The sequence below is a fragment of the Acetobacter sp. DmW_136 genome, from assembly GCF_008690365.1.
In the GTDB taxonomy this organism is placed as follows: Bacteria; Pseudomonadota; Alphaproteobacteria; order Acetobacterales; family Acetobacteraceae; genus Acetobacter; species Acetobacter oryzifermentans.
On sequence record NZ_VHON01000013.1, the window covers coordinates 1 to 57,671 of the forward strand.

A 57,671-nucleotide genomic window follows, 5' to 3' on the forward strand; every position below is an offset into this window, starting at 1 on the left:
ACATACCCAGCGCCACCGGTTACCAGAAAACGAGCCATACTCTCTTTTCGCTCCGTGCAATGTAAAAAGTCATACCCGGTTATCTTGCTGCTAAGTCCAGGAAAGAGTTCGCTTCATTTCCGCTTCAGAACGGCTTAAGCAAACGGTCAAGATAATCCAGTTCCTGCTGTGGGCGGGTGCGGTCTGAATCACGCCGCCGCAGTTCCTGCTCAATTTCTCTGGCGCGCTGGCGGGCCACGTTATCTGGAATGCGGGTAGAATCATCTTCGGTCTGATCCTTGCCTTCACCCAGTTTACGGCCCAGCGGATCGCGCTTGCCGCCCTGTTTGTCTTCTTCTTCCTGATTTTCTGAGGAATCAGAGAGGGAGCCAGAACCATTCTGGCCATCGGATGCACTGCCAGAACCAGAAGATCCATCAGACGGGCTGCCCAGAGCGGGCAAAAAGCTGGGGATACTGTTTTTGCCGTTACCCTTAACGGCATCCTGCATTTGCTGGCGTGTTTTGCGCAGGGCTTCCAGTGCTTTTTCTTCAGCATTGGCGGCGGCGGCATCATCCCCATCGGCCAGCGCCTTGCGGGCATCCTGCATGCTTTTGCGGGCTTCATCAAAAGCACCGGGGGTTTTGCCTGTCAGATCCTTAAATTCGTCTTTCAATTCATCCAGCGCGTGTTCCAACGCATGCTGCGTGGCGCGCTCATTACGCCGGGCTGCGGCTTGTGCCTCTGCTTTTGCTGGGTCAGGCATGAGCGGTGTTTCAGGCTGCGAGGGCGGAGGTGGGGGTGCAGGCTGCGCTCCTTCCGAACCCGGAGGCATGGGCAGGCCCAAACGGCGCAACAGCTCGGATGTGGGCATGTTGGCGTAATCGGCCTCACCATCACCATCGTCTGCCAGATCACTTTGTTTCTGGGCCTGTGCTTTCAGGTTTTCATCAAGGCGAGATTGCGCGTGGTCCAACAAGGCGGTTTGTTTGCTGGCCAGATCATGTAGGGCGGCAGCCTGTTCGCGCATTTTTTGTTGCGCCATCATCTGCTGCGCCAAATTTGCCATATCCTGTGGCGTGGCATTGCGCATGCGCTCGGTGGCGTTTTCCATATCCTGCAAACGCTTCAGCGCTTCATCTGCATGACCATTGGAGGCATCGGACTGGAGTTGGCGCATCAGGCGTGAAAAGGCCTGATTCCCTGCACTGGTAAAACCCGGAAGATCAGGAATAACCGTGTGATCTTTCATGGCCTGATTTGCTAGTGCCTGCATTTTGCGGCTGATGGCGCTTTGCAGGGTTTTGAGTCTTTCTTCCAGTTCCTGCTGGGCCTGTTGTCCTTGTTGCCCATTTTCGTGCATGTGCTGGAGTTGCTGCGCTACGGCGGCTTGGGCCGCGCGCACATCAATGGATGCCTGAGCACTGGCATCATCCCCTGTGCGGCGGTCTTCTATATCCAGAGCCAGATCCCACAGCAGGTTTGTGGCGCCAGCGCGGGCGGTGGCCGTGTCCGTCAGGTTGTTATCCAGCATGGCCACCACGCTGCTGAGCGCCAGCAACATACCGGTATGCTCACGCACCGGGCCGGGGGCATCGGCCAGTGCCTCCAGATCTAATGCGGCATCCTGTCGGCTTTCCTGCCCCAAAGCGAAGCGCTTACGCACGTCCAACAGCGCGCGGGCAATGGGGGAATGGAAAACACGTGCGCCCATACGGAACGTGGCGGGGGCACTTTTGCCCTCATGCCCACTTACGGACGAGGCAATCACACGGCCGGTTACGGTTTCTCCTGCCCACGGATCTTCCGACAGATCGGGGCTAATGGCACCTTTTACAGATTTGGGATGCCCAACAAGAGGAAGGGGAATGGTGAGTGTACGTTCTGACCCGTGTTTGGCGTGGGCCAGATGCAGCTCTACCTTAAGTGATGCCAGCCCATAAGCATGGCTGGCATCATACGGCAGAAGAGTGCGCCATTCTTCTTTACGGGGAGAGCCGGGGTTTGGCCCCCATTTCACGCTGGGGTCTGCATCTGGCATTACGGTTACGGGCCATTGGGCTAATGTTCGGCCGCGGCCTGTAAGGCGTACGGTGCCAGAATGCTCCAGCACCACATCCAGCTTCCAGCTATGGGCATCCAGTTTGTGGCGTGTGGCATCATGCAGCACCATGCCGCCCTGTTCCCGCAAGGTAGGGTGTGAGGCCAGGCCCGTGACAATGGCAGTAAGATGGGCCCCTTGCGGCGTTTGTGGGGGTGTTTTGATAGTGCCCAAAAAAACAGGGGCATCTGGCGCGTAAGTAGGTGGGGTTATCCATGCCTCTACACGCGGGAAGGGGACATCAGGATCATCCCGCCCCGGAATAAACCCGGCAAGGATACGCCCCGGCGCGGAGGAACCTGCAAGCCCGGCTGTGCTAGCAAGGGCTGCAACCAATACCCATGCCCCAGTCTGCTGCATGCGGCCTTGCGGCCAAAGGCGCGGCCAACCCACCCGCAGCCTGCCAAGTGATGCCAGAATACGCTGCTGATGCGCCTGCCATAAGATGGTGGAACTTTGCGAGGATGTGCCTGCGGGATGGTCTGTTAGTGTAGCGAGGGGGCGGTTGTGTAGGCCGGATGCCTGTTCAATTCGCCGGTCAACTTCGCTTGGGGTGGGGGGCGCAAGGTTTTCAATATCCTTGTGCAGTCGCCAGCCGCATAGGCTCAGCCATCCGGCCACCAGCAGCAGCCGGATGCCATCTGGCAGATGCTGAGGAATGCGTAGCAAAGAGGCTACACAGTAAACCCCCAGCAGGGCAAAAGTGGGCTGAAGCGCAGGCCACAGCCGTTCTATCCGCAAAACAATGGCGGCATGGCGGCGTGCGGTGGCAAGGCGCTCCGCCAGCGCTCCATCCTCAGCGGTGGAGGCGGTCAGGGATTGGTGCAGACCGCCTTGGTTCATGTGGCTTTGGCAAGGTGGGAGGGCACAGTTTCATCCTGCCACAGTTCTTCAACACTCTGCCTTTGGCGTATCACCTGCCATTGGCCATCTTCAACCAGAACTTCTGCAGCAAGCGGGCGGCTGTTGTAAGTGGAACTCATAACCGCACCATACGCGCCTGTATCCAGCAGGGCTATACGTGCATTGCGGGCCAGCGGGGGCAAAAGCCTATCCCGCGCAAATGTATCTCCACTTTCACACACAGGGCCGACCACATGGGCCAAGGAAACAGGTTGGCTGAACGCCTGCGGTGCAAGTGGTAAAATGCCATGCCACGCATCATACATGCTGGGGCGCAGCAGTTCGTTCATGGCCGTATCCAGCACAAGGAAAGGCACATCCATGCCTTGTTCCTTACGCAAGATCACGCTGCTCAGCAGCACACCAGCCGGGCCAATGGGCCAACGCCCCGGCTCAATTGCCAGCTTTACGCCCAGATCACCCAGTTCTGCCTTAATGGCGCCAGCTAGCGCTTCGGGCTGACCTTCAGTTTCATTGCGGTAGCAAATGCCAAGGCCACCGCCACAATCCACTACGCTTACGGCATTGCCAGCGGCGCGCACGGTACGCACCAGTTCCGCCACGCGGGCATAGGCTGCACGATAAGGGGTGGTGGTTAAAATCTGGCTGCCAATATGGGTGGCAAAACCAACAGGCCGCACGCCAGAGAGGGTGAACGCATGGGCATAAAGTGCTGCGGCATCTTGAAATGGAATGCCAAATTTATTGGCAGCCAAGCCGGTTGTAATTTTGGCGTGGGTCTTGGCATCCACATCCGGGTTTACGCGCAGGGTAATAGTGGCCTGCTTGCCCAGCTTAGTGGCAATGGCTGAAATAGCTTCCAGCTCTTCTGCGCTTTCTACGTTAATCTGGCCAATGCCGTGGCTAATGGCCTGTTCCAGTTCGGCATCTGTTTTGCCAACGCCGGAAAACACAATGCGGCTTGCTGGAATACCGGCCTTTATGGCGCGCGCCAGTTCACCACCGCTTACAATATCCGCCCCAAAACCTTCCTGACCGATTAGGGTAAGAATGGCCAGATGATCATTGGCTTTCACGGCATAGTGGATGGAAACATCCAGCCCGGCATCCCGCATGGCAGCGTGCATCCGGCGCATACGCGTGCGCAGCGTACCCGCCCCCAATACCCAACAGGGTGTGCCAACAGAATCAGCTATGGCGTTTAGGGCCACGCCTTCCAGCATCAGCCCACAGGTAGGGCTAACCGTAAGCTGCGGGTGCGTTTGTAACAGTTCTGCCAGTGTTGGGTCGGCATCGGTATAAACAGGTGTTTCGGCCATGAGGCGTAAAGGCTCTGATTGCAAAAAAGGAGCAGGATGCCACACCAAGAAACTCTTGGCATGGCAGGTTATGCAGTGCGGTGCGCTATGAAACCCATATAGTGCGCACTGTGGTCTTATTCATCCGGCGGATACATACGCGGGTAAGAAATTTTGTTTTGCGGGCCGGGCTGATGCGGCGTGCCCTTTTTGCCGCATGCCGCCAGAGGCAGAAACAGGATAGTAGCCAGCGCAAGGCCAAAAATCAGGCGGTAGTTCATGGTTTTACTGCCTTACTGTGGTGGGTTTTGCACCCAGAGCCTTCAGCCAGCGCTGAGCCTGCGCGCTGACGTTGCCGGATGCGGTGCCACCTTCGCTGGTGCGAGATGCAATGGAGGCATCTACGCTGAGAACCGAATAGATATCATCCGTAATGCCGGGTTCTTCTGCCTGCATTTCCTGCAATGTCAGATCTGCCAGCCCCACGCCTTTTTCCTCGGCTTTGGCAACCAGGCGGCCTGTTACGTGGTGCGCGGTGCGGAATGGCACTTTCAGCACGCGCACCAACCAGTCTGCAATATCTGTAGCGGTGGAATAGCCAGAACCTGCCAGTGCACGCATTTGGGCGGTGTTGGCTGTCATGTCCCGCACCATACCATCGCATGCGGCAAGAGAGAGGGCAGCGGCATCCGTGGCTTCAAACACGGGTTCCTTATCTTCCTGCATATCCTTGGCGTAGGCCAGCGGCAGGCCTTTCATAACAGTTAGCAGGCTTACAAGGCTGCCGGTGATGCGGCCAGTTTTGGCACGCACCAGTTCTGCGGCATCCGGGTTACGCTTTTGCGGCATGATGGAAGAGCCGGTGGTGAACGCATCTGAAAGGCGGATGAAAGAGAAAGGTGAGGAGCACCAGATGACAATTTCTTCCGCCATGCGTGAAAGGTGCATGGCCATGATGGACAGCGCAGAAAGATATTCCAGCGCAAAATCACGATCAGATACAGAATCCAGAGAATTGGCGGTGGGGCGGTCAAAATGCAGCAGTTCGGCAGTCATCTTCCGGTCAATGGGGAAGGATGTGCCAGCCAGCGCGGCAGAACCCAGCGGGCATTCGTTCAGGCGCTTGCGTGTGTCTGCTAGGCGGCCCCGGTCACGCGCCAGCATTTCCACATACGCCATCAAATGGTGGCCGAATGTTACAGGCTGTGCTGTTTGCAGGTGGGTAAAGCCCGGCATGGGAGTGGCGGCATGTTCCTCCGCCCGGCGGGCGAGGGAGCGCATAAGGGCTGAAACCTGTTGGTCCAGCCCATCAATGGCATCCCGCACCCAAAGACGAAAATCCGTTGCAACCTGATCATTGCGAGAGCGGGCAGTATGCAGGCGCTTACCGGCCTCACCAATACGGTCAGACAGGCGGGCTTCGATATTCATGTGAATATCTTCCAGCGCTTCGGAAAAGGGAAAGTTGCCAGCAGCAATTTCCTGCCCGATTTCTGTTAGCCCCTTGCGGATTGTGGCTTCATCATCCTTGGAGATAATGCCTACATGCGCCAACATGGCAGCATGGGCGAGGGAGCCAGCAATATCCTGCTTCCACATCACCTTATCAAAGCCGATGGAGGCATTGATGGCCTGCATGATCTCAGAAGGGCCACCGGCAAACCGCCCGCCCCACTGGACATTGGCGTTTTTCTGGTTTTCCGTTTCCGTGCTGTTCTGGCTGTTCAGAGACATTTTAGGCCCTAATTCCGTCCTGCTGCGTAAGATGTGCTCAGGCGTTGGCTTATACTGCCGCGGCGCGGATGCAAAGATGCCACAGTAATGTTGCGCGCCCTAGGGCGCAAATGCCGGTTTTGGCAAAGAGCGTGGCAGAGCCGATCCTGCGGCGGGGCTGTTCTGTGCATTGCAGTGCGGGAAAGGGCTGTGCCCAGCGGCATTTCTCTGCTTAAAAGCAAGTGAAATTCAGGGAGTTCATGAACATGACAACACCACACAAGCTTACAACCTTTGCCGTAATCGACCCCGGCCCGAATGTGCTTTTGGAAGTTATTCGCGCAGAAAGCCCGGTTGTGGCTGTTGAGCGTCTGGAAAGCAAAATGCGCGGCCCGGAATATGTGGCAGCCCGTAGCTACGATGTTGGCGGCGAAGAATCGCTGGATGGCGCAGATCCGGCCTATCTGGTGTACGAGCTGGATGATAGTGGGCTGGATGCAGAAGGCCTGACGGGGGAAGACGCAGGGCAGGTGCGCGCGCAGGCTGATCTGGCTGCGGTTGTGGTATCTTCCGCCAAATAAGTTTTCAAACACGAATAAGAGTGTTCTGCTGCATGGCGGAAAGGGCAGGCAATGCGTGCCGATCTTTCTGCCATGCCGTGCGATGCAGGAGGTGGAAAAGCATGTCTGTGGATCAGGTGCTGATGGCAGAAAGTTTTGTGGTGCATGGCCGGGATGAAGGTGGCCCCTTTGTGCTGGTAAGTGACCATGCAGGCCGTGCCATTCCGCCTGAATTGGGTGATCTGGGGTTAAGTGCGCAGGAACGTGCGCGCCATATTGGCTGGGATATCGGCATAGATGGCGTAGGCCGTAAACTGGCTGACCTGCTGCCTGCTGTGTTGATTGAGCAGGTGTATTCCCGCTTGGTGATTGACTGTAACCGCGCCCCCGGCCACCCAACCTCTATCGTGCAGGTAAGTGATGGCACAACAGTGCCGCGCAACCAGAATATCTCTGCGCAGGATCGGGCATGGCGGGAGCAGACAATTCTGCACCCTTATCACGCCCGCATTCGGCAGGAACTGGATGCCCATATGGCCGCAGGCCGCCAGACGGTGGTTGTGGCGCTACACAGTTTTACGCCATTTATGCATGGCAAACAGCGCCCGTGGCATGCTGGACTTTTGCATAATCATGATTCCCGGCTGGCCCGGATCATGATTGCACTTTTGCAACAGGATGGCTTGGTGGTGGGGGATAACGAACCCTACGCCCTCACAGATACATCGGACTACACTATTCCCCAGCATGGTGAACGGCGTGAACTGCCACATATTGAAATTGAAATTCGGCAGGATTTGATTGCTGATGATGTCGGGCAGACCGAATGGGCTAATCGTCTGGCCCGTTTGCTGCCACAGGCATGGCGCCAGTTTTGTGAACAGTATGGAGAAAACGCATGACCGCCACAGATATAGCCAAGCCGCAGATTATTACAGGCAAGGCAAAGCTGGCAGGTGTTCTGGGTTGGCCCGTAGCGCATTCGCGTTCTCCGGTTCTGCACAATTACTGGCTGCGGCGTTATGAGGTAGATGGTGCCTATGTGCCGCTGCCGGTTGAGCCAGATGCGTTTGTGGCAGCCGTTCTGGGCTTACAGGCTGCGGGCTTTCGGGGCGCAAATGTAACCATTCCGCACAAGGAAGCCGCCTTTAAAATTGCCGATGTGCTGGATCATTCCGCCCAGCGTGCAGGTGCAGTGAATACACTTGTGTTTGAAGATGACGGCAAAATTCACGGTTACTCAACCGATGGCGCAGGTTTTGTGGCCAGCATGGAATCGGCTGGGTTCAATCTGCCTGAACAAGCGCAGGTTCTGCTGTTGGGCGCTGGCGGTGCTGCGCGGTCTGTTGCTGCCGCGTTACAGGATTGTGGCCTACGTGTTGCCGTGACTAATCGCACCCAAGGGCGGGCAGAAGAACTGGCAAAAGCCCTGCCGGGGCTGGACGTGTTGCCGTGGAATATGTGGGAAGACCGCCTTGGCGCGTATAGTTTGCTGGTAAATACCACTTCTTTGGGGATGGAAGGCGGCCCGGATGCTGCGTTTCGTCCTTCTCTGGCACATGCGGCCAAGGAACTGGTGGTGGCAGATATCGTTTATGTACCACGCGTAACGCCTTTGTTGGCAGAGGCGCAATCTGCTGGCCTACGTACTTTGGGCGGGCTTGGTATGTTGCTGCATCAGGCGCGGCTGGGTTTTCAGAAATGGTACGGCGTGAACCCGGAAGTGGATGCCGCAACGGAAGCTTTTGTGCAGGAAAGTTTCTAAGGGCTACGGTAAGGGCATGAAAATTCTGGGCCTTACCGGCGGTATGGGCATGGGCAAAAGCACTGTAGCCACGTTGTTGCGGCATGCAGGCTTGCCGGTGTTTGATGCAGATGCCGAAGTACGCCACTTGCAGGCAGATCATGGGGCAGCCTTGCCAGCTATTGCCCAACTGGTGCCGCATGCTGTGCAGAACGGGCATTTGGATAGAGCCGTATTGCGGCAAGCCGTTATAAAAGAACCGGCGCTGCTCAAAAAACTGGAGCAGATTATTCACCCCATGGTGCGGGCTGCACGGGCAAAGTTTTTGCGTGCGCAGCGTTTGCGTGGGGCGCGCTGTGTGGTGCTGGATATTCCACTGCTTTATGAAACAGGCGCTCAGCGAGAATGCGATGATGTTTTGGTGGTATCTGCCCCACATTGGGTACAAGCACGCCGTGTGGCCAAAAGGCGCGGGATGCCTCCAGCCGAGGCTTGCAAATTGATTGCTCGGCAAATGCCAGATGCCCAACGCGTGCGCCAAGCGGGCAAGGTTATTCGCACCGGCGGCAGTATGCGGGAAACAGAACGGCAAGTGCGCCAGTTCATCAGGAGCCTAAGGGCATGAAAAGATCCATTCTGTTTGATACAGAAACCACAGGGCTAGACCCGGCAACGGGAGACCGGGTGATTGAAATTGCAGCCCTTGAATTGGTAGGAGACCTGCCAACAGGGCGCACTTTTCATAAGCTTATAGACCCGGAGCGCGATGTGCCGGAGGAGGCTTCCCGCGTGCATGGCTTTACGCGGGCGGATCTGGAAGGCAAACCCAAATTTGCTGAAGTGGCGGATGACTTCCTGGCCTTTGTGGGGGATGATCCACTCATTGCGCACAATGCCCGGTTTGACTTTGGTTTTATGAATGCGGAACTCAAACGCGCAGGCAAAAAAACGCTGGGTTTGGACCGCATGGTGGATACGCTGGATATGGCGCGTGAGCGCTTTCCCGGCATGCCCAACAGTTTGGATGCCTTGTGCCGCCGTTTTGGCGTAGATCTTTCTGCCCGAACCACCCATAACGCGCTGCTGGACTGCAAACTGCTGGCTGATGTGTATGTGGAGCTTATGGGGGGGCGCCAGCACGGTCTTGGGCTGATGGCGGAAGATGGGCAACTGCCTTCTGTGATGTATGAAGGCCCGGTGAACCGTAAGGTTGTGCGTGTGCAGCCAACACCGCAAGAGCTGGCTGCACATGTGGCATTTGTTGCGGGCCTGAAAGAGCCGATTTGGGAACGCTGACCGCACATTGAAACCGTGTAGTGAAATCTTGCGAAAAGGGCTTTGCAGGGGCGGGTGGGTATGCCATCCTTGATTCTACAAAACGTGACAAAACGTACAAAAATGTTTTGTCAGCCGTTTCCACCGCTTTTTACGCAACGGAAAAGGTAAGTTGTTTCAATGAATTCGGGGAGCCCTTTGATGCGTTCTGCATCCCGCCATTTTGCTGCTGCCTTGGCGCTGTGCGGAGCATGGTTCATGCCTGCGGGCGCAGAAACCATGCTTGGCCCGGTTACGGCAACAGTTACATTTAATACGCGTTCGGCGGATCTGGGTGTAGGATATACATGGGGCCGGGGTGTGCTGACATATGGCGGCCGCCAGTATCCGTTTGAAATCAAGGGTGCTTCCGCTATTGCTGTTGGGTATTCTTCTGGCCACAGCGTAGGCAAGGTGTACAACCTTCAGCGTATTGAAGACTTTGAAGGCACATTCTGGGCGCTTTCGGGTGAGGCCACAGTGGGCCGTGGTGTTGGCGGCCTGCTGATGGAAAATAATGACGGCGTGCGCATCCGGTTAGATGAATGCCGTTCTGGGGGCCGTATTGCGGCATCACCCTCGCGTTTGACAATTCATTTGCTGGATAAAACAGGCACACCCATTACAACAGCGCCGGTTGCCCAGAAGTCAGCTCACTAAATACATTACACCCATGCCTGATGGCTTAATGTGTCAGCAGGCGTGTGGTGGTTTGTAGAATTGTTTTTTCATCAAATAAACGTAGAGCACGTTTTAGCCCGGCAGCACCCATGTGCTGGCATAAAGCTGGGTTTTGCACCAGCGTTGTAAGGGCTTCTGCCAGTTCTGCCGTAGTGCCGGGGGGCACAAGTAGCCCTGTTTCATGCGGCACAACCTGCTCGCGCGAGCCTCTAATATTGGTGGCCACAACTGGCAATCCGCACAACATGGCTTCAATAATGGACATAGGCAGGCCTTCAAAATGGCTGGGCAGCACAAAAATATCTGCTGCGGCCAATAAAGCCGGAATATCTGCCCGATAACCAAGGCATTTTAGTCGCGGGCCAAGTGCAGCTCGCGCTTTAGCAAGGTATTCATCCATATTGGCACCGTGGTCTGATGCCAGTCTTTCCCCCACAATCCATAATTCTGCATCTGGCACGCGCTCCATGGCGGCCAGGAGTTCTGGATACCCTTTGTGGCGCACAAGGCGAGAGACAACAATAATTACAGGCGTTTGCGCGGATGTGCCAAGTTCTGCCCGGCTACGTGTTCTGGCTTGCGCATCTGGGTGAAACTGGGCTGGATCTCGCCCATTCCCAATTGCAACGGGGTGGGGGTGAACATGCAGGCGTTTGGCATCCTGCGCTTCTTCACGGCTGACGGTCAGATAAATATCAGTTATGTGCCCGCATAGAACTTCCAGCATCAATGCCAATCCGCGCCGTAGGTGAGAGCCGGGTTGGTTGAATAAAAAACCGTGGCACGTATAGGCAATGCGCGGCACGCCACACAACTTGGCTGCTGCCCGCGCCAGAATGCCACTGATAGGCATATGTGCATGCACCAAATCCGGCTTTTCTTTTTTTATAAGCCGAACAAGAGCCCAAAAGGCCCGAAGTTGCGCGGGTACAGAAAATGAACGGGCAAAGGGCAGTGTTTCAACCCGAAACCCCTCGTTTCTGGGGTGTTGAAGCAAAGGGCCATCCGCACAAACGCCTATCACTTCATGCCCTTCTGCCCTTAATTCTCGCATAAGGGGCAGTAGAAAATGGGTGAGTGAAAAATCGACGTTTGTAATTTCCAGAATCTTCACGTCAGCCCATTACGCGTTTTTGAGGGAGAGCGACCAACGGATAGGTGGCTTGCTTGGAGCCTGCGGCACCGGGGGCGGTGGTAGCAGCGTGTTTTCCAAGCCATTGACATCGGGGCCCGAAGGTTCTGCCAGTAAATCGGTTCCCACCTCTGGCACTTCTGGAGTGTGATCCATGGGGGAAATAGCTTCCGCAGGTAAAGCAGCTTCTTCTGCGGGGGGCGTATCCAAAGGATCGTGTGCTTCTTCCGCAGTCTGTTCTGCTACAGCCGGTGTGAGCACAAATTGCCGTGTAGGCTGGTGCTGTCCTTGCCCCAGATAAACGCTTTCTTCTATTTCAATATCAGCGTCAGACCAGAAGAACCATGTTTCTTCGGGCGTGTGTAGCAAGTAACCATCTTCTTCCTGCTCAATGTTCACATCAGGGTGCAAGTGGAAGCGGATGCAAAGTGGCACCGGAATGCTTACATCTTCCAGTTTTTCTATGCCCTGTAGAACTGTGCCGTCTTTATCCAGATAAATCTTGCGAGAATACAGGCCACCACCTTGGGGCTTGTAGCCATCATGCGTCATGCTCAGGCAATGCACACCGTCTTGCACAGACATTTGGCGTGTGACCTGTGGTTTTTGCGAGATACCGCCATTGGCATCAAACCGCATGGGGGTAAGGTCTGCCAGTTCCAGAACAGAATGTGCCGCCGGGTAGCGCAAGGCTTCTGCCCAACCACGTTGGATGCTGCTGCCGCAATTGACAATTAACCGTTGCCTGCCGGATGAAAATTCAAAGGACAACATGCCCGCATGCGCGCTGCTATCATAACCCGCAGGGGCAACCGTGGCGGCATCAGCAATCAGCAAGGCACGCCCATTGTTCAGGCGGGCAAAGCCAGATTCTGGCAGGCCAGCCGCCACAACACGCGTGCGGGATGCGCGGTTGAGCACGTGTTCAATAAATTGCGGGTTTTGTTCACTGCTGCCATTAAAGAGGGCCAACCCGCCATCACCATGCCGCATGGCCCGCAAGGCTGGAGCGCTGCGGTTGGCGGCATCCAGTACGCTGGTGGGTAAGGGTACGCGGGCAACCTGTAAAATATACAGCATTTCTGCCAGTTCGCGCACGCACTGCAACAGGTCTTCCGGGCAGCGGGTAATGTGGCCGCCATCGGGCAAAATCTGCTGGCTGATGGTGGCGTCAATCAAGCGCAAATAACGTGTAAGAAATTCTGGATAATCAGGTAGGGAAACCGCAACAGCCAACAGCCCTTTAAGGGCCGTAAGGGCACGCCAGCCTGTGGTTTCCTCCGGCATCAGCGCCATTATGGAGCGTGCTTCCATAATCAGCGACGCCATAAGCTGCTGGCGGAAGGAATCATCTGCCGAGGCCGCAAAAAATTCGTAACACCCAAGCCAAGCCGCCAAGCGGGCACCAGTTATGGATGGGTCTGAAATAGGACGCTCCGCCGGGGTTTGCTCCATCCATTGGGCAACCAATGTGCGGGCCTTGATGCGGGCAGATTCAGCCCCCAGCTCGCGCAGATCCTGCAACCACGTAAAGCCTTGCAACCAGCGGCGATAGGCTTCTGGCCATTGGGAGTTATCCCATTCCCCATCAATCAGAGGGCGTTGGGTGCCTTCAAAAAGTGTCTGGTTGCGAACAAGCCGTTCACCCCCAGCAGCGTTTCCAGACCACAGATCCCGTAAAGCAACGGCAGGGGCTGCCGGTACGCGGGCAAACCCTCCCAACGGGTTGCGCATGGCATAGGCAAGGCGGGCTCCGCGGGTCCAGCGACGCAGGGGCATTGGAAGTTTAGAACTCCATCAAGGCAGGTGCAGAAAATTAAGGTGTGATCGGTTTATGGCAGAATATTCATGTGAAGAATGATTTATTTGCCGGATGTGGCTTTATTTTGGCTTGGCAACATGTGCGCGCAATGCAGCAATGGCGGCTGCATAATCTTTTTTTCCATATACGGCGCTGCCAGCAATAAGCACATCTGCGCCAGCATCTATGGCCAGAGGAGCGGTTGAGGCATCTATGCCGCCATCTACCGCCAGCCGGATATCACGCCCGCTTTTGGTGATCATTTCCCGAATACGCCGAATTTTGGGAAGCTGGCTGGACAGGAACTTCTGCCCACCAAAGCCGGGGTTAACAGTCATAACCAGAACAATATCCACCAGATCCAGCACTTCACCAATGGCTTCCGGCGGTGTTGCAGGGCACAGCACAATGCCCGGCTTGGCTCCTAGATCTCGAATACGCTGTAAGGAGCGGTGAGTATGTGGCCCGGCTTCAATATGGATCAGAATCTGGTCTGCCCCGGCTTGTGCAAAGGCTTCCAGATATGGATCTACCGGTGCAATCATCAGATGCACATCAAATGGCAGGTCGGAACAGGGGCGGAGCGCCTTGACCACACCTGGCCCGAACGAAATGTTGGGCACAAAATGCCCATCCATGACATCCAGATGCACCCAATCCGCCCCAGCTTGCTTGAGTGCTGAAACTTCTTCTCCCAACCGGGTAAAATCGGCAGCGAGAACACTTGGAGCGATAAGGGGGTAAGATACAGGGCGCATACCCTGTTTATCGGCAATCCTACGCCCGTGCGCAACAGTATGTTTGCTATTTTTTCAAACAGTTTTGCAAATGTTATGCGCGGGTAAAGCGGGCGGCAAAAAATCCATCCATGCTGCCTTTATCTGCCCACATTCCGGGATGAGTGCGCAGCCATCCCTCGGGTGTTCTGGCTTCTGGTAGAAAGGCGAGTTCTTCAGGTGTAAACGGGTCTGGCACCAGCCCCATGGCTTCTGCTGCACGGGCACGGTCTGGCCCTTCTTCCTGCTGCAAGGAGCACACGGCGTACACCAGGCGGCCACCGGGGCGCAGCATGTTTTTGGCAGCTTCTAGCAAACGATCCTGCCCAGCCGTTAGCGTTGTGAGATCACGCGGGCGTTTCACCCACAAAACATCTGGATGGCGGCGTGCTGTACCCGTGGCAGAGCAGGGGGCATCCAGCAAAATGGCATCAAGGGGGGCATCGGGCTGCCATGTGCCAGCATCTGCTTGCAGGGTGGTAACGTTGGTAAAGCCCAAGCGTGCCAGATTTTCCTTTAGCCGAGCCATGCGGTTGGGGTTATTCTCAATGGCAGAGACATGCGCGCCGGTTGCAGCAAGCTGCGCGGTTTTGCCACCCGGTGCTGCGCACAGGTCTGCCACTTTTTCGCCTGCTTGCGCATTAAGCAAACGTGCAGGGAATGTAGCTGCCGCATCCTGCACCCAAAAAGCACCTTCCTCATACCCGGCCAGTTCAGCAACGCGGGTGCCTGCCGGATAACGTACAGACCCATTGGGTAGCACAATACCGCCTTCCGGTGCTGTGGCACCGGGGCGCATGGTAATATCCAGCGGGGCTTCGTGGCTGATGCCTTCAGCTATCGCGCGGGGCACACCACGGCCCAGCACGCTCCATGAACTCCATAGCCATGCAGGAATGTTTAGCCGCGCCTGATCCAGACCTTCCAACACGTTTTGCCCTTCTGCCGCCACCTTGCGCAGCACGGCGTTGGCCAACCCGGCAAATGGGGCCAGCTTACGCCGACGCAGGAGGGAAACGGTGGTGCCAACGGCAGCATGCGGAGGTGTTTCTAAAAACAGAAGTTGCGCGCAGCCAATCATAAGCGCCACGCGTACGGGTTCGGGTGGTTCTTTGCGTAAAAACGGTTCTAGCACAGTGCGCAGTGTGCCCAGATGGCGCAATGTGGCTGCGGCCAAGCGGTGCGCTGCGGCTCTGTCTCGTGGTTCGGCCTTATGTGCTTCGGCAGAGCGAGATAGGCTGTTTTCCAGCATACGCCGGTGTTCCACCACGCCGCACAGAATATCAAAAGCGATATCGCGCGTAGGATCAGGCTGCGGAGGGGCAGGGCGGCTTTTTCCACGCTTTGGAGAACGGGGGGCGCGTGCAGGTGTGTTCATAAGACTGTCAGAACCGTTCAGGAAAACAGAAAAGAAAAAGCGCCTTAGCCAACAAGCAGGGCGCACTCTGCCGGAGCAGAAGCAGGGCGTTGAAGCAGAAAGTGGCGGAGCACTTGCGGGTAAAGCTGGTGTTCCTGCTGCAAAACGCGAGCCCCAAGGGTATCTGCGGTATCATCCGGCAGAACAGGCACAGCAGCTTGGCCTAAAATAGGCCCTTCATCCATGCCTTCTGTTACCAGATGCACGGTGCACCCATGCACACGCACACCTGCTTGCAGCGCACGTTCATGCGTGTGCAGGCCGGGGAATACAGGCAGCAGGCTGGGGTGGATGTTCAGCATACGGCCAGCCCATGCGCTGGTTAAAAACGGAGTCAGCAAGCGCATATAGCCAGCAAGGCAGATGGCCTGAGCGCCTGCTGCCGTTAAAGCAGCATGCACGGCGCGTTCATGCGCTTCACGGTCTTTACCAAAATCACGATGGTTGATGGCCAGCGTGCGTAGGCCTGCTTTTTTTGCCATTTCCAGCCCCGGTGCATCCGGGTTGTTGCTTAAAACAAGGCAGATGCGGGCAGGAAAGGAAGGATCTTCACACGCACGGATCAAGGCCGTGGCATTGCTGCCCCGGCCACTGATCAAAATGGCAATGGGTGTTTTTTCAACGCTCATGCTGCGCGAAAATCCGGAGTAGCCTGCATTTTCAGATCAGGCTTGGCAGTAGGGGAAGCTGCTTTGGCAATATGCCCAATGCGCACAGCCGGTTCACCCATATCATGCAGGCGGGCCAGAACGGCATCGGGTTCTGGCGTAATCAGGATCATGCCGATACCGCAGTTGAACACGCGCAGCATTTCCTCTGTATCCACATTGCCGGTGCGGGCCAGCCATTTGAACACAGGTGCTACGGGCCATTCCTGATCAATCACCGCATCCAAGCCATTTGGCAGCACGCGGGGCAGATTGCCGGGCAGGCCGCCGCCGGTAATGTGGGCAGCGCCATGCAGCAGGCCAGCTTTATGCAGCGCCAGAACCGGGCGCACATATAGGCGTGTGGGTTCTAAAAAGGCTTCACCCAGATTTTTACCCGGTGCAAAGGCTGCCGGGTCTGTCCATGCCAGATGGGCATCTGCCACAATGCGCCGCACTAAAGAAAAGCCGTTGGAGTGCACGCCAGAAGAAGGCAGCGCAATAAGGGCATCACCTTCTGCTATGCCAGAGGGCAGGAGCGCGCCGCGTTCTGCCGCACCAACGGAAAAACCAGCCAGATCATAATGCCCATCGGCATACATACCGGGCATTTCTGCTGTTTCACCGCCTACAAGCGCGCAGCCAGACTGTTCACACCCGGTGGCAATGCCGCGCACAACCTTGGCCGCACTGTTAACAGATAGACGGCCCGTGGCGAAGTAATCCAGAAAGAACAGGGGTTCCGCACCCTGCACAATCAGATCGTTCACGCACATGGCTACCAGATCAATCCCCACGGTTTCGTGCAGGTCATTATCAATAGCCAGTGTCAGCTTGGTGCCTACGCCATCTGTGCAGGATACAAGCACGGGGTCTTTAAAGCCTGCGGCCTTTAGATCAAACAGTGCGCCAAATCCGCCAAGGCCCCCCATTGTGCCGGGTCGGTCTGTGGCTTTGGCCGCCGGGCGAATGGCGTCAACAAGGGCTTCGCCTGCTTCAATGTCCACGCCGGAATCACGGTAAGTGAGGCCGGAGGAAGGGGTGCTAGGTGAAGACGTCATGCGCGTGCTCTTGGTCCGAATGAGAATAAGGGTCGATGTGCGGGACAGGGTGGGTTAGGATTCCCGCTCGAGCACAGTCTTTACGGCAGGAGAAGCGGCGCGCAAAGCGGCATGACACGGATTGATGAAACAAAAAGCCCTTTAAACGCGCCTTCGGGCGGGCAAAAGCGCCAAAATGAGGCCACCGAGGCAGAACAGATTGCCTTGCCCTTTGCGCATCGCCCCCGATTCGGAAGGTCGGACTTTGTGGCGGCACCCTCTAATGCCGCAGCACGGGCATGGGTGCTGGATGCCGAGGCCGCTGCGCGTTGGCCAGAAGGCCGCATGGCCCTGTGGGGGGAAAGTGGTACGGGCAAAACGCACCTTCTTTCTATTTGGGCGGGCCGTTATGGCGCCCCCATTATGGAAGGCAGCCGCCTGAACACGCATGAAGCCGCAATGCTGTTTGAAGATGGCGGGTTTCGGGCCGCTGCATTGGATAATGCCGATAAAGTGCCCAATGAGCGAGATCTTCTGCACCTTATTAATCTGGCGCGGGAGCGGCGTGTGGCTTTGCTTATGGCCGCCCGCAGGCCGCCTGCGCGTTGGCCGGTTGTGCTGCCAGATCTGGCAAGCAGGTTGCGAGCCACGGCTTCTGTGCCGTTAGGCCCGGCGGAGGAAGGGCTTTTACACCGCCTTTTGCTGCGGCTATTGGCTGAACGCCAGATTGTGGTAAGCGCACAGGTAACGGAGTGGCTGTTGCGCCGCCTGCCGCGCCGGGCAAGTGCCATGCGCGATTGTGTAGCCATGCTGGATCAAGCCGCATTAGAATCGGGGGGGCGTATTACACGCGCCTTGGCCGCCAATGTGCTGGAAAGCCTGCTGGCGCGCGAAGAATAGTGAACATATGCGTTATAAGCCTGTTGTGATGTTTCAGTTTTATGACAATCATTACCAGATTGCTGAGCTGAACTTTTCGCGCTGCCTACGTTTGCGTAAAGCTTTGCTTGCCCCAAGGCGGGAAACGGGGCGCATGATGCAGCACAAGGAAAGGAAGAAACGTGACGGCGCAGGATAAAAAAGAACAGGCCCCTGTAAAAGCTCGTTCACCAGCCCGAAAAGCAGCGCCCAGAAAACCTTCTACCCGCCCACCTCGGCAGAGCAGAAAAACGGCAGAGCGGAAGATCACTCTGGAAATGCCGGAACGGTTTATCAACCGCGAGCTGTCTTGGCTGGATTTCAACCAGCGCGTGGTGGAAGAGGCCGATAACGCCCGCAACCCCCTGCTGGAACGTCTGCGCTTTTTATCTATCAGCGCCAGCAATCTGGATGAATTCTATTCCGTGCGTGTGGCCGGGCTTGTCGGGCAGGTGCGTGAGGGGTTAACCAAACTTTCCCCCGATGGCCGCACCCCCGCCCAGCAGCTTGAGGCTGTGCGCGAACGCTGCGCCCGCCTGCTGCGTGAACAGCAGCGAATCTGGACAGAACTGCGCGGTCTGTTGGCAGAAGCAGGCGTAGAGCTGTGCGAACCAGATGCGCTGACAGAGGCTGATCAGGAACATCTGGCCAAAATCTTTATGGACAGGGTGTTTCCGGTTCTCACACCTCTTGCCGTGGACCCTGCGCATCCGCTGCCGTTTATCCCCAATATGGGGTTGGCACTGGGTTTGCGCCTGCTTTACGCAGATACGGGCCTGTTCGCCATGAACGCTCTTATTCTGCTGCCTGCGCAGATAGAGCGTTTTATTCGCCTGCCATCTCCTACCCCGGCAGCAGATGCGGCAATCCCGCCAAAGGTGCGGTTCTTCCGTCTGGAAGACCTGATTACCCTGTTTATTGACCGTCTGTTTGATGGTCTGGAAGTGGGTGAAAGCGGTGTGTTGCGCGTGGTGCGCGATACCGACGTGGAATTTGAAGATGAGGCGGAAGACCTTGTCCGTTCCTACGAAACGGCTCTAAAGCGCCGCCGCCGTGGGGTTGTTATCCATCTGGATATGGAAAAGCGGGTGCCGACGGAACTGGCAGAAGCCATTGCCTCGGATCTTGATTTGCCGCCCGACGAAATTGCCGTGCATTCCGGCATGATTGGCGTGGTGGATCTTAAGCAGATGATTGTGGATGACAGGCCAGACCTGTTGTTCCCGCCCTATACCCCGCGCTTTCCTGAGCGTATCCGGGATTTTAACGGTGATTGCTTTGCCGCTATCCGCGCCAAGGACTTGCTGGTGCATCACCCGTTTGAAAGTTTTGATGTGGTGGTGCAGTTCCTGCGGCAGGCAGCGCTGGACCCCAACGTGATTGCTATCAAGCAGACGCTGTATCGCACATCGCGCGATTCACCCATTGTAAAGGCGCTGATTGAGGCGGCGGAGTCCGGTAAATCCGTTACTGCCATGGTGGAATTGCGCGCTCGATTTGATGAGGAAGCCAATATTCGCCTTTCCCGCGCGCTGGAAGCTGCGGGTGTGCAGGTCGTGTTTGGCTTTGCGGATTTAAAAACCCACGCCAAGCTCAGCCTTGTGGTGCGGCGAGAAGGGGGGCTTGTGCGCTCTTACGCGCATTTTGGCACAGGCAACTACCACCCCATTACGGCCCGTATTTATACAGATCTTTCCTTCTTTACGTGTGATCCGGCATTGGCGCGGGATTCTGCACGCCTGTTCAATTACGTTACAGGCTACGCCATGCCTGCGCAGATGGAGAAAATTGCCTTTTCCCCCATCACCATCCGCAGCACGTTGAAGGAACTGATTCAGGAAGAAATTGATCACGTTAAAGCGGGTAAGCCCGGCAGCATCTGGTTGAAGATGAATGCGCTGGTGGACCCGGATCTGATTGATTGCCTGTACAAAGCCTCCTGCGCGGGGGTGAAGATTGTGGGCGTTGTGCGCGGCATTTGCTGCCTGCGCCCCGGAGTTCCCGGTCTTTCAGAAAACATCCGCATTAAATCTATTGTCGGGCGCTTTTTAGAACATTCGCGCATTTTTGTGTTTGGTAACGAACATCGTCTGCCATCGCGCTATGCCAAGGTCTTTATTTCTTCGGCAGATTGGATGACGCGAAATATGGATTGGCGCGTGGAAAGCATGGTGCCCATTACCAACCCCACGGTGCATGCACAGGTTTTGGGGCAGATCATGGTGTCTAACATTCGTGATACCCTACAATCATGGATGCTGGAGCAGAACGGAGAATGGCGGCGCGTAAACCCCGGAAACCGGCCTTTTTCCGCACATGAGTGGTTTATGACACATCCTTCACTTTCCGGACGGGGCTCAGCCGCGCATGACACACCAATCCGCGCCCCGGCGTCTTTGACCTCTTCACAGGACTTGCTGATAGATTGATGTCTGAAATCATGAGCTTTTTTCTTGCGTCGGGATTATCCCATCCCCGTTGTTCCAAACTGTGCAGCCAGTTTTTGCAAACGGGCAGGGGGTTTTAATGGAAGCTGATCAACCGTGCCGTTCCGCAGTGGTGGATCTTGGCTCCAATTCTGTAAGGCTTGTGGTTTTTGAAGGGCGCTCGCGCAATCCGCTTCCCATTTTTAACGAAAAAGCCGTGCTGCGTTTGGGGCGCGGGCTGACAGAAACCGGGAAGCTGAATGAAGAAGGCGTGGAAATGGCAAAGGAAGTGCTCAGCCGCTTCCATGCCATTGCCCGCGCCATGAAGGCCGACCCGTTTGAAATTCTGGCAACCGCTGCTGTGCGGGATGCCAGCAATGGGCCTGCTTTTGTGCAAGCCCTGCGTGAAAGCATGCCCGGCGTGCCCATCCGCATTCTTTCTGGTGAGGAAGAAGCCGATCATTCCGCTATTGGCGTTATGTGCGGTATTCCCGGCGCTTCCGGTCTGGTGGCCGATGTGGGCGGTGGGTCTTTAGAGCTTATTCGCCTTACGCCACAGGGGCGGCATGATGCCACAACCCTGCCACTGGGCATGATCCGGCTTGCAGATCGTTCTGGCCGAGATCTGGATAAAGCCAAAACGCTGGCAGATAAGGATATTGGCGGCGTAGAGTGGTTGCCCAAGGTAAAAGGCAGCACACTTTATCTGGTAGGCGGAGCTTTTCGTGCGTTGGCGCGGCTCCAGATTGCGCGCACGCAATATCCGCTCAACATCGTGCACTATTATACAATGGATGTGCAGGAAGCGCGGGAGATGACGGGCTGGCTGCAAAACAGTTCGCGCCGTAGTTTGGAACGTCTGCCCGGTGCACCACGCAAGCGATTGGATGATACGCCTTTTGCAGCCATGGTGCTGCGGCGGCTGATGAAAAAGGTGCAGCCGGATAAAATTGTTTTTTGCGTGGATGGCCTGCGTGAGGGCTGGTACATGCTTAAGGTTGCGCCAGATATTCTGGCCCAGAACCCGATGGATGTGGTGGCGCGTGAAATGTGTGCCCGTTTTGGGCGTAGCAATTCACTTCCTTATGCCTTGATGCAGTGGACAGATTTTTTGCGGCCGGAGGAAACGGCAGAAGAAAAATACCTGCGGCATCTGGCCTGTTATCTGTCTGATATCGGCAGCCACGATCACCCTGAATATCGGGCGGAGCAAACGTACTGGCGTATCTTGCGCGTGCAGAGTGGTGGGTTTGACCATCCTTCCCGCGCATGGTTGGCGTTGGCGTTGGCTATTCGTTACGCAGCAGATCAGCAGGCACTTTTTCTGGCAACGTCTCGCGCATTGTTGAGTGAGCAGGACTGGAAGAGCGCCGTAGTGCTGGGGCTGGCCCTGCGGCTGGCTTATTCTCTCTCCGGCGGTGCGGGGCGGTTGCTGGAAGGCACATCCTTGGAATGGGAAGAAGACGCGCTGGTGCTGATCCTGACATCTACCCGTGTGGCCGTAAAAGGCGAGAGCGTGCGCCGCGGGCTGGAACGTCTGGGCCAAGCCTTGGGTGTTGCAACACGTTTCGAGATTGAATTGGTCGGCTGATATGCCCTAAACAGGATACAGGTGCGGGGTGGACAACCCCCATCTATCGGGGCACATTACGGTTTATACATCCTGATATGGTGCAGTAGCGCGGTTGGTTAGCCGGCTTGCTGTAACTGTCGGCCAGAATCAGGTTTTGAATAACCGGTAAAGCAGCGGAACCTTATCTCGTGTCTTCTGAAGAGATCATAGATCCCACAGTCCAGCACGATGCTTCTGTCCGAAGGGTTCTGCTGCACCTTGTTCTGCCATTTGTTGTTACGGTTATGGCCGTGTTGGCCATTGCGCTGGTGGGCGTAAATTCCTACCGTACCACCAAGGAAGGTGTTTCCACCCTTACGCACCAGCTTATGGGTGCTGTGCAGCAGTATATTGTGCAGCAGGTTACAGATTATATTCAGCCTGCCGCAAACGGTAATCTGATTGCTTCGGGCATGATTGAGCATGCCCCTACGCAGGTGGCGGACAAGGTTTTTTATTCTTACGGCAGCACCATGTTGCGGAAAATTCCGCAGTTGCAGTCTTTCTATCTGGCGGATGATGATGGGCACTTCATGCTTATCGCCCGTGCAGCGCAAAAAGGTGTGCAGGAGCATGTGCGCCTGATTGAAAAAAACGGCCACACATATTTCCATCACGCATTTTGGGATGATAGCGGGCAGAAAATTTCCGAAACGGAAGAAGATGCCAAGGGGTATGATCCACGCACGCGGGATTGGTATAAAAATACTGCCGCAACAGATAAAGTAACGTGGACAAAGCCACACCTGTTCCCCACCACCAGCCAGTTTGTCATGACCAGTTCTTTGCGGTTCAAGACAGACGCTGGCCATACAATGGTGTTTGCCACCAATATTTCCCTGAACGAGCTCAGCTCTTATCTGGATCAGATCAAAGTTGGTAAAACTGGCTCCGCCATGATTGTGGATAGCAAGGGCCTGTTTATTGCCGGTAAAAATCTCACGCAGCAGGCCAAGGCCGCGGGGTGGGACCCAGATAAAATGGTGCTGGACCGCAATGCCTATCCGGTTTTTGCGTTGGGGTATGATCATTACCGAGTGCGTGGTGTTGGGCCACGGCATGTTACATGGGATGGCACGGATTACATTACCATTGCCGCAGCTTTGCCGCACTATTCCGATAGCTGGATTTTGCTGATGGCCGCGCCCGAAAGTGATTTCGGGTCCTTCGCACGCCAAAGCAGCCACCAGAGCTTGCAGTTTTTGGCCATTATCACGGTTTTCTCTCTTGTGCTTGCAGGGCTGCTGGTGCGGCAGGTGCGGCGGACAGAATACAGCACGCGCCTGTTGGGGAAACAGAAAGAGCAGATCCAGCGCGAAAGTTCTGCTGTGCAGCAGGTGGCCGTTGCGCCGCGTTTGTTTGATCCCACGGTAGAACCACTTAGCCTGACAGAGCAGTTAACGCTTGTAACAGGTGCCCGGCGTGCCACGCTTTGGCGTTTCCTGCATGATGGTGCAGCTATGGTGTGTGAAGATGCGTATGACCAAACGCAAAACACACATTCCGGTGGTTTTGAAATGGCCCGCACAGAATTGGGGCCGTTCTTTTCCGCGATAGAGGAAGGAAATGCGTTCTCGGTTGAAAATGCAGCCATAGACCCGCGCACCACGCGGTTTGAACGTTTAACCATGCGTGAACTGGGCACAAAAGCATTGGCTGTGTGCCCCGTGCATGGCCCGCATGGGGTGGAAGGTGCGATTATGCTGGAAGATCCGCATCTTCAGCCGCATCTGCTTTACTTTCTTGATCTTATGGCCGGAGTAGCGGCCCTGCGTTTTGCCGCACAGGTGCAACTGCTCAATAACCAGACCAGCCAGATTGTAGATGCCGGGCAGCAGGTTGCCACCCTGGATGTGCCAGCGCCGAAATCTGATAATATACTGATGAAGGCGCCAGAAGCCGCAGCCGTTAATTCTGCCAGTATTTATCCGTCTGTGGCTGTGTTGGTCATCACATTCTCAGATCCCGTAGTGGAAGGGGAAAAAGAAACCGAGGCCCTGATCGCGCTTATCAACCAACTGGCGACAGATGTGCAGTCTGTCGCGCAGGAAGAAAAACTGTTTGCCGTAGAAGTGGCGGGCCATCGCATGATCTGCATGGCAGGTTGCCTGCCAACTCCAGATGTTACAGCCATTGTTCGTATTGCAGATGCTGCGCTTAAAATGCGTGAAATCTTCATGGCGTCACTGGCCGCAGCAGATCTGGAGCCAGTGTTTACCATGGGCATTGATTATGGGCCGGCATTTGGTGGCGCAGTTGGGAATGAACCCAAGGTGTTTAACCTGTGGGGGCAAACCGTCTCTTTGGCTGAGCTGATGGCACAGGGGGCGGCAGATCCCGGCACTATTCAGGTTACAGAGCGTGTTTATGGCGTGTTGCGTGACAGGTATCTGTTCCGGAGCCGTGGCTCCTTTTTTGCACCGCATCTGGGGCTGGGGCGTGCCTATACATTGGCGGCAAGGCGATGAGCGGGAGCCAGCAAACAGGCGGCCCCAATCTGCCGTCGGATGATGAACCAGACCTGATCCTGCAAACAGATGCGCATAAACCTGCCAAGCGTGTTCCGCTGCACGAATGGATACGCAGAAAGCTGGCATGGATTGGTCGGCTTGTGCGCAGGCAGGCGCGGTTTTTTCTGGTTGTTCTGGGGGCAGGCTGGGGCGTTATTTTTGAGAGCTTTCGTTCTCACGCATGGCGCCGCACGGTAAGGTACGAATTTGTAACCACCATGAATAACATTATCGGCGGGGGTGTGAGTGCATCACTGTTTGCCGGTATGCTTATGGGTGTGGCTGCCGTTTCTCAGGTTATTTACTGGTTGGGTCTTACCGGCCTTGCCAAAATGACAGGCTCCATTCTGGTCAATGTGGTTATCCGTGAAATAGCACCCATTCTGGTGGGCATTCTGCTGCTGGGGCGCAATGGCATGCTGTCCGCCACAGAGCTAGGGTTGCTGACCATTGGCGGGCAGGTGCGGTCTATGCAGTCTGTCGGGATGGATCCGTTTCTGTTGCTGGTTCTGCCGCGCACGCTGGCGTTTACCGTGGCTGGGTTTACGCTGGGCATTCTGTTTTCCATGTCATCATTGATAACCGGGTATGTCATGAGCCGTATTTCTGGCGTGATTACAAACCCGATCTGGACATTTCTGGATGATGTGGCTGCGGCCATGTCTGTAACCGATTATGCCATTATTCCGCTTAAATTTATCATGGTTGGTTTTGTTGTGGGGCTTGGCGGCTGCCTGACGGGCCTAACCGCCACCAATGAAGATTCACTACGCACCTTGCTGCCACGCGGCTTTTCCCGCGGGATGCTGATTGTGATGATGGTGAGCGTTCTGTTTAGTCTGGATCTGTAAGATGGAGGCGTATTCAGCAGGCCCACTTCTGGAATTAAACAAGGCGGTGCCTTCCTTTGAGGATAGCGGCCTGCCGCCAGTGCCCTTCAGCATGAAGCTGATGCCCGGTGAATGTATGATTGTGGAAGCGCGAGACCCAAGCCGCGCCACCATGTTTGCAGATTTGTGCAGCGGTATGGTGGAGCTGGAAAGTGGACAGGTCAGCTTTATGGGGCTGGATTGGGCAAACCTGAAAGATCGGGAACTGAACGCACTGCGCGGGCGTATCGGACGCATTACACGCCGGGCCAGTTGGGCGGAGTTTATGCCCACGCATCTGGGTATTATTTTGCAGCAGTTGCACCATACCACCCGCACTTTGGATGATCTGGTGGCAGAGGCTGTGCGACGTTCAGAAAGTTTTGGCTTGCCGGGTGTGCCTACAATTAGCCCATCCTTGCTTTCTGATACGGATCTTACGCGCGTTTCATGCGTGCGGGCTTTTATGGGGCAGCCGCATTTGCTGCTTTTGGAAGACCCGCTGGAGGGTGGCCCGCCCGAACTGTACAACTCTTTCCTATCTTCGATAACAGAAGCGCGGGATAGAGGGGCAGGCGTAATCTGGCTGGTGCGCAGCAATGCCGTTTGGCAAAGTTACCGGCAGGGTATTACCTCCACATGGCGTCTTGCTGATGATGGCCTAGTAGCAGTACGGATGGCATAATGTTCCAGCTCCGCTTAAGACAGAAAGTGAAACCTCTTATTTCTCTGCGTTATGCAGATGAATGGGTTGGATTTCTTGTTCTTCTCAGCCTTGTTATTTTTGCAGGCGCGGTGATTGAAGCCGGTGTGCTGCGAGATTGGTTAACCCCGCCAGCGCGCTTGCGCGTGGTGCTGCCAGCTTCTGGCGTGGGTGGCCTTACGGTTGGGGGCGATGTGCAACTTATGGGTGCGCATGCAGGCACCATCCGTTCCATTAAGCTCAACCCGTCTGGCAGCATGTATGCGCTGGTGGATCTGGACCCACAGGCCAAGCCGTTTATCCGGCGCGATAGTTCGGCCATTATTCGCAAACAGTTAATTGTAACAGGTGCCGCTTATCTGGATCTCAGCCGCGGGCATGGGGAGCCAATGGATTGGAGCTACGCAGTTGTAAGCGTAACGCCAGCGCCTAACCCAGCAGACCAGATTACCGCTACGCTCAACAGCATTCAGGCCGAAATCATGCCCGCACTGGCAAGTGCACGGCACATGATGGCACAGCTTGATGGTACCATTAGTGATATGCACGCAGGCAAGGGCACAGTTGGCCAGTTGATGACGAATGATCAACTGATCAAACAGGCAGAAGCCACTATTGTTTCGCTCAATGGGGTGATTGACCGCCTGAAGCCGATTGAAAACCAGATTTCTGGCATCATGAACAAAACCGATGCCACAGTGGCAAACCTGAAAGGGGCCTCGCACGATTTAAAGGGCGCAACACCGCATCTGCCGGGTATTGCGGCTAATCTGGATGCCAGCACCGCAGATCTGCCAGCATTGCTGGCGCAGGCGCAAACCACACTTTACGGGCTGGAAAAACTAACGGACCAGCTACGGGGCATGTGGCTACTGGGGGGACAAAAAGTGATACGGCATAACCGTCTGTCACCTAAGCAGGTGCGGCCATGAGGTATTTTTCTCCCGCTGCGGCTGTGTTGTGTTTACCTCTTTTATTGGCCGGGTGTGGCGGTGCAGCGCAGGATAAACCCACCGCACAGGATGATGCCGCATGGGATCAGGCCATGACAGCCGGGCGAGATTCCTTTGAGCTGGGGCGTTATACTGTGGCCGTTACGCAGTATCGCAAAGCGGCAGATATGGCTTTGCTGCGGGATGATGTTAGCGCGATAACAGAGGCTGGGTATGATCTGGCAGTAGCGCAACTGGCAGCAAACACGCCGGATAAAGCTTTGCAAACCGCACAGGCCACACGGCAGGCCGCTGGTGTGCGTGGGCAAACACAGTTGTACTCGCTTGATCTGGTAGAAGCCGCTGCACATTACAGGCTGGGCCATTACAGTTCTGCCATATCATCCGCCACACAGGCCATGCACTCATCCGATAGTGCGTTGGCGGGCAGGGCTGCCTTGGTGCTGGGGCTTGCTGCGGATGCGCAATCTGATAGCGCAAATCTGCAAAAAGCTGCGGCTTATCTTGCAAGCCTTAAAAAGCCGCTTTCTGCCACACAGCAGGCAGATCAGGCGGAAATTCAGGCCCGTGTGTTACGCCAATCTGCACCACAGCAGGCAGAAGCCTTAGCTGTGCAGGCGGCTGATCTGCGGCGTAATGATGGATCTTACCGTGATATGGCACGGGCACTTGCACTTGCCGCACGTATTGCTTCTGCTCAGGGGGATCAGCAAAAAGCCCATGCGTTGTGGGAACGTGCAGCGCAAAGCGCGGCAGCGCAGTCTAGCGGCTTGAACCGGGTGGATGTGCAAACACTGGCGCATGGTTCCATCACCAAAGGCAATTACGTGCCGCCAGAGGATGATGCCGCAGCCTGGGCGCGAGATGCCGGAGGTGTTTCCCTGCGTCCGTTTGAAGAAAAAGACGCACAGTAAAACGTGTAAGGCGTAAGCGGCTGGGGTAATGCAGCGAAATCTGATTATTGCACGCTGTGGTGCTCGCTCCCTGCACCCAGAATGGCTGAAAGGGGCCGTGCCGGAATGGGATCTGGTTTTATGCCCGTTTCAGCCAGTGGATATGCAAGGTCTTCCCGGCCAGATAGTGCCGGGCCATAAGTGGGATGGTCTGTATCGTTTTTTAACAGAGTGGGATGGCTGGAAGCAGTACGATTATATCTGTTTACCGGATGATGATCTGTTGGCTACGGCAGAAACGTGGAACTATTTTTTTGCTGCGTGCAGGCAGTATAAAGCCAAATTGGCGGCTCCGGCACTTACGTCGGGTTCTTTTTGTAGCCATCTTTCTACTTTGCAGAATCAAAATTTTGTGGCGCGCGCCTCTACGTTTGCAGAAATTATGGCACCATGCATGCAGCGCGATTTTTTGCATCAGGCACTGCCCACTTTCCGCTTTTCACGCGCAGGCACAGGCTTCGGGCTGGATCTGCTTTGGCCCATGATGCTGGGTTGGCGCGATATATGGGTTATGGATGCCAGCCCAGTAGAACATACACGCCCAGTAGGGCAGCAGAGATCTTCCGCATTGGGCGAAATCAGCCAGTATGATTTTCGCTTTATTGCAGGTTTGGGCGTGGTAGGGGCTACGTGGTCTTATGGTGGTTACACGCAGCAAGGCACGTATCTGGATTATCAGGACAGCCGCTTTGCAGACCTTTATCGGCAGGGCTACGCTTATGTGCAGCAAAAGTATCCGCAATACTGGCCAGAAGTATGTGCGTTTCAGTCTTGTGCGCCCCCGCAAGCCAGTGCGCAGGTGCTTGATAGGCTGGAACAGGCTCTGTTTCATTTAAACAAGGATACCGGGCACGTTCTTTCCCGCCATCGGCCCGCCATGTTGTCCACCGTATCACAATGGTCATGGTCTCATGATGCTGCGCGCGAAGCCTCTGGTGGGAACGATGGGCTGATAAACGGCGGATACGGTTTTCATACAGATTTTGAAGATGATCCGTGGTGGCAGGTTGATCTGGAGCAGATGTGCAGTGTGCAGGACATTGTGCTGTACAATCGGCTAGATCAAAAAGAATGCTGTGTGCAGTTGAATATTCTTGTCTCTCATAACGGTACAGATTGGCATACGATTTTTACCAAACGGGATGATATGCATTTTGGCGGCGCGGATTCTGCGCCCTTGCGTGTGGTTTTGCCCAAACCCGTTATGGCGCGTTTTGTGCGTGTGCAAGCCCTTGGGCACACAGTGCTGCATCTGGATCAGGTAGAAGTGATAGGCACGCCCAGCAGCATGAGGGCGCAAAACGGTTTTTTTGAAAAGATTATCTACAAAACTGCACGTTTTCTAAACGCAACCCGCTCTTCATAAAAACTTAGCGTTTTTATCTATTTTTGGCGGGATTTTGCAGGGGTTCCATGCAGAATTGTTGAGGCACGCTAACGCTGTGCCGTGTATCACCGCAACAGAGGGCGCATCCCCATACCGGGCCGGTGCGTGGAGCGGTGATTATGAAAAGACTATTGCGCAATTACAGGAAGAAAAGCCAGATAGATAAGGAAATTCGCCATACACCGTTAGAGGATGTGGGTGGGTCTTCTGCAGCGCAGAAAAAGAAGGAAAGCAGGCGTTTTTCTTTAAGCACGCGTGAAGCCGCTAAGCGTTTTAGAGCGCATGCGCTGGTGGAAGAAAAAGGCCACCACGATGTTGTACGTGTGGGGCTGAAGGATAGCGTATGGACAGATTTGTACCATCACGCCCTTACAGCAAGCTGGCCTGCTTTTACGGCTGTGGCTGTGTTTTCTTACCTGCTTATCAATTTTATATTTGCGTTGCTGTATATGGTGGCACCAAACCAGATTACGAGCGACGGCCAGCATACTCTGCTTTCACTGTTCTTTTTCAGTGTGCAAACACTTTCCACCGTGGGTTACGGGGGCATGACACCTGTTGGCATTTACGCCAATGCCATTGTCTCGTTGGAAGTGTTTATCGGCATGATGTTAACAGCCGTGGCAACCGGCTTGCTCTTTGCCCGTTTTGCCCGGCCACGTGCTCGCATCATGTTCAGTAATACCGCTGTTGTCAGTAGTGAAAGTGGTATTCCCGCGCTGTGTATTCGTATTGCCAATTTGCGTGTCAGCGTCATTCTTTCTGTGGATGTAGAAGTAGCGCTTTCCCGCTTGGTTATGGGGGAAAATGGGCATCTGGTGCGCAAGTTTGACCAGCTATTACTTGTCCAATCTCATGTGCCCGTGCTGCGGTTTGCCTTTGTAATGGCGCATGTGATCGGGCCGGATAGCCCCTTACACGGTAAAACAATGGCGGAACTGGAAACCGAGGAAGCCGAAATTATTGTAACAGTTACCGGCACGGATGAGGCCTTGGGCCAAACAGTGTTTGCCAGAACGGCTTACAGGTTTGACCGTGTGCGCAATAACCATCGGTTTGTAGATATCGTGGTCTCTCGTCCAGATGGCCGCATTGCGGTGGATTACACGCGCTTCCATGATGTGGAGCAGCACTAAAGAGGGGTTAGGCTGCCAGTCGCTCCGGGGCGTCAACAAGGTGAAAGCGCTGGGTGATATCCATAAATGTGGCATGGGCTGTAAACTCATGCCGCAACACCTCCAGCGCCCCTATGGCTCGCACAAGGTCTATTTGTTGGGATAGGTTTCGTTCTACCATAGCCGCTGGCAAAAGGGCCTGCATGGCGTGGGCAGAAGCAAGGGCCGGGGCTTGTGTGTAGCCTTTGATGTGGCTGATTGTTTCCAGCACATGCGCAATTTGCTGGCCCTGATCGGCAGATAAAAGCTTGTGAGACAGCACATTGTGCAGGCGCAAAATAAGCAAACCAGTTGTCATCGCACTCATGGCGCCTGTTAGGTAGGCTTCCACCAGGGCATTCGGGTGGGTGCCAGCGTGGCGGATAATCTGCGCAAGCCTGTCTCCCGAACGTGCTATCCATTGGGCAGAGGTAAATGTCAGGCGGCCTTTGGCCATCAGGCGTAAATCACGCACCATTTTGCGGCGCAGCCTCCAGCGTTCTGCTGCCGCATCAAATGGCAGCACAAGCCGAAAAACCCATATTCCCAACCCAATACCCAGAACAACGGCAGGGGTGGTGTTAAACCATGTCAGCTCATCCATGCGGTTATGGTTGGCTGGCCCCACCATAAAGGGCAGGAAGTTATTATAGGCCGCTGCTGTGCCTGCAATGCTGCCGGGGGCGCGCAAGGCCAGCCCACCGACCAACATGGGGAAAAAGAGTGATGCCAGCAGCGTTTCTATCCCAGACTGCTGCGGCAACACCACAAAACAGAGAATAAAGGAAATAACAGCCGCCCATACCGCGCCACGGAAAAAGCCGCTGGCCGCATGTACCGGATCTTCAAAAGAAGAAAAGCGCGTGCTGGTAACAGCCACAAACATGGCAAGGGTAGAGCCATCGGGCCATGCCGTAACTTCCCATAACAAACCACCCGCGCAAATGGCTGCGGCAGACCGGATGCCGTTATTGGTGGCTAGAAGCACATCTTTTGCAGGATGACGGTCAAACCGGAAGTGATCAGACTTGCTGGGGATTTGGGTGGCAATAAAGTGCTCCAGAACAAGATCCAGTTCCATCAACAATTTGGCCAAGGCAGATTCCAGAATACGCCCTTCAAGCAAATCACGCCGTTGCTGTTGGGTGGTGGGGGCATCTTGCTGTTGCAGAAGCTGGAACCGCACCAGCCGGTCTATGCCACGTTGTTGGCTGCGGGTGCGATAAAGCCGGATTTGGGCGCGTGCCCGTGTTGCTGCCGTTATGGTGGCATCTTGTTGCAGTTCTGCCGGTAATACCGTGAGAAGCGTGCAGATATCATCAATAGCGTGCTGAAAATCTGGTGGTACAGGGGAGGCTGCTTGCATGTGAATATGCAGTGTCATCCCGCGGGCCAAAAAGGCGGAAACAGCGTTCAGGCTGGCGCGTGCGTGGTCTCCCGCATGGTTGTGAGGGCCCATTTCAATTTCACTAAACTCTGTCTGATCTGCCAGAGATGGAATGCTGCCCAGCAAAGCGCGGGAGCGTAGTAGCCCATCGGGCTGGTTGCGCAGCAGCCCTTGTACGCCAGAGCACGCCCCCTGCAAGGCACCTAGCAAGCGCTCTCGCATTTCCTGCTGGGCTACGTGCTCAAGGCGTGGGGCAAACAAGGCAGCCAGCAGGCTTTCGCACACAATACCCAGCGTAATGTAGGTGGTGCGGGAAAGCGCGATCATGAACACGTTGTCAGGCTGGTTGGCGGCGCTCAGCACAATAATAGTGGTAGTGAAGGACACAAGAACCAGCGCATAAGACCGAAAATTGCGCAGAAATGTTGCAATGGCACAGCAACCACCAGCCCATATGGCCAGAAAGGGAAAAACAAGCCACGGCTCCTGCGGAAAAGCAGCCAAAAATGCAATACCAGCTACAGCGCCAATACAAGTGCCAATCAACCGCCATTTGGCTTTGGAAACACTTTGCCCGCGAGAGTTCTGCGCCACAACCCATGTGGTCATGGCGGCCCATTGGGGGCTGTCCATTTCCATCCACAATGCCAAGCTAAGAGCAATAAATGCCGCTACGGTGGTGCGCAGGGCAAAGCCTAGATTAGCCGGGGCTGGGGCAATAAGCCATGATAGCGGGAAGGAAGACCCGCTGTGTATTCTGGCATGCAGGCCGCGATACCATTGTAATGGAAATGAAAATGAAACCACGCAGCCAGACGCCCCAGATTGAAGATGTTGTTATAACAACATCTTGAGCATCTGACAAAAAAAGAGCCGGAACAAAAGCCCGGCTCTTTAACAGCTTGATTATAGGTGCGTTTACACAGCGCGGTAGGGCTTGGAAGCATCCAAAAATACAGCGTTGGCATCCAACTCGTGCGAGACCACAATCAGGTAGGCAATGGCGCGTGTAAGCTCGATGCGGGTAGAAATGTTAGGCTCCATTGCTTCCATGCGGCGCAGGGCAGATGTTGCAACCCTTGCTGCGTGTGCCGTGTGGCCATATTTGCCGGTAAAGCCGCTCATACGCTTCATAACAATTTCAATGGCGCGTTTGGCTGCTGGTGGAATCTGGTTGCGTTTAAGCAGCGTGCGCAAACGGATAATATTGAGCCCGATAGTCATGGCAGCCAGCGTGCCCTGCAAGCAGCCTTCAATGGTGGGGGAAGGCGTGGGGCCTGCATGGCGGATCAGGCGGGCAAACCGGTCAATATTGCGGCCAATCCAGTCTCGCGTTTCAGGCATGGGCTCGGCAGATGCCAGTGTGCGCAAATCATGCAGCATAGTGCGGCGCATGCGCCAGCGTTCTGCATTATTGTTAAAGGGCAGCACGGCCCGGAAAATCAGCACGGCAAAAAACACGCCCAACAACACGGCCGCGGTGGAGTTAAACCACGCCACTTCGTTCTGGCGGCCCTGGTTGAGCGGGTGCACAAAGTTTGGCAGCAACAGCGTATAAGCGGCAGAATGCAGAGCTGTGCCCGCGTTACGGGCTGCCAGGCCGCCTGCAATCATGGGCAAGGCCAGCGTGCCCACCAGCATTTCGTAATCTGCCTGTGTCGGCAGTACAAGAAACACCAGAAAGAATGAGACAATAGCCGCCCATATGCCACCGATCATGAATTGTGATGAGGCAACAACCGGGTTTTCTCGCGTGGCAAACAGCCCGCAAACAATGGCCACAAAGGTAATAAAGCCCAAACCAGCGGGCCACGCTGTACATTCCCACACCAGCCCGGCAGCCGTAATGGCCACCATGGCACGCACACCATTATAAATGGCCTCGCGCTTATCTACGTGGGCCTGCAAACGGAAGTGGAAGTGATCCCCACGGATAAAGTGCTGGCTGGCATCATATTCCCGGATGGCCTGTTCCAGTTCACCCAGCAGTTCATCCAGCGCGTTGTGCAGAATGCGGCCATCCAACAGGGCGGGAATGTCCGTATCATTTGCGGGGTTGTCATCAAACGCCGTGTCAATTTCCTGCGAAAGCGCATCGACCACACGCTGATGGCATTCAGCGCGCAGCAATTGCAGATCATGCAACAGTTCCTGCACGCTTTCATCAGAATCAAGCCGGTTGGGAACGGTGGTCAGAAACTCGCTCACATGGGCTGCTGTCTCACGGAAAGCGGGCTGATCTGTCTGCACATATTGCAGGCGCACAGCCATACCCAAACCGCGTGACAGCAGCACAGAAACGGCTGCCAGTGCAGCGCGTGCATGGTCACCTTCATGCCCGTGCGGGCCCATTTCCACTTCGGAGAATTCGATCTGGTCATTAATCGAAATCAGCGGGCCAAACATGGCGCGCGAACGCACCAGTGCTTCCTCATCCCCCGCCAAGAGGCTGGAAACAGAGGTAGATACGTTGGAAAGTGCCGTACGCAGTTTATCACGCATATTGCGGCGGGCTGTTTCAGCCAGATTATGGGCAAACAGACCTGCCAGCGTGCCCTCACACACAATGCCCAGCACAATATAAGATGCGCGGGACATGGCCGTCATAAACACGTTTTCTGGGTGCGGAATGGCGCCAATGGCAATAATGGCTGTGGTGTAACCGGCCAGCACCAGTGCGTAGGAACGGAAGTTACGCACCAATGTAGCCATGGTGCAGCATGTGCCAACCCAAATAGACAGAATGGGGAAGAACAGCCACGCATTCTGGTTAAAGGCCGAAATAAGGGTAATGGACATCACCACCCCTATGGCCGTGCCCACCAGACGCCATCTGGCTTTGGAAAGACTTTCCCCGCGAGAGCCCTGGGCCACAATCCATACGGTCATGGCCGCCCATTGCGGGTCATCCAGTTCCATCCACAGCGCAATCACCAACGCAAGCAGGGCTGCGGCAGTGGTGCGCACGGCAAAACCGATGGCGGCAGGTGTAGGAGAGATCAACCAGGCAAGAGGCAACTTCCCGCGTTCACCCGGCCGGTGCAGGGGGCGGAAATTGCGCAGGGGGCCGATCCGGTCAAGGATAAACATAGGGAGACTGGGCACGGCGACTATTTTATCCTGACAACGAAAAACAGGGAGGAATGCCGCACAGGGTAGCCTGATTCCCTGCTTTTTCCTTGTGGGTTCAGACGCATATCAGCTATCAGTCTTCCGGCGATGAACGCGCGTGGGATCAGAAATTATTTATAAATCTTGCGCATATAAGCTATCATGTTCCCAGATAGAAAAATACTGTGAATATTATGTTCGCAGTTGCGGTAAGATAAACGAAAGTAGGCGCGATGTCTGATTTCCTTCAAAACATTCTTGGTAAAGTAGAAAGCGCTTTGGGCGTGGATGTGCAGGGGGCATTGCAGCAGCAGTTGCAGTCTTTGCTACAGCCGCAGAATCTGGAGGCGCTGCTTACGCGGGCAGATCAGGCCGGGCTGGGTGATAAAGTGCGTTCATGGGTTAGCCAAGGTGGCAACGTGCCTGCTACTCCAGATGAAATTCAGACCATTCTGGGTAGCGATATAGTGCATAACCTGATCGCAAAAACAGGCCTGCCCGCAGATACGGTGCTGACGGCTTTGGCACATTTTCTACCTGCCGCAGTGGATAAGCAAACCCCACAGGGCGTGCTGCCAGAAGCCGGAGCAGAAACCAAACAGGCGTAACATTTTCTGCACGCCTGCAATGCGCATGTGTTGAGGGCGTGCATCCTGCGTATGAATCCGGTAGAATTACGCCATGGATTTGGGCGAACGTATTAAACGCATGGATAGCTGGCTGCTGGATGAAGTCTGCCAGCCCTTGGCAGATAAATTGCCAGAACGTCTAACCGCTTTTGAAGTGGGGATGAGCTGCCAGCTCGGCTCTTTGTTGCTGTCTGCTGTTTCCATTATTGCCGTGTTTGTTGTAACCGGCATGAACGATTTTGGAAACATGATCTTTAACGTGCTGGTATGGGCATTGTGCGTTACATTTTTTATAGGGTTGAGCCGCCTGCGCGTATTGGTGCAGCCGGGCAAGGCCAATCCTTTGCGTTACATGCTGATTAGCGTGCGCATTATCTCTATTCCATTTACATTTTACGTGATTTATCAAGCCATTACATCGCCGGTAACGTTCAGTTCAGCCATGTGGTTTAATGCGTTTTCTAATATTGTTTTTGTAGTTGGGCTGTATTTTATTTCCTGCCAGCCCCGTCCGCCCCAGCGGCGGGCGAAGGAAGAAATCTGGGGCCGTGTTATAGCCCCAGAAGGTAGCGGTCTTTAACGCTTAAAATGATATGAGGAACGCCGATCAGGGATTATCCTGATCGTGCTCTCCTTGCGCAATGCGTGCCTGCACCGCACTGCGCCATGTGGCATCCTGTGGGGCCGCATCCAGCGCCTTGCGGAAAAGTGCGAGTGCTTGCGGTGTAACCTGATGGTTAGTGCGCGTGATGGCTTCTGCCGTGCGGGCGGCCAGTTCCGCATCAAAACCCATATCCAGAGCATGGTTCCACGCATCTGCGGCTTCTGCATAATGCTCGCGGGAGGCTTCAACCTGCCCAAGAAGCAGATAGCCTTGGCGTAGCGCAGGGTCACCCGGTGGTAGGGTAGCCAATGTCTGCTTCAGGCGGGCAACCAGCATATCATTTTTTGTGTCCTGCATATGCTCGGCCGCAAGGCGTGGGCCAAGTGGCTGGGCAGGCAGGGAAGGCACGCCATTTGTTAGATACAGGCCCACCGCCAGCACAGGTGCAAGGCCAAGGCCAATCCAACCTGCTGTGGCGGCACGAGAGTTATCGGCGGAGGATGGTGCTTTATCTGCCGCCAGAATGCGACGCTGAATTTCCAGCCGTGCAATTTCGTGCTCAGTTGGGGCAATCAGCCCTATTGTCAGGTCACGGTCTACTTCCGCCAATTGGGCTTCGTGTAGGGCAAGAGCGGCGCTGCGTTCATCCCGCACGGTGCGGGTGCGTTTCCATAATGTGGCGCAGGCGGGGGCCAGAGCCAGCAGGCTGAGCAGGGCAATGGAAAGCCAGATCATGGGGCGTTATCCTTATCCTTTGTCAGCTGGGCCAGCCGGGATTTTTCTTCTTCTGTGAGTGGTGGTGGAGAGGGCGGAGCAGCCGCGCGGCGGCGATAAAAGATAAGGGCCGATACAAGCCCCAGCAGCAGCGCCAGAACTGGCATGCACCACAACAGCAAGGTGCTGAATGAAAACGCAGGTTTCAGGCGGATAAAGTTGCCATAGCGGTTTACCATCCAGTCCATAATCTGCTGGTTGTTTTCACCCTTGGCAACGTGTTCACGCACCACACGGCGCAGGTCTCGCGCCAAGCCAGCACTACTGTCCTCGATAGATTCGTTTTGGCAAACAAGGCAGCGCAGTTGGGAGCCAATGGCTTCAGCCCGCGCTTCATCCTGGGGGTTGGGCAGCATTTCCATGGGGTCATCCACCGCCAGCACCAGAGCAGGTGCCGCAATAAGGGAGAACCCAACGCAGGAGGCAGCCAGAAAACGGCGCATGTTCATGGCGTTTTCAACTTTTCAACCAAAGGCAGAAGTGTCTGACTCAGAATGTCATCCGTAAGGGGGGCTGCCGTGTGCCAGCGGATAACACCACCGGGGCCGATTAGGAATGTTTCTGGCACGCCAGAAATACCCCATTCGATACCCACCCGGCCTTCATGGTCACTCCCAAGGCGGGAGAACGGGTTGCCGGAATGCTTAAGAAAGTTTTCCGCATTTTCTGGCCTGTCCTTGTAGGCAATGCCCCACATGGTCAGCTTGTCTTTGAGTGTCATCAGGGTTGGCATTTCCGCAAGGCAGGGAATGCACCACGATGCAAAAAAGTTCACCAGCACAGGTTGTGTCAGGTTGCGTAAGTCCTGCGTGTTAAAGCCCTGCATGGGGGGCTGATCTGGCAGCGTGAAATCTGGCACGGGCCGGTTAAGCACTGGCGCGTTGATATCATGCGGGTTGAAGGAGCCATGCTCCATACCGGAAAGCATTTTCCAAAACGCAACGCCAACTACGCCAGCCCCTGCCAATGGCAAAGCCATAAGCAGCCGACGGCGGGAAGCATTGGGGGGTGTTTCTGAATTGCTCATGATGCTGCACTCATTTCGGCAGAAGATTTGGCACGCTGCGGCGCACCCACACGCACACGCCGGTCAGACAGGGAAAGCGCGCCACCAAAAGCCATAACCAGCGCACCCAGCCACATCCACGGAGCTAACGGATTATAGTGTAAGCGCAGTACGTAGGTTGGGTTGCTATCCGGCCCATGTTTGTCACCCAGTACACCGTACAGATCTGCCAGCAGGTTGGTATGGATGGCAACATCGGTTGTGGTCTGGTTTTGCGTATTAAAACTGCGTTTGGAAGGGTGCATAACGGTTATAAGGTGCCCGTTGCGCCGCACTTCTAACGTGCCCACCATGGCGGTGTAGTTTGGCCCAGGTTCCTGCTTTACGTTTGTAAGTGTCCAGTCATACCCAGCCAGATGTTCTGTTGTGCCAATAGGCACTTCCACAATTTTATGCTGGGCCTGAGACATGGCGGAAAGCCCAAGCACCGTAATGCCCACGCCAATATGTGCAATGGCGGTGCCAATAATGGCGCGGGGCAACATACGTGCACGCTGAATGCTTGTGGCAAGCGGCGCACGGAACAAGCGCACGCGTTCTACTACATCCGTAATGGTGGATGTAATAATCCAGATAGAAGCTGCGGCGCACAGAATTGGCAGAACGCCAGAAAGGCGGAAGGCTGCAACGGCGCAAGCAATGGCGGTGATAACAGCGGCAACCCATAGCTTTTGCAAAATGGGCCAAAGCTGCGCACGCTTCCACGGCAGCATGGGGCCAAACCCCATGAAGATGAAAAGCGGCAGAGCCAGCGGAATGGTGGTGGCATCAAAAAACGGTTTGCCCACAGAAATGGTGCGGTCAAACAGCAGGGACATAAACGGCGGATACATTGTGCCCGTTAGCACTACGGCGCAGAGCGAACACAGCAAAATGTTGTTCAGCACCAAAGCCCCTTCGCGCGAGACCGGGGCAAACAGCCCGCCGGAGGTAAGCGAAGGCGCGCGATAAGCAAATAGCGCCAGAGAGCCACCAATCACCACAGCCAGCAGGCCCAGAATAAACACCCCGCGTGCAGGGTCATTCGCAAAGGCATGCACAGAGTTCAGGATGCCCGAACGCACAAGGAATGTGCCGGAAAGCGAGAACGAGAACGTGCCAATAGCCAGCAGCACTGTCCAGATTTTAAGGGCTTCGCGCTTTTCCACCACAATGGCGGAATGAATAAGGGCGGTGCCTGTTAGCCACGGAATGAGCGAGGCATTTTCCACCGGATCCCAAAACCAGTAACCACCCCAACCCAGCACGTAATAAGACCACCAAGACCCCATTGCGATTCCGCAGGTTAGGAAGCACCATGCGGCCACAGCCCACGGGCGCACCCAACGGCCCCATGCGGCATCTACCCGGCCTTCCAGCAAAGCGGCAATGGCAAAAGCAAATGGCACGGCAAAGCCGACATAACCCGTGTAGAGAATAGGTGGGTGGAAAGCCAGACCGGGGTCTTGCAGCAGGGGGTTCATGCCCTGCCCATCCATAGGCGCAGGCCAGATACGGGCAAATGGATCAGACGTGGTAAGGCAGAACAGCTCAAACCCGGTGGCCACCAGCCCCAGCACGCCAATAACGCGGGCGCGCAGGGCAGAAGGCAGGTTGCGCCCAAAAGCCGCAACAGCCGCGCCGCATAAGCCCAGAATAAGCGCCCATAAAAGAATGGAGCCTTCGTGGTTCCCCCACACGCCGGTAATTTTATACAGCAGCGGTTTGGAAACCGCGCTGTTGGCCGCAATGTTCTGGACAGAAAAATCATCCGTAACAGCGGCGTAAACCAGGCAGAGAAAAGAGGTTAGCAGTGCAATAAGCTGGCCAATGGCAAGGCCGGGGGCCAATGCCATCAGCCGCACATCGCGGCGGCGTGCACCCATAAGGGGGAGAATACCTTGTATGGCAGCAAGCACGCAGGCCAGCGCAAGGGCGTAGTGTCCGAGTTCGGGGCTCAGCATGTCAGGGGGTAGGCTCCCGCTTTTTCAGGTCTGTATTTAGTTGGTGGCAGGCTGGGTGGCGGTGTTTTTGCGGGCATCCTGCACCGTCATTTTGTTCCAGCTATCCGCACTGGGGGGCGGGCCAAAACGTGGGTCCCACTTCCCGGCCTTTTTCAGGGCCTCGGCCACTTCCTTGGGCATGTAGGTTTCATCATGCTTGGCTAGCACTTCGGTAGCGGTAAAATCGTGCGAAGGCTGCACGGTGCCAATGGCGACAACGCTCTGCCCTTCACGGAACAGGTCTGGCAAAATGCCCTCGTAATGCACGGTAACAGCGGCCTGACCATCTGTGACGTTAAACGTGGCCACAGGTGTTTCACCCTTGCGTTCACGGTGCACAGAGCCAGCAACCACCATACCGCCCAGCTTAACGGTTCTATCCGCAGGTGGGGGAGAAGCCATAACCTGTGAAGGTGTGACAAAAAACACGATATCGGAAGAAAAAGCCCGCAGGATCAAAGCTGCGGCGGTGCCAAGGCACGCCACGCAGGCAATGACAAGCCAAAGGCGACGGGTTTTGCGGGTCATGATTGTGGGGCGGCTCCTGCCTTGCGGGGGGCTTTTTGTTCAAGGGTGGCCAGCCGGATGCGGTCGCGCTTCAGGCGCAGGGCAGCACCAATAGAAAACACAAGCGCCATAATGGCAAACAGGCCGTAGCTGGCGGCAATATAAGGCAGATGGGTCATGCAGCGTTGCCTCTGCGGCGGGGGGAGGACAGCAGGGCGCGAATGCGGCTTTCCATTACGGCGGCGCGGGTGCGGGCCACAACAATGGCGGCAAACCCAAGCCCCATACCCAAGGCAGACAAAGCCAAAGGCCACAGCATGGAGGAAGACATGGTGGGCGCACCCGTAAGGGTAATGCTGTCTGGCTGATGCAGGGTATTCCACCACTGCACACTAAACTTGATAATGGGCAAATCTACCGCACCAGCAAGGGCCAAAATAGCGGCAGCTTTGTACCCTCGCTGCGGATCATCAAACGCCCGAATAAGGGCAATATGGCCCAGATACAGGAAAAACAGCACTAAAACGGAGGTCAGCCGTGCATCCCACACCCACCACGTCCCCCACATGGGTTTGCCCCAAAGGGAACCCGTAGCAAGGCAAAGCGCGGTGATAGATGCCCCAACAGGCCCAATTTCCACCGCTGCCAAATCAGCCAGCGGGTGCCGCCATACAAGTGAGAGCAGGCCGCATATGGCCAGCCCAGCATACCCGGCAGAAGCCAGCATGGCGGCAGGCACATGCACATACATAATGCGCACGGAATCGCCCTGCTGCCAGTCTGCGGGGGAGAAAAACAACCCCCAGCCCAACCCCGTAAGGGTAAGAATAATGGCAGGCCATGTTAGCCACGGCTGTAGGCGTGCCCCCAGCTTAAGAAACTGGCCGGGATTGGCATACCGATGGAAAAAATTGCCGGTACGCGCGACAAAGGTCGGAGAGGCGCTCAAAAGTCAGTCCGTTCCATCTGTATCTGGTTCAATCCTGTGGTCTTCCTCTTTCACCGCCATTGTGGAAGTGGGAAAAGGACTACCTGTGTCCCCTTTTACAACATTCCGTGCCTCTTGACACGATGCAGTTGTTCATGGGCGTCTTGCCCGCACAACACAACGGAGGAAATTATGCTGTTTGCCATTACCTGTACGGATCGTCCCGGCGCGCTGGAATTGCGCAAGGCCACACGTGCGCAGCATCTGGCATTTTTGGAAGCCCATAAAGACGGTATCCTTTTTGCAGGCCCGCAACTGGATGCCAATAGCGCCCCCTGTGGCAGCCTTGTTCTGCTGGAAGCCCCAGATCGCGCCACGGCGGAAGGTTTTGCTGCGGCAGACCCATACGCAAAGGTTAATCTGTTTGAAAGCGTGATTATTCGCCCGTTGCGGACTGTGTTCCGTGATGGCCAGATGGCAGAATAATCATGGCCTACTGGCTGGTGAAAAGTGAGCCGGATGCTTTTAGCTGGGATGAGCAGGTGGCTAATGGCGTAGAGCCATGGACAGGTGTGCGCAACCACCAGGCTAAAAAGAACCTTGCGGCCATGAAGGCGGGAGACCGCGCTTTTTTCTACCATTCCAACGTGCAACGCGCCATTGTTGGCGTGGTGGAAGTGGTGCGTGAAGGTTATCCAGACCCAACGGCAGAAACAGATAAATGGGTATGTGTGGATGTGAAAGCCATAGCCCCCATGCCTACCCCTGTAACACTGGCGCAGATTAAGGCCGAACCTACGCTGGAAGATTTGGCTTTGGTGCGGCAGTCTCGCTTATCTGTCTGCCCTGTATCGGCAGCACACTGGCAGATTTTGTGTGAGATGGGTGGGTGGCAAGAGCCTGCCTGAAACACAGCCCGTGTTCACGATATTTTGTAGTGCTGGGCAAATTACACACAAACAAAAAAGGCCGCTCCATAAAGGGCGGCCTTTTTTGCAAGCAATGCAGAGTAAAAATTAGCTCTGTGTTGCCAGTGTCCATGCCTGAGCGGAACGGTTGCCAGAACGGCAATAGGCAAAAATTGGGCCAGGTAGGGTGTTGATGGCTTCCTGCGTTTCAATCACGGCATCGGAAGAAGGTGTGAGCGGTGCAGAAATGGGAATGGCAATAAAGGCAAGGCCCGCTTTGCGTGCAGCTTCACCAATGGTTTCAGCAGATGGCTGGCCAGCTTCTTCACCGTCTGGGCGGTTACAAATAATGGTTTTGAACCCTGCACCATGAATAAGCGGAATATCATCCACTGTAATCTGGGGGGAAACGGCAAAATCGGGGGAAACAGAATGATACTGCATGGGAATAGGTATCCTGAAAGCTAAAAAGAACTGCCGTACAATGCGGCTTTTGGGGCTGAATGCAAGATCAAAGCAGCCAGACCCAAAAGCGGGTATGCCCGGATATTTGTTTAGCGGTGAATGAAGTACATGTCTGAGTACAGGTTTTTTAATGCAGCATGGTCTGCCAGGCAGTGGCGCACCAACACAGCACGCAGGCTGATAGCAGCCTGCTGTACGGCTGGATCTGTGCTGTTTGGGTGCAGGTCTGGGTAATGCCGCATGCAGGCTTTTAGGGTTGGATTGTTCATATCCACGCCAGAGCGGATCTTTTCTTTCAGCTCATTATAGTAGTCGGAAACCTCTTTATCAGAATCCCACAATGGCACGGAGGTATCCACCTTGCCGTTGTGCATAAAGTAAGCCACCGTAAAAAAGCCTGTTTCAGGCGCAGCCGTGCCAGATTGAACTGTCATGCGGCAAGAGCGTTGTGAATAAGGCGGAAAGCTTACATCCGGCATGGCGGAAGAAGCCTGTACCTGTATGGCGGGTGCAGGCGTATTGGGGTTGGGAGAGGCATCTTCTACATCTGCACCACCGGCTTCATGTGCCTTTTCCCATGCTTTCGCCACCAGAATGTGGAAACGGTCAGACTGGCACAGATCTGGTGCAGTGCGCGCTTCAGCCAGCCGGGTTTCATATGTCTGCTGCTGCTGGGTGGCGCAGGCAGCGGTTGTAACAAGGGCTGCCAGCGGCGCCAGCCGCAGAAAGCGCCGCACGGAACGCTGGGTGGGTGAAGGATCGGTCATGTCAGGATACTCCGCAATAAGGTGTGCGCCTGGGTGGAGAACGGTATTTCTGCTTTGGAGTGTGTAAGGGCTTTATGCAAGCCTTACAACGGCGCGGGCCGCGTATGCAGGGTGGATAAGGTGCTGGGTGCTGTTTTTCGTGCTCTGTGCCTGTTATGATTACAACGGAATAGAGAAAAATAAGGCGCCAGAGTGCGTCGCTGCTTCGTTCGCAAACGGGCGTGGCATGCAGCAGGCAGGAGAGGCACGGATGAGCACACAAAAAACAGCAGGGAATGCCCTGGCCCCCATGCTTTTGGATGGGCACGAACTGGCAGAACTGGAACAGGCTCTGGCTGATGTGGAATCTGGCCGGGGCGTTCTGGTGCGTTTGGCAGACCTTATGGGCGGCGCCGTGGGGCATGCTGCACGTTTGGGGCTGCGTGGTTTGGGCATGGCCCCCAATATGGAAGAAAAAATGCGCGGGCTGGCAGAAACTGCCATTGCACGTGCGTTTGATGTTGCCATTGTGGGCATGAAAGGCCGCGCAGATAGCCAGATGGCAGAAGCCCGTTGGCGTGGCCCGGCACTGCAAGCCGCTGTAGCTGTTTCTGGTGCAGTTGGTGGGTTTAGCGGCTTGGCCGGTTTGGGCCCGGATATTGGTTTTACAACGCTTACAATCATGCGCGAAATTGCACGCGTTGCGCGGGAAGAAGGGGAAGACCTGTCTGATCCTGATGCCCGCCGTGCATGTTTGGAAGTGTTTGCCCTTAAAGCCTTCCCGAACAGCAGAGCGGGCGAAGAAAGCGAACTGGGCTATTTTTCGGCCCGTGCCGTGTTGCGTGGCCGCCCGGTTGTGATGTTGATTGCTGAAGTGGCCTCGCATTACGGCTTGGCGCTGGGGCAGAAAATTTCTCTCCAACTTATGCCTGTAGCAGGCGCGCTGTGTGGGGCTTCTTTGAATACGGCGTTCTTCAACCATTACCGTGCGCTTGCCCGTGCACATTTCACCATTCGGCGCTTGGAGCGTGAACACGGGCCGGTTGTGCGTGATACCGCTATGTCTATGCGTGCAGATCTGGCCGAACGTGGGGCGGAAGCCTAAACTGCTTTTTGTCAAAGTAAGAGAGACGCAAAAAAGGCCAGCACCTTTATGGGCTGGCCTTTTTGCTGCTTAGGCGGTTTTTTTCGCGATCTTGCGGGGAGGTTCACCCTCCAGAAACGTAGTGAGAATGGCAAATCCAAGCAGCGTGATGCCAATAACCTTGGCCGCCAAATGGTAATGCGGCGCCCACATACTCACGGCAAAGCACACTACAATACCAATCAGGCAAGACAGGCGCATGTTCATGGCAAAGGTTGCTCCTTACATCGTAACGGGAGAGGGCATGGGCAAGCCTTTTGCCAAAGCCTCAACATTATCTAGCGCCAACATGCACATGGCGGTGCGCGTTTCTATGGTGGCGCTGCCTGCGTGCGGTGTCATGAAGATATTGGGCAAGGCTGTCAGCCTTGGGTTGGGGTTGGGTTCCTGCCGGTAAACGTCCAGCCCAGCTCCAAACAGATGGCCAGATTCCAGAGCCTCTATCAGCGCATCTTCATCCACCAAAGACCCGCGCGCCGCATTTACAAACACGCTCCCTTTGGGCAGCAGAGAAAATGTCTGACTGTTCATGAGGGGGGGCGCAGAAGGTGAACCCGGCATGTGCAATGTTAGCACATCGCAATGGGGCAACATGTCTTCCAGCTTTTCAAAATAGGTGGCACCGGCTTCTTCCGCGGCGGAAAGGCGGCTGCGGTTGTGGTACAGAATGGTCATGTCAAAGCCACGCGCGCGCTTTGCCACAGCCTGCCCAATACGGCCCATACCCACAATGCCCAGCCGTTTGCCGGTAACGCGGTGGCCCAACATGCCGCCCATACCCATGCCGCGGTGCCAGCCTTTTTTCATGAGCGTATAATATTCGGCAGCGCGGCGGCAGGCGGCCAGAATCAGCATCATGCTTAAATCAGCATTACAATCTGTCAGCACATTTGGGGTGTTGGAAACCGCAATACCACGCGCATGTAGGGCGGGAAGATCCAGATGGTCTAGCCCAACGCTTACAGTAGAAACCAGTTTTACGCATTCTGGCAGAGCTTCTACATCCTTGCCTTTAAGAGGTGCGTTATTGGTAACCACAACAGCAAAAGGCTGAAATGCCTTAGCTAATTCCAGAAGGGCCTGTGTGTTCAGGCTTTTTTCTGGCGGAGGCGGGGCTGTAAATTGTGTTTTAATACGATCTTCCGCAGCATCTAACAGGCGGATGGAGCGGATAAGGCGAGGTGCTTCTGTGCTCACAGGCAACTCCGTAGGCTGGTGAGTCGGTGGCTGTCTGGCACAAGTTTGTGCCCAATGCGGGCTGGCATCAAGCAGGGTCAGACAACATATGGGCTATGACACTCCATAACGGAATGCAAAGCCAGAGGTTGCCTTGGCTTGCGGGATGATGGGTTGCAGGAAAGGAACATGCAGCAGATGGCACAGGAACTTACCCCACAGATCATGCTGGGTGCATATGCGGCGGGGCTGTTTCCTATGGCGTCCGATGCAACGGATACGACCCTGCGGTGGTATGACCCCGACCCCCGCGGTATTTTGCCACTTGATGGTTTTCATCTTCCGCGCCGCTTGCGCCGCACTGTGTTGTCTGGCCAGTTTGATGTGTGTGTGGACAGGGATTTTCCCGCTATTATGCGTGCATGTGCCGCCCCCGCGCCGGGGCGCGAAACCACATGGATAAATAGCGAGATCTACCGCTTGTTCTGTGCTCTGCATAACATGGGCTTCAGCCACAGTGTGGAGTGTTGGCAAAATGGTAATCTGGTTGGCGGTCTGTACGGCGTAGCCCTTGGTGGTGCTTTTTTTGGAGAAAGCATGTTCAGCCGCACAACAGATGCCTCCAAGGTGGCTTTGGTGCATTTGGTGGCACGGTTGCGCGTGTGTGGGTTTGTTGTGCTGGACACACAATTTGGCACCGAACATCTGGCCCGCTTTGGGGGAGAGGAAATACCAGCAGCCGAATATAAAGCCATGTTGGAAAAGGCCGTAAGCATGCAGCCGCGCTGGCAGCAGAATATTCCGGCTGATGTGCTGGAAGCAGAAATCCGAAACATGTAAGTAACTGCCATATTCCGGCCCGTGGCATGCCTTAGGCTTGCAGCATGTTGCTTGCGCCCAAGGTGGTAACCAAGTGCGGGCCTGTAATTTGAATGACTGGAATGGATGATATCATGAGCACACGCCTGTATGGTCGTATGCGTTTTTTTTGCCTGATGGGTGTTCTGGGGGCGGCTGTGCCTGTGCTGGGCACGGTGTTTTCTGGGCAGGCACAGGCACAGGTTGCGCTGGATCATCCACGCCTAACGCCCGCGCGTGATGCTATTATTGATTACAGCTTTCAGCCCCAGCCCACAGCGCAGGATTTGGAAAATGGTGTTAAGCCAGACACCCCCATAGCAACGCGCCATGTGCAGGTGATGTTCTCTGGCGATGGCGGGTTGATGCGCATTAATTACATGACCAGCATGGAAGGGGATGATAGCCGCGGGGCTGTAATTATCAACCGCGCTTCACAGGAAGTGTTGGTGCTTTTGAACGATCGGCATATCTACACCCGCCTTGTACAGCAGGAAGGCATCCGCAACCCGTTTCTGCTTGATCTGTCCATGCAGTTTACGCGCAAGGGCAGTGATGTTGTGGCCGGGCAACCCTGCACCGTCTGGGCTGCACAATCTGCCCAAGGGCAGGCTACGGCTTGCGTCACGGATGATGGCTTTATTCTTTCCCAAACCGGTATTGATGTGGATGGGCTAAATGGCCGTATCCGCGCCATGAAAGTGTCTTACGAACCCGTGCCCGATAGCGTCTTTCAGCCGCCTGCAGGCTTTCAGGAAGTTAACCCGCATAGTGGCAATAAAAACGGCGGAGGTTCAGCGGGTGGCGCTTCGGCACAACCTGCTGCGCCTTCTGGCGTAGGGCCAATGATATCTACCCCAGCTCCAAATAGCGCGGAAGGAACACCGTAAGATGGTTGCAAAACGCTTTCTTGCCGGTGTGGGGTTTGTGTTGTTGGGGGCTGCGGCTTCTGGTGGTGTCGCCCATGCCCAGATACAGCCGCAAACGCCAGAGCCAACACAAATAAGCCCCACAGATGCGCCGGTGGTAACGCCATCTGTTGATGCGGATGTGTTGTATGAGCTGAACTCCGCCCAAGGGGATGCCCCCACCCAGCAACGTATGCGCTGGCAGGTTAGCTCCTTGCGCCAGCGGCTAGACCCGCAGAATTCTGATGTGTTCATGATTACATCATGGACAGATCACACCCTTACAGTGGTGGATACCGCACGCAAGCGGGCCAGCGTGATGCCTGTGCCGGGCCCACAGCAGATTACTCCCCCAGGGCAGCCCGCAGCGGCTGGCACCTATGCACGATTGGGGAATTCCGTTGTGGCGGGTGAACAGTGCACATTGTGGCGCACAACGGATGCCGAGGGGCATCCAACAGATGCATGCTATACGCCAGACGGCCTGCTTTTGCAGGTTGCACAGAAAGGGCAGGTTACGGTGCGCGCAGTAAGTGTAAGCCGCGCCACCCAGCCAGATAGCGTGTTTGCCATTCCGTCCGGGCTGAAGCGGGAAGCCCCTGCACACCCATAAGGTTTGATGTTTCGGGCGGCAGAAAACGGAAAAAGAGAACGTCGCCATGAAAATTCGCCCCAGCTTTGTAATTTTCTATCTGTTTCTTGCTGGGGTAAGCCTGCCAGCTCTTGCGCAGGCGGATGATGGAAGTTCCGGCACGGTTTCCGTATGTTTGCGTGCGGATATTGCACAACCGCCCCAAGCCATGCAGGTGGTGGCATCTGGCACCGTGTTTGCTGCGCAAGCCAAAGCCGGTGGCCCTAAGGCTGGGGAAGAAAACGAAGCCTTGGTTACCACAGAAACTGTTACTCTTACCCATATGCAGCCGTGTATGGATGCAGATGCATCCTCCGTTATCTCGCACACACGGCATTGGCTGGTTTCCCCCGTAACCGCGCAATCTGGCGTGGTGTTTCATGCCATAGGGGAAGTCAGCGGCAACGGTCTGGATACTGCTTTTGATGATGAGGGCGCATCTTTTCGGGATATCGTGCGGGCAGGGGGCATTACAGCCACTGTGCGCAGCCCGCTAACAGATGCTGTATCTCTGATGGAAGGGGGGGCTGATCTCCCCCCTAATGCGGATGGAGAAGATCCAGCTATTGATGATAAATAATATGGCCCCTGCAAAGGGGTCGCAACCGGGTTAAAAAATCCGGCGCAAGGCCCCCGGCAGAAAGATGGAATAAGGATTTACACGCAGGGAAGGGTTGCTCATCTGCCCGGCCACACCAAAGGTTATGGCCACAAGCCCACCGTCTTTTTCCGGGCTAAATACCCAGCCAATGCCCGGCAGCTTTCCGGGCAGTTTGTTGATAGCAAAAATAGGCACCACGGTGCCGTGTAAATCTATGCTGTTCTTATCCAGATTAACGTCGCCTTCAAGTGTTGCGCCCAGTGCATTGTTGCCTGTTCTGCCATCACGAATATTCAGCACGCCATCTTTGAAGGTTACGGGTAGCACAAGATGTGTAACGGTAAATTCCGATGTATTATGTGCGGCCAACCAGCCATAAAATGAGATATTCCGTGCCATACGCAGGGCTGTTGGGGCTTTTTTGAGCACAAATGGCGTTACGGTTATGCGGCCGTTAAACGGGGCGGAAGCCTCCGTATCATCAAAAGATCCGCTTAAAACGGCATGGCCACCTTCTACATCTGGCACAATTTTAAAGTCAGACAGAAACGCGCCCATGTTTGGGATAGAAACGCGCAGGTCTCGCCCCGCACCTTTGGGGGTAAGTGTCATGCTTACGGGAGTTGGCCCGTGCATGGCAAAATACATTTTTTCCAGACGTTGGCCGTTATCCTCAAAATAGGCTTTTACAGCTTTCAAAGATGGTTTGTCTGGATTGTAGCGCAATGTGTTGGCTGTCAGATCAATAGCCCATGCTGTACCCGGAGGGCCGTGTAGCTTGCCTGTTGCTGCCTCTGGCACGTGGTAGCCAGTGCTGGCGGGCTGTGCGGGTTTGGGGTCTGATGGATCACCCGTTACCAAAGGGGAAAGATCCAGCATGTCTGCATAGACGCCAACATGAATAACCGAGCCTGCCACGCCTTTTTGTGGCAGTTCCAGCATGGCATGGCCGGTGGAATGGGCAACCCGGAAGGAAGAGATAATCAGTTGTGGCGCATGATTGGGGCGTAGGCGAGCCTTGCCACGTACATCCAAATCCGGCCCTGTAGCCAAAATACGATCTACCGCAACAATCTGGCCGTTTTTTAGCCCCAGCGTAGCGGTGGCCTGTGCAGCCCGCCCCGGTGCCTTATGCCAGAGCGGAATGCGGATTTGGGAGTTTTTGAGGTTGAGGTTGATATCCACCAACCCGTGGTGATCTCCATATTGGCGGTAATCCACCACGGCATCAGCAGAGCCACCAAAATGGTCTCCCGTTGCAAAACCGGCGGCTGTTGCGGTTTGTGGGGTAATGCGGGATGTCAGATGCGCCTGTTCCAAAAGCCCGGTCGGCGGTACATGCCGGAAATCTGTTGAATAGGAGATGTTGGAGGGCAGTCCACCCAACACGCCATGCCCGGCAAGAGAAAGGCCGTCTGCCGTGGCATCCAGCTTGATATCAGCGCGCCTTACACCGCGCCCGGCGACCACATTATCAAGCGATGCCTGCGTGATATCGGCATGGCCCTTAATCTCCATGTCATCAATGCTGACATCGTCTTTCAAAGGGAGGCTGAGCATAAGCTGAAGTTTGGCGCGCCCACGTGGGTTGCGAAGATCCAGCGGGTGGCGAGAAAGCAGGTGCAGGCGTGGTTCGGCCAAAAGAGCCATCACATCCTGCAATTTGCCATCCAGTTGCGTGTTGATAATACCGGTCTGGTCTTTTTTGGTCAGGCCCACAATATCCATGCTGCCCGGGCCAGCAGCAATGCGGCCAATACCATTTTGGCCTACGTTTTTTCCGGCACGGTCAACAAGCTGGTAGCCGTGGTCAAACTTGATGCTTAGCTTGTCCAGTCCGTCCACATCCATATGGGCATCCATGCCCCTTAGTGGGGAAATAGGCCGCAGCCAGTAGATGGTCAGCCCTTTGGCATCCAGCCCGCCAGCAATGTTGCTAACATCCACACCATTCCAGCCCGTCTTGCTGGATAAAGAAACAGTGGTGTGCAGGTTGTAGGCTACGCCATCTGTAATATTCTTGGTTACCCATTTTTTGCCGCCTTTGGCGGCCTTGTCTGGCCAATAATAAACCAGATCGGGAAAGTACACCTGCGGAATATCGGCAGTAACCTGCCCGGAAACCGTGGTGGGGTTTATCAGATCTGTGGCATCTACTTGCCCGGATACAGCCAGATGAAGCCCTCTGGCCTCATCTTCCGGGTGGTCTGGATTGCGCAGGTTGGCAGTGATGTTGTGCACAATAATATGTGCAGGCGTGCTGCCATCCTTAAGATGGTCAAGCCGCAGGGTAATATTGGCAGAGCCGCCACTTAAAAAATAGCGTGCTCCAGCGGCAGTAACCTTGCCGCTTTGTGCATCTGCATGCAGTTCCATCGCGCCAGGCATCAGCCATTCCGAACCCGGCGCGGGCAGAAAGCTGACATCGGATGTCACCGTAATGGGTGTTCTGATATGTTGCAGATCATGCGAGATATGGGAAAAGCTGGCTGGCTTAACGGCATTGGTTGCCAGATGCCATACAATACCTTTGCCATCTGTATCTGGCAGACTGTTGGCTTTTACCTCTATGTGGCAATCAGGGTTTTCTTCCCCCGTTACGGCAAATTGCACGGCACCCGTTATGCCCTTTTTGCCTTGAGCTGATGCCATATGCAGTGTGGCATCTAGCGGAGAAGCCACCCAATGCGTGCCGGTGAGCTGGTCATTCATACGCACAACAGCGTGGGAGATTACGGCACGATCCAGTCCGGCGGTATCCACACTTCCGCTATCACTTGCGCCAACGGTCGGAGGGGTATCAAAATCAAACCCCACAGCACCGTTTTTACCGCGCCGGAGGGCAAGGTTTACGCCTTCCAACTCTACAGCGCGCAGGGCAATGCCACCATGTAGCAGGGCCAGTGTATCCAGCGTAACATGGGCTTCGTGCACGGTATCAACTACTGTGCGATCCGGCCCTTTAACGGCAATGTCATGCAGCGCAAGCATGAGCGGAGATGTGAACCCATCGCGCAGGCCGTTCCATTCCAGATAGGCGCGCCTTAACCCCAGCGTAGCGACCGGAGGCTGTTTTTTGCCGCCGGAAATAACGGTAACAGGCAAAAAAGGGCGCACCAACGGCGTAACATTTATTGGCCCAAGCGCCATGCGTGCAAACAGCAAAACTGTGCCCATAACAGGCAGCCCCACCATGGCATAGGCACCATAGACCAGAAATTGCCGGGTTTTTGTGCGCCGTGGGCGCGTGGTGTCTTGACCGTTGGAAGTCAACGCAGCAAGCCTTTATTGTTCACAGCACGGGCCAGATCATGACGCAGGCAGACCATTCCCTTTTTCGAGACGTAAGGCAACCTAGAGGGCACGGTTCCCGCATGTGGCCAGATGCAGACTGGCCCGCCCCAGCAGATACACGTGCGGCTGATCTGTTTACGCAGGACATGCTGGTTCTGGCGCAGGAAGCAGGTGTTGCGCAATCTGTCATGATACAGCCGGGCGCGCGGGAACTGCTGGCGTGTCTTGGGGGCAACAGTCCGTATCTGGCAGATCTGGCGCGAGAAGACGTTCTGGCCTTTGCGGCCCTGCTGGAGCAGGGGCCGGATATGTGTGTGCAGGATGCGTTTGCAACATGCGCAAAATTTGACACAACATCGGGGCGAGAGTGTGTCGCGGCTTTTTTGCGTCATACAAAAAAACGCATAGCTTTTATTTGTGCTGTGGCGGATCTGGGTGGCTTCTGGTCTTTGGAGGAAGTAACACATGCCCTGAGCCGCCTGGCTGATACCGCGCTGGATCTGGCTGTCAGGCATTTATTGTGGTGTGCCTTTCAGGCGGGGCAACTGGCTTTGCCCAACCCGGAACACCCCGCACAGGGCTGCGGCTTTGTAATTCTGGCCATGGGCAAGTTAGGCGCGCGGGAGCTGAATTTTTCATCCGATATAGACCTGATGGTGCTGTATGATCCCACAGCGTACCCTCAGTCGGACACAGTGCGGCGTGTGTTCGTGCGTATGACTAGCGATCTTGTCAGCCTGATGGAAGCACGAGATGCCAACGGATACGTTTTTCGCACAGATTTAAGGCTGCGGCCCGATCCATCTTCCACCCCTCCGGCGGTAACGGTGCAGGCCGCCATCCTGTATTATGAAAGCCTCGGCCAAACGTGGGAACGTGCGGCCATGACAAAAGCGCGTCCTGTGGCGGGAGATCTCACACTGGGGCGGCGTTTTTTGGTGGCTATTCGCCCGTTTATCTGGCGCAGGCATCTGGATTTTGCACTGATTGATGATCTGCATGACATGAAGGCCCGGATAGACCGTTACCGTAAGGCGGGCCGGACAGATTTAAGTAACCTACCAGATGCCGTGCTGGCAGATCCTTCCGCCAGCATAGAGTGGTTGTTGGGGCATAACCTCAAGCTGGGGCAAGGCGGGATTCGTGAAATTGAATTTATCGCGCAGGCCATGCAGCTTGTCTGGGGTGGGCGTGAGCCTACCTTGCGAGATAAAACTACCTTTGGTGCGCTTAAAAAGCTTGTAGGCTCAGGCCGCCTGCCGCGAGAAGAAGCCGAGGTTCTGGCCCGCACCTATCGTTTTTTGCGTGATGCCGAACACCGTTTGCAAATGCGTGCAGACCACCAAACCCACAGCCTGCCAGACACGCGGGAAGGGTTCGAGGCCTTTGCCATTTTCATGAACTATCCGGATGCCGAGGTTCTGGCGCTGGATATGTTGCCCCGTATGCGTGAGGCACGGCGCATTTTCGAGCGACATTTTGTGCTGCATTCCGCCCAGCCCGAAGAAGTGGAAGGCAGTGTGCTGGTGCCGGGGCCGGAAGATGGGCAAACGGCGGAACTCTTGCAAAAGCACGGTTTCCCGCCCGAACAGGTGCAGGAAGCCACACAGGTTCTTACCCGTTGGCGCGGCAACAGCTTGCGGGCGCTGCGGTCTGAGCGCGCGCATGCGTTGTTGCGTGTGCTGTTGCCCACATTGCTGGCCAGCTTTGGTGTGCGCAGCAATCCGCTGGCCTGTTTACGTCGGTTTGATGCGTTGCTGGCGCGGCAACATGCTGGGGTGCAGCTTCTTTCCCTGTTTGAACGCAATCCGGCATTAGTAGACCGCATTGCCAATATCTTTGATGCCTCCGTTTTTCTGGCAGATTATCTGGCAGACAAACCTTCTGCGCTGGAAGGGCTTTTGGAATCCGCGCCAGAAGAAGGGCGTACGGTTGTCGCCCGCCTTCAACATCTAGCGGAAGAAATGGCAGATGTTGAAGAGCTGGTAACGGCTTTGCGCCCACTTTTGCGTGGGGAGGAGTTTCGTCTATCTGTTGCCCTGCTGGAAAGCCGCATCACGGAAAACGAGGCCGAAAAGCAGCGTACAGTGTTGGCGGATACCATTATCACCATTGTAAAACAGGCGGTGGAAATAGAACACACACGCCGGTACGGGCATGTTCCGGGTGGTGGCATGGCCATTGTAGCACTTGGCAAAGCCGGTTCGCGCGAGATGATGCCGCGGTCTGACCTTGATTTGCTGATGGTGTTTGATCACCCCGAAGATGTGCAGGCCAGTGAGGTGCCGCAGGCGGATACAAAAGCAGAGCGTCCGCTGTTTTCTGCCCCGCGTTCTGTGGGGGTGGCGCAATATTACACACGGCTGGCCCACGCCTTTATTGCGGCGCTGACAGCACCAGGCCCAGAAGGGCCCTTATATGCGGTAGATATGCGGTTGCGTCCTTCTGGTGCGGCGGGGCCGGTTGCTGTCTCGCGCCCTGCTTTTTTGCGTTACCATACGGAATCTGCATGGACATGGGAGTGCATGGCCCTGACTCGTGCCCGTATTGTGGCCGCTCCAGCAGAATTGAAGCATGTTTTAAGGCAGGATTTGGATACCATTCTGGATGGGCGTTTACGGGCCGAGCCAGCATCTCGCGCAACGCTGCTCAAAGATGCCAGCGCCATGCGCGCACGCTTGGCGCGCGATCTGCCTGCATCTTCTGTGTGGGATGTGAAGCGACGGCTGGGTGGGTTGATAGATGTGGAATTTATTGCCCAGATTTATCAGTTGATTGGTGCAAATAGTGCCGTGCGGGATGTGAGCACGCGTTTGGCGCTGGGGCGGCTGGAAAAGGCAGGGCTGCTAAGTGCCGAGGATACTCAGTTTTTAAAGCAGGCTGAACTGTTCTGGCGCCAGCTTCAGGCTGTGTTGCGGCTGCTGTGCGGGGCCACGCCGCCTGTTGATCTGGAGCGTGATCTGGCTCCGGCATCGTTAAACGTGCTGCTGAAAGCCATGAAGTTGGAAACGCTGCCAGATCTGATTGAAAAGGCGGATATTCTGGCGCGTGATGTGCATGCAGTTTTTGCCCGGCTGGTTGGCCCGGTGGAATAAGGTAGGCTTGGCGCCGGAACAGCTTGCAGATCCTGCACGTTCACTTTGGCGTAAGAGATTTTAAAAGAAGGAAAACAAGCATGACGGAAAAACACACGCTTCAGGTAGGTGATGCCGCGCCTGCGTTTGATATGGAAGCAAGCGGTGGCCGTAAGGTGACGTTGGCAGATTTTAAGGGCAAGCCGTTTGTTCTGTATTTCTACCCCAAGGCAGATACACCCGGATGCACAAAAGAAGCCTGCGGATTTAACGAGGCCCTAAAGGATTTTGATAAAGCCGGACTAACCGTTATTGGCGTTTCGCGCGATCCGGTTAAAAAGCTGGATGCTTTTGCTGCCAAATATGATCTGACATTTCCCTTGGCATCAGATGAATCTGGCAGCGTGACAGAGGCCTATGGCGTGTGGGTGGAAAAAACCAATTATGGCCGCCAGTATATGGGTATTGAGCGCACAACCTTCCTGATTGGGGCGGATGGCAAAATTGCGCATATCTGGCCCAAGGTTAAGGTGCCGGGCCATGTTGAAGCTGTGCTGGAAGCTGCCCGCACATTGGCGGGCAGTGCCTGATTTTTTACTTTCAGGCTGTAGCTTCCTTTACCATGCTTGGTAATATCCGCGCGGGCCGTAATAGCCGTAACCGGGGCCGGGCATAACTGGCACAGCGGGCACCACGTAAGCTGTTGGCGGCGGCGGAGGGGGCGGCGGTGGTGCGTAAACTACAGGCGGGCCACCAGCTATTGTGGCGCCAGCCAACGCCCCTACGGCCAAGCCACCAATAAGGGCACCTGCAATGGCACCGCCACCGGGGCCACGATGATGGTAATAACCACCTCTGGGGCCACCCCAACCGGGGCCGCCCGGTCCGCCACGTGGGCCACCACCCCAACCTGGTCCGCCCATCATATGTGGGCCGGGTTGTGCCTGCGCCATCGGCACGCTTGCCAAGCCAAGGCCCGTAATAACGGGCAGGGCCATAAGAAGTTTGGTAATCTGGCGCATGAAATGAGCCTCCTTGAAACAGGATTACACCTGCGTTCTTTGTCTCATCTCAAATAATGGCGTGTCTTATGGCAAATTAAAGGCGTATCCGCGGCGTTATTTTGCAATCTGATTTTATGAAACAACAAGGCCCGTACTTGATTACCCGAAATGGGCATGCTGCTTTTTTAACAAAGAGCAACATGCCGTGCACCGAATATCAGGAGCGTGCAGACGTACCGGTTGGCGCGGTAATGCGGTCTGTCTGTTTTAAACGCAAAACCGTAAACAGGGTTACGGCCGCACAGATGGAAACATATCCGGCAAACCAGTTTTCGTGCCCGATCTGTTTACACCACAGGGCAATATATTCCGTGGTGCCACCAAAAATGGAAACCGTAAGCGCATAAGGCAGGGCCACACCCAAAGCGCGAATACGGGTGGGAAAGAGTTCTGCTTTTACAATGGCGTTAATGGATGTGTAGCCAGAGGCAATAAACAGCGCCGTAACAATCAGGGCAAAAGCCGTCCAAGGAGATGAGGCCCCCGCAAGCACATGCAGCAGCGGAATGGTGCCAAATGTTGCGCCAAAGCCAAAAAACAGCAGCAATGGCTTGCGACCAATTTTATCTGAAAGAGCCCCAAAAACTGGCTGCATGGCAGCAAACACCACAAGGCTGGCAGTAGAAATAAGGGTTGCTGTTTCCTTAGGAAAACCCAGCGTGTTGGCCAGATATTTCTGCATGTAAATGGTGTAGGTATAAAAGGCCACGGTGCCACCAAGGGTAAGGCCACATACCGTTAATACAGCCCGCCAATGGTGCAGAAGAACGCGAATGCCGCCTTTTTCTTCTTCTGTATGCGCGTTTTTAAAGCTGTCACTTTCTGTCATCTGGCGGCGTAGCCAGAACACCAGCACAGCACCCAAAGCACCCATCAGAAACGGCACACGCCAGCCCCAGCTTGCAATTTGCTGGGGTGTAAGCAGCACGTATTGCATGAGCAGGAGCAGAACAAGGGCGAGCAGTTGGCCCATAACCAGCGTAACATACAAAAAACCAGACCAGAATCCGCGGTGCTCGGGTGTGGCTACTTCTGCCAGATAGGTGGCGGATGCTCCGTATTCTCCCCCAAGGCTTAGGCCTTGCAACAGGCGGGCAATTAACAGGAGCAGCGGAGCGGCAAGGCCGATCTGGTCATATGTTGGGCATACGGCAATGGCCAAAGACCCTAAACACATTGTGAGCACCGAAATGGTGAGTGCGCTGCGTCGGCCATACCGATCTGCCGCCATACCCAACAGCCACCCACCCACAGGGCGCATA

53 protein-coding genes (1 of these 53 running past the window's edge) are annotated in these 57,671 nt (G+C 55.4%); 27 read left to right on the forward strand and 26 right to left on the reverse strand.

What is annotated here, in order from left to right; translation table 11 throughout:
- Positions 1–124: 124 nt before the first annotated feature.
- From FKW31_RS04990 to argH, 4 genes are all read right to left on the reverse strand, one after another.
- On the reverse strand, positions 125–2,923 hold the full coding sequence (locus tag FKW31_RS04990) for a DUF4175 domain-containing protein (protein ID WP_150177975.1): 2,799 nt from the start codon (positions 2,921–2,923) through the stop codon (positions 125–127).
- Positions 2,920–4,263 (reverse strand): diaminopimelate decarboxylase, encoded by a 1,344-nt coding sequence (lysA, locus tag FKW31_RS04995; RefSeq protein WP_150177976.1) that lies wholly within the window; start codon positions 4,261–4,263, stop codon positions 2,920–2,922. The genes FKW31_RS04990 and lysA overlap by 4 nt, the downstream gene beginning before the upstream one ends.
- A 116-nt stretch (positions 4,264–4,379) precedes the next feature.
- Positions 4,380–4,523 (reverse strand): hypothetical protein, encoded by a 144-nt coding sequence (locus FKW31_RS15995; protein WP_162853387.1) that lies wholly within the window; start codon positions 4,521–4,523, stop codon positions 4,380–4,382.
- 4 nt (positions 4,524–4,527) lie between these two features.
- Positions 4,528–5,976, reverse strand: a complete 1,449-nt coding sequence (argH, locus tag FKW31_RS05000) for an argininosuccinate lyase (protein ID WP_150177977.1) — start codon at positions 5,974–5,976, stop codon at positions 4,528–4,530.
- Between the two features lie 239 nt (positions 5,977–6,215).
- On the opposite strand from argH, the gene FKW31_RS05010 reads away from it, so the two are divergent.
- From FKW31_RS05010 to FKW31_RS05035, 6 genes are all read left to right on the forward strand, one after another.
- Positions 6,216–6,536 carry a hypothetical protein gene (locus FKW31_RS05010; protein WP_035351682.1) on the forward strand — a complete coding sequence of 107 codons (321 nt, stop codon included), beginning with the start codon at positions 6,216–6,218 and terminating at the stop codon, positions 6,534–6,536.
- A 101-nt stretch (positions 6,537–6,637) separates the two neighbouring features.
- Positions 6,638–7,417: an N-formylglutamate amidohydrolase gene (locus FKW31_RS05015; protein ID WP_150177978.1), complete on the forward strand. Its 780-nt coding sequence runs from the start codon at positions 6,638–6,640 to the stop codon at positions 7,415–7,417.
- Positions 7,414–8,280: a shikimate dehydrogenase gene (locus FKW31_RS05020; protein WP_150177979.1), complete on the forward strand. Its 867-nt coding sequence runs from the start codon at positions 7,414–7,416 to the stop codon at positions 8,278–8,280. Before FKW31_RS05015 ends, FKW31_RS05020 begins: the two co-directional genes overlap by 4 nt.
- 16 nt (positions 8,281–8,296) lie before the next feature.
- Positions 8,297–8,884: a dephospho-CoA kinase gene (gene coaE / locus FKW31_RS05025; protein ID WP_089178803.1), complete on the forward strand. Its 588-nt coding sequence runs from the start codon at positions 8,297–8,299 to the stop codon at positions 8,882–8,884.
- A complete protein-coding gene (dnaQ, locus tag FKW31_RS05030; protein ID WP_150177980.1) occupies positions 8,881–9,555 on the forward strand; it encodes a DNA polymerase III subunit epsilon in 675 nt (224 codons plus the stop codon). Before coaE ends, dnaQ begins: the two co-directional genes overlap by 4 nt.
- Before the next feature lie 159 nt (positions 9,556–9,714).
- Positions 9,715–10,233, forward strand: coding sequence for a hypothetical protein (locus FKW31_RS05035; protein ID WP_170315300.1), 519 nt, complete (start codon positions 9,715–9,717; stop codon positions 10,231–10,233).
- A 25-nt stretch (positions 10,234–10,258) separates the two neighbouring features.
- On the opposite strand, the gene FKW31_RS05040 is transcribed toward FKW31_RS05035, so the two are convergent.
- The 6 genes from FKW31_RS05040 to purM form a co-directional block, all read right to left on the reverse strand.
- Positions 10,259–11,368 (reverse strand): glycosyltransferase family 4 protein, encoded by a 1,110-nt coding sequence (locus FKW31_RS05040; RefSeq protein WP_150177981.1) that lies wholly within the window; start codon positions 11,366–11,368, stop codon positions 10,259–10,261.
- Positions 11,369–11,377: 9 nt separating this feature from the next.
- Positions 11,378–13,165: a heparinase II/III family protein gene (locus tag FKW31_RS05045; RefSeq protein WP_150177982.1), complete on the reverse strand. Its 1,788-nt coding sequence runs from the start codon at positions 13,163–13,165 to the stop codon at positions 11,378–11,380.
- 102 nt (positions 13,166–13,267) lie between these two features.
- Positions 13,268–13,945: a ribulose-phosphate 3-epimerase gene (gene rpe / locus FKW31_RS05050; RefSeq protein ID WP_150177983.1), complete on the reverse strand. Its 678-nt coding sequence runs from the start codon at positions 13,943–13,945 to the stop codon at positions 13,268–13,270.
- Between the two features lie 73 nt (positions 13,946–14,018).
- On the reverse strand, positions 14,019–15,341 hold the full coding sequence (locus FKW31_RS05055; RefSeq protein WP_150177984.1) for an RsmB/NOP family class I SAM-dependent RNA methyltransferase: 1,323 nt from the start codon (positions 15,339–15,341) through the stop codon (positions 14,019–14,021).
- Positions 15,342–15,385: 44 nt separating this feature from the next.
- Entirely contained in the window at positions 15,386–16,009 is a 624-nt protein-coding gene (purN, locus tag FKW31_RS05060) for a phosphoribosylglycinamide formyltransferase (protein WP_150177985.1), read from the reverse strand.
- On the reverse strand, positions 16,006–17,088 hold the full coding sequence (gene purM / locus FKW31_RS05065) for a phosphoribosylformylglycinamidine cyclo-ligase (protein WP_089178809.1): 1,083 nt from the start codon (positions 17,086–17,088) through the stop codon (positions 16,006–16,008). Before purM ends, purN begins: the two co-directional genes overlap by 4 nt.
- Before the next feature lie 111 nt (positions 17,089–17,199).
- Here purM and FKW31_RS05070 point away from each other — a divergent pair, with 111 nt between their 5' ends.
- From FKW31_RS05070 to FKW31_RS05115, 10 genes are all read left to right on the forward strand, one after another.
- Positions 17,200–17,967 (forward strand): chromosomal replication initiator DnaA, encoded by a 768-nt coding sequence (locus FKW31_RS05070; protein WP_150177986.1) that lies wholly within the window; start codon positions 17,200–17,202, stop codon positions 17,965–17,967.
- Between the two features lie 161 nt (positions 17,968–18,128).
- Positions 18,129–20,414, forward strand: a complete 2,286-nt coding sequence (locus tag FKW31_RS05075) for an RNA degradosome polyphosphate kinase (protein WP_150177987.1) — start codon at positions 18,129–18,131, stop codon at positions 20,412–20,414.
- Between the two features lie 97 nt (positions 20,415–20,511).
- A complete protein-coding gene (locus tag FKW31_RS05080; RefSeq protein ID WP_035351670.1) occupies positions 20,512–22,002 on the forward strand; it encodes a Ppx/GppA family phosphatase in 1,491 nt (496 codons plus the stop codon).
- A gap of 170 nt (positions 22,003–22,172) precedes the next feature.
- Positions 22,173–24,491 (forward strand): adenylate/guanylate cyclase domain-containing protein, encoded by a 2,319-nt coding sequence (locus FKW31_RS05085; RefSeq protein ID WP_150177988.1) that lies wholly within the window; start codon positions 22,173–22,175, stop codon positions 24,489–24,491.
- Positions 24,488–25,384 carry an ABC transporter permease gene (locus FKW31_RS05090; RefSeq protein ID WP_150177989.1) on the forward strand — a complete coding sequence of 299 codons (897 nt, stop codon included), beginning with the start codon at positions 24,488–24,490 and terminating at the stop codon, positions 25,382–25,384. The genes FKW31_RS05085 and FKW31_RS05090 overlap by 4 nt, the downstream gene beginning before the upstream one ends.
- Before the next feature lies 1 nt (position 25,385).
- Positions 25,386–26,087, forward strand: coding sequence for an ABC transporter ATP-binding protein (locus tag FKW31_RS05095; protein ID WP_006116099.1), 702 nt, complete (start codon positions 25,386–25,388; stop codon positions 26,085–26,087).
- Positions 26,087–27,037 (forward strand): MlaD family protein, encoded by a 951-nt coding sequence (locus FKW31_RS05100; protein ID WP_150177990.1) that lies wholly within the window; start codon positions 26,087–26,089, stop codon positions 27,035–27,037. The genes FKW31_RS05095 and FKW31_RS05100 overlap by 1 nt, the downstream gene beginning before the upstream one ends.
- Positions 27,034–27,972, forward strand: coding sequence for a hypothetical protein (locus tag FKW31_RS05105; RefSeq protein ID WP_150177991.1), 939 nt, complete (start codon positions 27,034–27,036; stop codon positions 27,970–27,972). Before FKW31_RS05100 ends, FKW31_RS05105 begins: the two co-directional genes overlap by 4 nt.
- A 28-nt stretch (positions 27,973–28,000) precedes the next feature.
- Complete coding sequence (locus FKW31_RS05110; protein WP_150177992.1) at positions 28,001–29,377, forward strand: discoidin domain-containing protein; 1,377 nt, start codon at positions 28,001–28,003, stop codon at positions 29,375–29,377.
- Positions 29,378–29,499: 122 nt separating this feature from the next.
- Positions 29,500–30,534 (forward strand): ion channel, encoded by a 1,035-nt coding sequence (locus FKW31_RS05115; RefSeq protein WP_089178818.1) that lies wholly within the window; start codon positions 29,500–29,502, stop codon positions 30,532–30,534.
- A 7-nt stretch (positions 30,535–30,541) separates the two neighbouring features.
- Here FKW31_RS05115 and FKW31_RS05120 read toward each other — a convergent pair whose 3' ends face one another.
- The gene (locus FKW31_RS05120) at positions 30,542–32,746 is read right to left on the reverse strand and encodes an FUSC family protein (RefSeq protein ID WP_150177993.1); all 2,205 of its coding nucleotides are present in this window, start codon (positions 32,744–32,746) and stop codon (positions 30,542–30,544) included.
- Positions 32,747–32,857: 111 nt separating this feature from the next.
- A complete protein-coding gene (locus tag FKW31_RS05125; RefSeq protein ID WP_006116094.1) occupies positions 32,858–35,044 on the reverse strand; it encodes an FUSC family protein in 2,187 nt (728 codons plus the stop codon).
- Between the two features lie 239 nt (positions 35,045–35,283).
- On the opposite strand from FKW31_RS05125, the gene FKW31_RS05130 reads away from it, so the two are divergent.
- Complete coding sequence (locus tag FKW31_RS05130; protein ID WP_006116093.1) at positions 35,284–35,658, forward strand: YidB family protein; 375 nt, start codon at positions 35,284–35,286, stop codon at positions 35,656–35,658.
- Positions 35,659–35,731: 73 nt separating this feature from the next.
- Positions 35,732–36,259, forward strand: a complete 528-nt coding sequence (locus tag FKW31_RS05135) for a hypothetical protein (RefSeq protein ID WP_006116091.1) — start codon at positions 35,732–35,734, stop codon at positions 36,257–36,259.
- 27 nt (positions 36,260–36,286) lie between these two features.
- Here FKW31_RS05135 and ccmI read toward each other — a convergent pair whose 3' ends face one another.
- Genes ccmI through FKW31_RS05165 form a run of 7 tightly spaced genes read right to left on the reverse strand, consistent with a single transcriptional unit; the run spans position 36,287 to position 41,561 of the window.
- Positions 36,287–37,018, reverse strand: coding sequence for a c-type cytochrome biogenesis protein CcmI (ccmI, locus tag FKW31_RS05140; protein WP_006116090.1), 732 nt, complete (start codon positions 37,016–37,018; stop codon positions 36,287–36,289).
- Positions 37,015–37,506, reverse strand: coding sequence for a cytochrome c-type biogenesis protein (locus tag FKW31_RS05145; protein WP_150177994.1), 492 nt, complete (start codon positions 37,504–37,506; stop codon positions 37,015–37,017). Before FKW31_RS05145 ends, ccmI begins: the two co-directional genes overlap by 4 nt.
- The gene (locus FKW31_RS05150) at positions 37,503–38,084 is read right to left on the reverse strand and encodes a DsbE family thiol:disulfide interchange protein (protein ID WP_063353840.1); all 582 of its coding nucleotides are present in this window, start codon (positions 38,082–38,084) and stop codon (positions 37,503–37,505) included. The genes FKW31_RS05145 and FKW31_RS05150 overlap by 4 nt, the downstream gene beginning before the upstream one ends.
- Positions 38,081–40,066, reverse strand: coding sequence for a heme lyase CcmF/NrfE family subunit (locus FKW31_RS05155; protein WP_150177995.1), 1,986 nt, complete (start codon positions 40,064–40,066; stop codon positions 38,081–38,083). The genes FKW31_RS05150 and FKW31_RS05155 overlap by 4 nt, the downstream gene beginning before the upstream one ends.
- 36 nt (positions 40,067–40,102) lie before the next feature.
- Complete coding sequence (gene ccmE, locus FKW31_RS05160; RefSeq protein WP_006116086.1) at positions 40,103–40,633, reverse strand: cytochrome c maturation protein CcmE; 531 nt, start codon at positions 40,631–40,633, stop codon at positions 40,103–40,105.
- A complete protein-coding gene (locus tag FKW31_RS16000) occupies positions 40,630–40,791 on the reverse strand; it encodes a hypothetical protein (RefSeq protein WP_162853386.1) in 162 nt (53 codons plus the stop codon). The genes ccmE and FKW31_RS16000 overlap by 4 nt, the downstream gene beginning before the upstream one ends.
- Positions 40,788–41,561, reverse strand: a complete 774-nt coding sequence (locus FKW31_RS05165; RefSeq protein WP_006116085.1) for a heme ABC transporter permease — start codon at positions 41,559–41,561, stop codon at positions 40,788–40,790. Before FKW31_RS05165 ends, FKW31_RS16000 begins: the two co-directional genes overlap by 4 nt.
- A 171-nt stretch (positions 41,562–41,732) precedes the next feature.
- On the opposite strand from FKW31_RS05165, the gene FKW31_RS05170 reads away from it, so the two are divergent.
- Together FKW31_RS05170 and FKW31_RS05175 are read left to right on the forward strand one after the other, a co-directional pair.
- Positions 41,733–42,026, forward strand: coding sequence for a YciI family protein (locus FKW31_RS05170; protein WP_035351641.1), 294 nt, complete (start codon positions 41,733–41,735; stop codon positions 42,024–42,026).
- 2 nt (positions 42,027–42,028) lie between these two features.
- The gene (locus FKW31_RS05175; protein ID WP_063353842.1) at positions 42,029–42,448 is read left to right on the forward strand and encodes an EVE domain-containing protein; all 420 of its coding nucleotides are present in this window, start codon (positions 42,029–42,031) and stop codon (positions 42,446–42,448) included.
- A gap of 108 nt (positions 42,449–42,556) precedes the next feature.
- On the opposite strand, the gene FKW31_RS05180 is transcribed toward FKW31_RS05175, so the two are convergent.
- Positions 42,557–42,892: a TIGR01244 family sulfur transferase gene (locus tag FKW31_RS05180; protein WP_150177996.1), complete on the reverse strand. Its 336-nt coding sequence runs from the start codon at positions 42,890–42,892 to the stop codon at positions 42,557–42,559.
- A gap of 110 nt (positions 42,893–43,002) precedes the next feature.
- On the reverse strand, positions 43,003–43,680 hold the full coding sequence (locus tag FKW31_RS05185) for a hypothetical protein (protein ID WP_150177997.1): 678 nt from the start codon (positions 43,678–43,680) through the stop codon (positions 43,003–43,005).
- Between the two features lie 226 nt (positions 43,681–43,906).
- Between FKW31_RS05185 and FKW31_RS05190 the strand changes: the two genes are divergently transcribed.
- A complete protein-coding gene (locus FKW31_RS05190) occupies positions 43,907–44,764 on the forward strand; it encodes an EcsC family protein (RefSeq protein ID WP_089178826.1) in 858 nt (285 codons plus the stop codon).
- Positions 44,765–44,833: 69 nt separating this feature from the next.
- Here the strand turns inward: FKW31_RS05190 and FKW31_RS16005 are convergent, their stop codons facing one another.
- Complete coding sequence (locus FKW31_RS16005; protein ID WP_166443378.1) at positions 44,834–45,010, reverse strand: hypothetical protein; 177 nt, start codon at positions 45,008–45,010, stop codon at positions 44,834–44,836.
- A gap of 15 nt (positions 45,011–45,025) precedes the next feature.
- Complete coding sequence (locus tag FKW31_RS05195) at positions 45,026–46,000, reverse strand: D-glycerate dehydrogenase (protein ID WP_150177998.1); 975 nt, start codon at positions 45,998–46,000, stop codon at positions 45,026–45,028.
- Between the two features lie 177 nt (positions 46,001–46,177).
- Between FKW31_RS05195 and aat the strand changes: the two genes are divergently transcribed.
- The 4 genes from aat to FKW31_RS05215 all read left to right on the forward strand — a co-directional run bounded on the left by aat (position 46,178) and on the right by FKW31_RS05215 (position 48,956).
- Positions 46,178–46,819 (forward strand): leucyl/phenylalanyl-tRNA--protein transferase, encoded by a 642-nt coding sequence (gene aat / locus FKW31_RS05200; protein WP_089179901.1) that lies wholly within the window; start codon positions 46,178–46,180, stop codon positions 46,817–46,819.
- A 92-nt stretch (positions 46,820–46,911) separates the two neighbouring features.
- Positions 46,912–47,727, forward strand: a complete 816-nt coding sequence (locus FKW31_RS05205) for a DUF4412 domain-containing protein (RefSeq protein ID WP_006116074.1) — start codon at positions 46,912–46,914, stop codon at positions 47,725–47,727.
- Position 47,728: 1 nt separating this feature from the next.
- Positions 47,729–48,358 (forward strand): hypothetical protein, encoded by a 630-nt coding sequence (locus tag FKW31_RS05210; protein WP_150177999.1) that lies wholly within the window; start codon positions 47,729–47,731, stop codon positions 48,356–48,358.
- 46 nt (positions 48,359–48,404) lie between these two features.
- Entirely contained in the window at positions 48,405–48,956 is a 552-nt protein-coding gene (locus FKW31_RS05215) for a hypothetical protein (protein WP_150178000.1), read from the forward strand.
- A 30-nt stretch (positions 48,957–48,986) separates the two neighbouring features.
- On the opposite strand, the gene FKW31_RS05220 is transcribed toward FKW31_RS05215, so the two are convergent.
- Positions 48,987–52,172 carry an AsmA-like C-terminal region-containing protein gene (locus FKW31_RS05220; RefSeq protein WP_193562049.1) on the reverse strand — a complete coding sequence of 1,062 codons (3,186 nt, stop codon included), beginning with the start codon at positions 52,170–52,172 and terminating at the stop codon, positions 48,987–48,989.
- Between the two features lie 116 nt (positions 52,173–52,288).
- Here FKW31_RS05220 and FKW31_RS05225 point away from each other — a divergent pair, with 116 nt between their 5' ends.
- Entirely contained in the window at positions 52,289–55,366 is a 3,078-nt protein-coding gene (locus tag FKW31_RS05225; RefSeq protein WP_193562046.1) for a bifunctional [glutamine synthetase] adenylyltransferase/[glutamine synthetase]-adenylyl-L-tyrosine phosphorylase, read from the forward strand.
- 80 nt (positions 55,367–55,446) lie between these two features.
- On the forward strand, positions 55,447–55,935 hold the full coding sequence (gene bcp, locus FKW31_RS05230; RefSeq protein ID WP_063353849.1) for a thioredoxin-dependent thiol peroxidase: 489 nt from the start codon (positions 55,447–55,449) through the stop codon (positions 55,933–55,935).
- A 27-nt stretch (positions 55,936–55,962) separates the two neighbouring features.
- Here the strand turns inward: bcp and FKW31_RS05235 are convergent, their stop codons facing one another.
- Positions 55,963–56,367, reverse strand: coding sequence for a hypothetical protein (locus FKW31_RS05235; protein WP_063353850.1), 405 nt, complete (start codon positions 56,365–56,367; stop codon positions 55,963–55,965).
- A 199-nt stretch (positions 56,368–56,566) separates the two neighbouring features.
- A protein-coding gene (locus FKW31_RS05240) for an MFS transporter (RefSeq protein ID WP_150178002.1) crosses the window boundary here: on the reverse strand, positions 56,567–57,671 show its 3' portion. 179 nt of this gene lie beyond the right edge of the window; the window shows 1,105 of its 1,284 coding nt (coding positions 180–1,284); its start codon lies off the right edge, out of view; it ends in the stop codon at positions 56,567–56,569.

Excerpts from the sequence above, each read along its gene's own strand:
- FKW31_RS15995 (WP_162853387.1), bottom strand. The coding sequence starts at position 4,523 with ATGAACTACCGCCTGATTTTTGGCCTTGCGCTGGCTACTATCCTGTTT.
- FKW31_RS05130 (WP_006116093.1), top strand. The coding sequence starts at position 35,284 with ATGTCTGATTTCCTTCAAAACATTCTTGGTAAAGTAGAAAGCGCTTTG.
- rpe (WP_150177983.1), bottom strand. The coding sequence starts at position 13,945 with ATGCGCCCTGTATCTTACCCCCTTATCGCTCCAAGTGTTCTCGCTGCC.
- FKW31_RS05190 (WP_089178826.1), top strand. The coding sequence starts at position 43,907 with ATGCAGCAGGCAGGAGAGGCACGGATGAGCACACAAAAAACAGCAGGG.
- argH (WP_150177977.1), bottom strand. The coding sequence starts at position 5,976 with ATGTCTCTGAACAGCCAGAACAGCACGGAAACGGAAAACCAGAAAAAC.
- FKW31_RS05035 (WP_170315300.1), top strand. The coding sequence starts at position 9,715 with ATGAATTCGGGGAGCCCTTTGATGCGTTCTGCATCCCGCCATTTTGCT.
- FKW31_RS05235 (WP_063353850.1), bottom strand. The coding sequence starts at position 56,367 with ATGCGCCAGATTACCAAACTTCTTATGGCCCTGCCCGTTATTACGGGC.
- FKW31_RS05135 (WP_006116091.1), top strand. The coding sequence starts at position 35,732 with ATGGATTTGGGCGAACGTATTAAACGCATGGATAGCTGGCTGCTGGAT.
- FKW31_RS05185 (WP_150177997.1), bottom strand. The coding sequence starts at position 43,680 with ATGACCGATCCTTCACCCACCCAGCGTTCCGTGCGGCGCTTTCTGCGG.
- FKW31_RS05080 (WP_035351670.1), top strand. The coding sequence starts at position 20,512 with ATGGAAGCTGATCAACCGTGCCGTTCCGCAGTGGTGGATCTTGGCTCC.
- FKW31_RS05205 (WP_006116074.1), top strand. The coding sequence starts at position 46,912 with ATGACTGGAATGGATGATATCATGAGCACACGCCTGTATGGTCGTATG.
- FKW31_RS05095 (WP_006116099.1), top strand. The coding sequence starts at position 25,386 with ATGGAGGCGTATTCAGCAGGCCCACTTCTGGAATTAAACAAGGCGGTG.
- FKW31_RS05215 (WP_150178000.1), top strand. The coding sequence starts at position 48,405 with ATGAAAATTCGCCCCAGCTTTGTAATTTTCTATCTGTTTCTTGCTGGG.
- FKW31_RS05100 (WP_150177990.1), top strand. The coding sequence starts at position 26,087 with ATGTTCCAGCTCCGCTTAAGACAGAAAGTGAAACCTCTTATTTCTCTG.
- FKW31_RS05090 (WP_150177989.1), top strand. The coding sequence starts at position 24,488 with ATGAGCGGGAGCCAGCAAACAGGCGGCCCCAATCTGCCGTCGGATGAT.
- FKW31_RS05010 (WP_035351682.1), top strand. The coding sequence starts at position 6,216 with ATGAACATGACAACACCACACAAGCTTACAACCTTTGCCGTAATCGAC.
- FKW31_RS05015 (WP_150177978.1), top strand. The coding sequence starts at position 6,638 with ATGTCTGTGGATCAGGTGCTGATGGCAGAAAGTTTTGTGGTGCATGGC.
- FKW31_RS05175 (WP_063353842.1), top strand. The coding sequence starts at position 42,029 with ATGGCCTACTGGCTGGTGAAAAGTGAGCCGGATGCTTTTAGCTGGGAT.
- FKW31_RS05145 (WP_150177994.1), bottom strand. The coding sequence starts at position 37,506 with ATGAACATGCGCCGTTTTCTGGCTGCCTCCTGCGTTGGGTTCTCCCTT.
- FKW31_RS16000 (WP_162853386.1), bottom strand. The coding sequence starts at position 40,791 with ATGACCCATCTGCCTTATATTGCCGCCAGCTACGGCCTGTTTGCCATT.
- FKW31_RS05055 (WP_150177984.1), bottom strand. The coding sequence starts at position 15,341 with ATGAACACACCTGCACGCGCCCCCCGTTCTCCAAAGCGTGGAAAAAGC.
- FKW31_RS05020 (WP_150177979.1), top strand. The coding sequence starts at position 7,414 with ATGACCGCCACAGATATAGCCAAGCCGCAGATTATTACAGGCAAGGCA.
- FKW31_RS05110 (WP_150177992.1), top strand. The coding sequence starts at position 28,001 with ATGCAGCGAAATCTGATTATTGCACGCTGTGGTGCTCGCTCCCTGCAC.
- FKW31_RS05220 (WP_193562049.1), bottom strand. The coding sequence starts at position 52,172 with ATGGTGGGGCTGCCTGTTATGGGCACAGTTTTGCTGTTTGCACGCATG.
- FKW31_RS04990 (WP_150177975.1), bottom strand. The coding sequence starts at position 2,923 with ATGAACCAAGGCGGTCTGCACCAATCCCTGACCGCCTCCACCGCTGAG.
- FKW31_RS05155 (WP_150177995.1), bottom strand. The coding sequence starts at position 40,066 with ATGCTGAGCCCCGAACTCGGACACTACGCCCTTGCGCTGGCCTGCGTG.
- FKW31_RS05105 (WP_150177991.1), top strand. The coding sequence starts at position 27,034 with ATGAGGTATTTTTCTCCCGCTGCGGCTGTGTTGTGTTTACCTCTTTTA.
- lysA (WP_150177976.1), bottom strand. The coding sequence starts at position 4,263 with ATGGCCGAAACACCTGTTTATACCGATGCCGACCCAACACTGGCAGAA.
- coaE (WP_089178803.1), top strand. The coding sequence starts at position 8,297 with ATGAAAATTCTGGGCCTTACCGGCGGTATGGGCATGGGCAAAAGCACT.
- dnaQ (WP_150177980.1), top strand. The coding sequence starts at position 8,881 with ATGAAAAGATCCATTCTGTTTGATACAGAAACCACAGGGCTAGACCCG.
- ccmE (WP_006116086.1), bottom strand. The coding sequence starts at position 40,633 with ATGACCCGCAAAACCCGTCGCCTTTGGCTTGTCATTGCCTGCGTGGCG.
- FKW31_RS05070 (WP_150177986.1), top strand. The coding sequence starts at position 17,200 with ATGACACGGATTGATGAAACAAAAAGCCCTTTAAACGCGCCTTCGGGC.
- ccmI (WP_006116090.1), bottom strand. The coding sequence starts at position 37,018 with ATGATCTGGCTTTCCATTGCCCTGCTCAGCCTGCTGGCTCTGGCCCCC.
- FKW31_RS05210 (WP_150177999.1), top strand. The coding sequence starts at position 47,729 with ATGGTTGCAAAACGCTTTCTTGCCGGTGTGGGGTTTGTGTTGTTGGGG.
- FKW31_RS05180 (WP_150177996.1), bottom strand. The coding sequence starts at position 42,892 with ATGCAGTATCATTCTGTTTCCCCCGATTTTGCCGTTTCCCCCCAGATT.
- FKW31_RS05045 (WP_150177982.1), bottom strand. The coding sequence starts at position 13,165 with ATGCCCCTGCGTCGCTGGACCCGCGGAGCCCGCCTTGCCTATGCCATG.
- FKW31_RS05170 (WP_035351641.1), top strand. The coding sequence starts at position 41,733 with ATGCTGTTTGCCATTACCTGTACGGATCGTCCCGGCGCGCTGGAATTG.
- FKW31_RS05225 (WP_193562046.1), top strand. The coding sequence starts at position 52,289 with ATGACGCAGGCAGACCATTCCCTTTTTCGAGACGTAAGGCAACCTAGA.
- aat (WP_089179901.1), top strand. The coding sequence starts at position 46,178 with ATGGCACAGGAACTTACCCCACAGATCATGCTGGGTGCATATGCGGCG.
- FKW31_RS05150 (WP_063353840.1), bottom strand. The coding sequence starts at position 38,084 with ATGAGCAATTCAGAAACACCCCCCAATGCTTCCCGCCGTCGGCTGCTT.
- bcp (WP_063353849.1), top strand. The coding sequence starts at position 55,447 with ATGACGGAAAAACACACGCTTCAGGTAGGTGATGCCGCGCCTGCGTTT.
- purM (WP_089178809.1), bottom strand. The coding sequence starts at position 17,088 with ATGACGTCTTCACCTAGCACCCCTTCCTCCGGCCTCACTTACCGTGAT.
- purN (WP_150177985.1), bottom strand. The coding sequence starts at position 16,009 with ATGAGCGTTGAAAAAACACCCATTGCCATTTTGATCAGTGGCCGGGGC.
- FKW31_RS16005 (WP_166443378.1), bottom strand. The coding sequence starts at position 45,010 with ATGAACATGCGCCTGTCTTGCCTGATTGGTATTGTAGTGTGCTTTGCC.